64 protein-coding genes (2 of these 64 running past the window's edge) are annotated in these 52,467 nt (G+C 61.4%); 34 read left to right on the top strand and 30 right to left on the bottom strand.

Translation table 11 applies throughout. The features are described from left to right. The 6 genes from plsY to ACR0NB_RS14395 form a co-directional block, all read right to left on the bottom strand. Positions 1-37 carry the start of a glycerol-3-phosphate 1-O-acyltransferase PlsY gene (gene plsY, locus ACR0NB_RS14420; RefSeq protein ID WP_170360019.1) on the bottom strand. Its footprint begins 569 nt before the window's first position, so the window shows 37 of its 606 coding nt (coding positions 1-37); it begins with the start codon at positions 35-37; its stop codon lies off the left edge, out of view. Further along, complete coding sequence (pyrC, locus tag ACR0NB_RS14415) at positions 37-1,317, bottom strand: dihydroorotase (RefSeq protein WP_480776047.1); 1,281 nt, start codon at positions 1,315-1,317, stop codon at positions 37-39. Before pyrC ends, plsY begins: the two co-directional genes overlap by 1 nt. Next, a complete protein-coding gene (locus ACR0NB_RS14410; RefSeq protein WP_480776046.1) occupies positions 1,314-1,700 on the bottom strand; it encodes a hypothetical protein in 387 nt (128 codons plus the stop codon). The genes pyrC and ACR0NB_RS14410 overlap by 4 nt, the downstream gene beginning before the upstream one ends. Continuing rightward, positions 1,685-2,203 carry a hypothetical protein gene (locus ACR0NB_RS14405; RefSeq protein ID WP_480776045.1) on the bottom strand — a complete coding sequence of 173 codons (519 nt, stop codon included), beginning with the start codon at positions 2,201-2,203 and terminating at the stop codon, positions 1,685-1,687. The genes ACR0NB_RS14410 and ACR0NB_RS14405 overlap by 16 nt, the downstream gene beginning before the upstream one ends. Then, positions 2,200-3,135, bottom strand: a complete 936-nt coding sequence (locus tag ACR0NB_RS14400) for an aspartate carbamoyltransferase catalytic subunit (RefSeq protein ID WP_005979082.1) — start codon at positions 3,133-3,135, stop codon at positions 2,200-2,202. Before ACR0NB_RS14400 ends, ACR0NB_RS14405 begins: the two co-directional genes overlap by 4 nt. Positions 3,136-3,200: 65 nt before the next feature. After that, the gene (locus ACR0NB_RS14395) at positions 3,201-3,902 is read right to left on the bottom strand and encodes a scavenger receptor class F, member 2 (protein WP_480776044.1); all 702 of its coding nucleotides are present in this window, start codon (positions 3,900-3,902) and stop codon (positions 3,201-3,203) included. On the opposite strand from ACR0NB_RS14395, the gene ACR0NB_RS14390 reads away from it, so the two are divergent. The 6 genes from ACR0NB_RS14390 (at position 3,901) to ACR0NB_RS14365 (ending at position 11,399) form a co-directional block, all read left to right on the top strand. After that, positions 3,901-4,668: a uracil-DNA glycosylase gene (locus ACR0NB_RS14390; RefSeq protein ID WP_480776043.1), complete on the top strand. Its 768-nt coding sequence runs from the start codon at positions 3,901-3,903 to the stop codon at positions 4,666-4,668. The genes ACR0NB_RS14395 and ACR0NB_RS14390 overlap by 2 nt on opposite strands. Next, positions 4,665-5,264, top strand: coding sequence for a metallophosphoesterase family protein (locus tag ACR0NB_RS14385; protein WP_170367588.1), 600 nt, complete (start codon positions 4,665-4,667; stop codon positions 5,262-5,264). The genes ACR0NB_RS14390 and ACR0NB_RS14385 overlap by 4 nt, the downstream gene beginning before the upstream one ends. Next, positions 5,261-5,881 (top strand): LysE family translocator, encoded by a 621-nt coding sequence (locus ACR0NB_RS14380; RefSeq protein WP_480776042.1) that lies wholly within the window; start codon positions 5,261-5,263, stop codon positions 5,879-5,881. Before ACR0NB_RS14385 ends, ACR0NB_RS14380 begins: the two co-directional genes overlap by 4 nt. 6 nt (positions 5,882-5,887) lie before the next feature. After that, a complete protein-coding gene (moaB, locus tag ACR0NB_RS14375; protein WP_480776041.1) occupies positions 5,888-6,430 on the top strand; it encodes a molybdenum cofactor biosynthesis protein B in 543 nt (180 codons plus the stop codon). 107 nt (positions 6,431-6,537) lie between these two features. Continuing rightward, positions 6,538-7,992, top strand: coding sequence for an efflux RND transporter periplasmic adaptor subunit (locus ACR0NB_RS14370; protein ID WP_170360035.1), 1,455 nt, complete (start codon positions 6,538-6,540; stop codon positions 7,990-7,992). A gap of 5 nt (positions 7,993-7,997) precedes the next feature. Then, positions 7,998-11,399 carry an efflux RND transporter permease subunit gene (locus ACR0NB_RS14365; RefSeq protein ID WP_480776040.1) on the top strand — a complete coding sequence of 1,134 codons (3,402 nt, stop codon included), beginning with the start codon at positions 7,998-8,000 and terminating at the stop codon, positions 11,397-11,399. Here ACR0NB_RS14365 and ACR0NB_RS14360 read toward each other — a convergent pair. Together ACR0NB_RS14360 and ACR0NB_RS14355 are read right to left on the bottom strand one after the other, a co-directional pair. After that, positions 11,366-11,797 carry an NUDIX hydrolase gene (locus ACR0NB_RS14360; RefSeq protein ID WP_480776039.1) on the bottom strand — a complete coding sequence of 144 codons (432 nt, stop codon included), beginning with the start codon at positions 11,795-11,797 and terminating at the stop codon, positions 11,366-11,368. The genes ACR0NB_RS14365 and ACR0NB_RS14360 overlap by 34 nt on opposite strands. Positions 11,798-11,801: 4 nt before the next feature. After that, a complete protein-coding gene (locus ACR0NB_RS14355; RefSeq protein WP_170456542.1) occupies positions 11,802-12,614 on the bottom strand; it encodes a protein-disulfide reductase DsbD domain-containing protein in 813 nt (270 codons plus the stop codon). Between the two features lie 142 nt (positions 12,615-12,756). Here ACR0NB_RS14355 and ACR0NB_RS14350 point away from each other — a divergent pair, with 142 nt between their 5' ends. Further along, a complete protein-coding gene (locus ACR0NB_RS14350; RefSeq protein ID WP_093963536.1) occupies positions 12,757-13,311 on the top strand; it encodes a YqgE/AlgH family protein in 555 nt (184 codons plus the stop codon). On the opposite strand, the gene ACR0NB_RS14345 is transcribed toward ACR0NB_RS14350, so the two are convergent. Next, positions 13,312-14,262 carry an L-threonylcarbamoyladenylate synthase gene (locus ACR0NB_RS14345; protein WP_480776038.1) on the bottom strand — a complete coding sequence of 317 codons (951 nt, stop codon included), beginning with the start codon at positions 14,260-14,262 and terminating at the stop codon, positions 13,312-13,314. It abuts the gene before it with no gap. Positions 14,263-14,397: 135 nt separating this feature from the next. Between ACR0NB_RS14345 and ACR0NB_RS14340 the strand changes: the two genes are divergently transcribed. The 7 genes from ACR0NB_RS14340 (at position 14,398) to ACR0NB_RS14310 (ending at position 20,929) form a co-directional block, all read left to right on the top strand. Then, positions 14,398-16,101: an acyl-CoA dehydrogenase gene (locus ACR0NB_RS14340; protein WP_480776162.1), complete on the top strand. Its 1,704-nt coding sequence runs from the start codon at positions 14,398-14,400 to the stop codon at positions 16,099-16,101. Then, entirely contained in the window at positions 16,101-17,147 is a 1,047-nt protein-coding gene (locus ACR0NB_RS14335) for an MBL fold metallo-hydrolase (protein WP_480776037.1), read from the top strand. The genes ACR0NB_RS14340 and ACR0NB_RS14335 overlap by 1 nt, the downstream gene beginning before the upstream one ends. A gap of 4 nt (positions 17,148-17,151) precedes the next feature. After that, positions 17,152-17,604 carry a DUF6173 family protein gene (locus ACR0NB_RS14330; protein ID WP_170448545.1) on the top strand — a complete coding sequence of 151 codons (453 nt, stop codon included), beginning with the start codon at positions 17,152-17,154 and terminating at the stop codon, positions 17,602-17,604. Between the two features lie 64 nt (positions 17,605-17,668). Then, on the top strand, positions 17,669-19,507 hold the full coding sequence (locus tag ACR0NB_RS14325) for a glycerophosphodiester phosphodiesterase family protein (protein WP_480776036.1): 1,839 nt from the start codon (positions 17,669-17,671) through the stop codon (positions 19,505-19,507). Continuing rightward, positions 19,494-20,054, top strand: a complete 561-nt coding sequence (locus ACR0NB_RS14320) for a hypothetical protein (protein ID WP_170391806.1) — start codon at positions 19,494-19,496, stop codon at positions 20,052-20,054. Before ACR0NB_RS14325 ends, ACR0NB_RS14320 begins: the two co-directional genes overlap by 14 nt. A gap of 91 nt (positions 20,055-20,145) precedes the next feature. Next, positions 20,146-20,280, top strand: coding sequence for an aa3-type cytochrome c oxidase subunit IV (locus ACR0NB_RS14315; protein ID WP_093963530.1), 135 nt, complete (start codon positions 20,146-20,148; stop codon positions 20,278-20,280). Between the two features lie 16 nt (positions 20,281-20,296). Beyond that, complete coding sequence (locus ACR0NB_RS14310; RefSeq protein ID WP_480776035.1) at positions 20,297-20,929, top strand: hypothetical protein; 633 nt, start codon at positions 20,297-20,299, stop codon at positions 20,927-20,929. Here ACR0NB_RS14310 and ACR0NB_RS14305 read toward each other — a convergent pair. Together ACR0NB_RS14305 and ACR0NB_RS14300 are read right to left on the bottom strand one after the other, a co-directional pair. After that, positions 20,918-21,250, bottom strand: coding sequence for an AzlD domain-containing protein (locus ACR0NB_RS14305; protein ID WP_170342269.1), 333 nt, complete (start codon positions 21,248-21,250; stop codon positions 20,918-20,920). The two genes, ACR0NB_RS14310 and ACR0NB_RS14305, sit on opposite strands and share 12 nt — an antisense overlap. Beyond that, positions 21,247-21,963, bottom strand: coding sequence for an AzlC family ABC transporter permease (locus ACR0NB_RS14300; RefSeq protein ID WP_480776034.1), 717 nt, complete (start codon positions 21,961-21,963; stop codon positions 21,247-21,249). The genes ACR0NB_RS14305 and ACR0NB_RS14300 overlap by 4 nt, the downstream gene beginning before the upstream one ends. Between ACR0NB_RS14300 and ACR0NB_RS14295 the strand changes: the two genes are divergently transcribed. Genes ACR0NB_RS14295 through ACR0NB_RS14275 form a run of 5 tightly spaced genes read left to right on the top strand, consistent with a single transcriptional unit; the run spans position 21,962 to position 25,925 of the window. Further along, the gene (locus tag ACR0NB_RS14295; RefSeq protein ID WP_480776033.1) at positions 21,962-22,906 is read left to right on the top strand and encodes a formate dehydrogenase accessory sulfurtransferase FdhD; all 945 of its coding nucleotides are present in this window, start codon (positions 21,962-21,964) and stop codon (positions 22,904-22,906) included. The two genes, ACR0NB_RS14300 and ACR0NB_RS14295, sit on opposite strands and share 2 nt — an antisense overlap. Continuing rightward, positions 22,896-23,546, top strand: coding sequence for a molybdenum cofactor guanylyltransferase MobA (gene mobA, locus ACR0NB_RS14290; protein ID WP_480697154.1), 651 nt, complete (start codon positions 22,896-22,898; stop codon positions 23,544-23,546). Before ACR0NB_RS14295 ends, mobA begins: the two co-directional genes overlap by 11 nt. Further along, positions 23,543-24,052: a molybdopterin-guanine dinucleotide biosynthesis protein B gene (gene mobB, locus ACR0NB_RS14285; protein ID WP_480776032.1), complete on the top strand. Its 510-nt coding sequence runs from the start codon at positions 23,543-23,545 to the stop codon at positions 24,050-24,052. Before mobA ends, mobB begins: the two co-directional genes overlap by 4 nt. 20 nt (positions 24,053-24,072) lie before the next feature. After that, positions 24,073-25,332, top strand: coding sequence for a molybdopterin-binding protein (locus ACR0NB_RS14280; protein ID WP_480776031.1), 1,260 nt, complete (start codon positions 24,073-24,075; stop codon positions 25,330-25,332). Further along, on the top strand, positions 25,329-25,925 hold the full coding sequence (locus tag ACR0NB_RS14275) for a GNAT family N-acetyltransferase (protein ID WP_480776030.1): 597 nt from the start codon (positions 25,329-25,331) through the stop codon (positions 25,923-25,925). The genes ACR0NB_RS14280 and ACR0NB_RS14275 overlap by 4 nt, the downstream gene beginning before the upstream one ends. Here ACR0NB_RS14275 and ACR0NB_RS14270 read toward each other — a convergent pair. The 3 genes from ACR0NB_RS14270 to ACR0NB_RS14260 form a co-directional block, all read right to left on the bottom strand. Then, positions 25,922-26,914, bottom strand: a complete 993-nt coding sequence (locus ACR0NB_RS14270; protein WP_170367603.1) for a hypothetical protein — start codon at positions 26,912-26,914, stop codon at positions 25,922-25,924. The genes ACR0NB_RS14275 and ACR0NB_RS14270 overlap by 4 nt on opposite strands. A 12-nt stretch (positions 26,915-26,926) precedes the next feature. Further along, entirely contained in the window at positions 26,927-27,397 is a 471-nt protein-coding gene (greA, locus tag ACR0NB_RS14265) for a transcription elongation factor GreA (protein WP_005978981.1), read from the bottom strand. 238 nt (positions 27,398-27,635) lie between these two features. Next, a complete protein-coding gene (locus ACR0NB_RS14260) occupies positions 27,636-28,016 on the bottom strand; it encodes a VOC family protein (protein ID WP_480776029.1) in 381 nt (126 codons plus the stop codon). A gap of 90 nt (positions 28,017-28,106) precedes the next feature. Between ACR0NB_RS14260 and soxR the strand changes: the two genes are divergently transcribed. The 4 genes from soxR (at position 28,107) to ACR0NB_RS14240 (ending at position 32,974) form a co-directional block, all read left to right on the top strand. Next, complete coding sequence (gene soxR, locus ACR0NB_RS14255; protein ID WP_093963521.1) at positions 28,107-28,562, top strand: redox-sensitive transcriptional activator SoxR; 456 nt, start codon at positions 28,107-28,109, stop codon at positions 28,560-28,562. 136 nt (positions 28,563-28,698) lie between these two features. Further along, on the top strand, positions 28,699-30,345 hold the full coding sequence (locus ACR0NB_RS14250) for an electron transfer flavoprotein-ubiquinone oxidoreductase (RefSeq protein ID WP_480776028.1): 1,647 nt from the start codon (positions 28,699-28,701) through the stop codon (positions 30,343-30,345). A 105-nt stretch (positions 30,346-30,450) separates the two neighbouring features. Beyond that, on the top strand, positions 30,451-32,163 hold the full coding sequence (locus ACR0NB_RS14245) for a tetratricopeptide repeat protein (RefSeq protein WP_480776027.1): 1,713 nt from the start codon (positions 30,451-30,453) through the stop codon (positions 32,161-32,163). Continuing rightward, positions 32,153-32,974, top strand: a complete 822-nt coding sequence (locus ACR0NB_RS14240) for a 4-(cytidine 5'-diphospho)-2-C-methyl-D-erythritol kinase (RefSeq protein WP_480632386.1) — start codon at positions 32,153-32,155, stop codon at positions 32,972-32,974. Before ACR0NB_RS14245 ends, ACR0NB_RS14240 begins: the two co-directional genes overlap by 11 nt. Here ACR0NB_RS14240 and ACR0NB_RS14235 read toward each other — a convergent pair. Then, positions 32,967-33,965, bottom strand: a complete 999-nt coding sequence (locus ACR0NB_RS14235) for a polyprenyl synthetase family protein (RefSeq protein ID WP_480632387.1) — start codon at positions 33,963-33,965, stop codon at positions 32,967-32,969. The two genes, ACR0NB_RS14240 and ACR0NB_RS14235, sit on opposite strands and share 8 nt — an antisense overlap. Positions 33,966-34,021: 56 nt before the next feature. On the opposite strand from ACR0NB_RS14235, the gene ACR0NB_RS14230 reads away from it, so the two are divergent. From ACR0NB_RS14230 to ACR0NB_RS14220, 3 genes are all read left to right on the top strand, one after another. Further along, positions 34,022-34,237, top strand: a complete 216-nt coding sequence (locus ACR0NB_RS14230) for a putative signal transducing protein (RefSeq protein ID WP_480632388.1) — start codon at positions 34,022-34,024, stop codon at positions 34,235-34,237. After that, entirely contained in the window at positions 34,234-35,007 is a 774-nt protein-coding gene (locus ACR0NB_RS14225; protein ID WP_480776026.1) for a tRNA1(Val) (adenine(37)-N6)-methyltransferase, read from the top strand. The genes ACR0NB_RS14230 and ACR0NB_RS14225 overlap by 4 nt, the downstream gene beginning before the upstream one ends. 120 nt (positions 35,008-35,127) lie before the next feature. Continuing rightward, on the top strand, positions 35,128-35,292 hold the full coding sequence (locus tag ACR0NB_RS14220; RefSeq protein ID WP_170342251.1) for a YdcH family protein: 165 nt from the start codon (positions 35,128-35,130) through the stop codon (positions 35,290-35,292). On the opposite strand, the gene yddG is transcribed toward ACR0NB_RS14220, so the two are convergent. From yddG to ACR0NB_RS14200, 4 genes are all read right to left on the bottom strand, one after another. After that, positions 35,289-36,155 (bottom strand): aromatic amino acid exporter YddG, encoded by an 867-nt coding sequence (gene yddG, locus ACR0NB_RS14215; protein ID WP_480776025.1) that lies wholly within the window; start codon positions 36,153-36,155, stop codon positions 35,289-35,291. The two genes, ACR0NB_RS14220 and yddG, sit on opposite strands and share 4 nt — an antisense overlap. Continuing rightward, positions 36,152-37,099: a transcriptional regulator GcvA gene (locus tag ACR0NB_RS14210; protein ID WP_170461014.1), complete on the bottom strand. Its 948-nt coding sequence runs from the start codon at positions 37,097-37,099 to the stop codon at positions 36,152-36,154. Before ACR0NB_RS14210 ends, yddG begins: the two co-directional genes overlap by 4 nt. Positions 37,100-37,485: 386 nt before the next feature. Beyond that, positions 37,486-38,565 (bottom strand): tyrosine-type recombinase/integrase, encoded by a 1,080-nt coding sequence (locus ACR0NB_RS14205; RefSeq protein WP_480776024.1) that lies wholly within the window; start codon positions 38,563-38,565, stop codon positions 37,486-37,488. Beyond that, on the bottom strand, positions 38,558-39,085 hold the full coding sequence (locus ACR0NB_RS14200; protein WP_480776023.1) for a hypothetical protein: 528 nt from the start codon (positions 39,083-39,085) through the stop codon (positions 38,558-38,560). Before ACR0NB_RS14200 ends, ACR0NB_RS14205 begins: the two co-directional genes overlap by 8 nt. A 108-nt stretch (positions 39,086-39,193) precedes the next feature. On the opposite strand from ACR0NB_RS14200, the gene ACR0NB_RS14195 reads away from it, so the two are divergent. The 3 genes from ACR0NB_RS14195 to ACR0NB_RS14185 all read left to right on the top strand — a co-directional run bounded on the left by ACR0NB_RS14195 (position 39,194) and on the right by ACR0NB_RS14185 (position 42,747). After that, positions 39,194-39,388, top strand: a complete 195-nt coding sequence (locus ACR0NB_RS14195; RefSeq protein ID WP_480776022.1) for a helix-turn-helix domain-containing protein — start codon at positions 39,194-39,196, stop codon at positions 39,386-39,388. 303 nt (positions 39,389-39,691) lie between these two features. Continuing rightward, entirely contained in the window at positions 39,692-39,964 is a 273-nt protein-coding gene (locus tag ACR0NB_RS14190; RefSeq protein WP_480776021.1) for a hypothetical protein, read from the top strand. 323 nt (positions 39,965-40,287) lie between these two features. Further along, positions 40,288-42,747: a DUF5906 domain-containing protein gene (locus tag ACR0NB_RS14185; protein ID WP_480776020.1), complete on the top strand. Its 2,460-nt coding sequence runs from the start codon at positions 40,288-40,290 to the stop codon at positions 42,745-42,747. Positions 42,748-43,250: 503 nt separating this feature from the next. On the opposite strand, the gene ACR0NB_RS14180 is transcribed toward ACR0NB_RS14185, so the two are convergent. After that, positions 43,251-44,249: a hypothetical protein gene (locus tag ACR0NB_RS14180; protein WP_480776019.1), complete on the bottom strand. Its 999-nt coding sequence runs from the start codon at positions 44,247-44,249 to the stop codon at positions 43,251-43,253. Between the two features lie 218 nt (positions 44,250-44,467). Between ACR0NB_RS14180 and ACR0NB_RS14175 the strand changes: the two genes are divergently transcribed. Continuing rightward, positions 44,468-44,914, top strand: a complete 447-nt coding sequence (locus ACR0NB_RS14175; protein ID WP_480776018.1) for a hypothetical protein — start codon at positions 44,468-44,470, stop codon at positions 44,912-44,914. Positions 44,915-45,033: 119 nt separating this feature from the next. Here ACR0NB_RS14175 and ACR0NB_RS14170 read toward each other — a convergent pair whose 3' ends face one another. From ACR0NB_RS14170 to ACR0NB_RS14130, 9 genes are all read right to left on the bottom strand, one after another. Continuing rightward, positions 45,034-45,990, bottom strand: coding sequence for an adenylate/guanylate cyclase domain-containing protein (locus ACR0NB_RS14170; RefSeq protein ID WP_480776017.1), 957 nt, complete (start codon positions 45,988-45,990; stop codon positions 45,034-45,036). 15 nt (positions 45,991-46,005) lie between these two features. Continuing rightward, positions 46,006-46,524: a Pycsar system effector family protein gene (locus ACR0NB_RS14165; RefSeq protein ID WP_480776016.1), complete on the bottom strand. Its 519-nt coding sequence runs from the start codon at positions 46,522-46,524 to the stop codon at positions 46,006-46,008. A 248-nt stretch (positions 46,525-46,772) separates the two neighbouring features. Further along, entirely contained in the window at positions 46,773-47,078 is a 306-nt protein-coding gene (locus ACR0NB_RS14160; protein WP_480776015.1) for a hypothetical protein, read from the bottom strand. Beyond that, positions 47,071-47,247: a hypothetical protein gene (locus tag ACR0NB_RS14155; protein WP_480776014.1), complete on the bottom strand. Its 177-nt coding sequence runs from the start codon at positions 47,245-47,247 to the stop codon at positions 47,071-47,073. The genes ACR0NB_RS14160 and ACR0NB_RS14155 overlap by 8 nt, the downstream gene beginning before the upstream one ends. Continuing rightward, positions 47,244-47,465: a hypothetical protein gene (locus ACR0NB_RS14150; protein WP_480776013.1), complete on the bottom strand. Its 222-nt coding sequence runs from the start codon at positions 47,463-47,465 to the stop codon at positions 47,244-47,246. The genes ACR0NB_RS14155 and ACR0NB_RS14150 overlap by 4 nt, the downstream gene beginning before the upstream one ends. Before the next feature lie 9 nt (positions 47,466-47,474). Beyond that, positions 47,475-47,660: a hypothetical protein gene (locus tag ACR0NB_RS14145; protein ID WP_480776012.1), complete on the bottom strand. Its 186-nt coding sequence runs from the start codon at positions 47,658-47,660 to the stop codon at positions 47,475-47,477. Continuing rightward, on the bottom strand, positions 47,657-49,051 hold the full coding sequence (locus ACR0NB_RS14140; RefSeq protein WP_480776011.1) for a phage major capsid protein: 1,395 nt from the start codon (positions 49,049-49,051) through the stop codon (positions 47,657-47,659). Before ACR0NB_RS14140 ends, ACR0NB_RS14145 begins: the two co-directional genes overlap by 4 nt. Beyond that, positions 49,048-49,179: a hypothetical protein gene (locus ACR0NB_RS14135; protein WP_480776010.1), complete on the bottom strand. Its 132-nt coding sequence runs from the start codon at positions 49,177-49,179 to the stop codon at positions 49,048-49,050. The genes ACR0NB_RS14140 and ACR0NB_RS14135 overlap by 4 nt, the downstream gene beginning before the upstream one ends. Further along, positions 49,172-49,474 (bottom strand): hypothetical protein, encoded by a 303-nt coding sequence (locus ACR0NB_RS14130; protein WP_480776009.1) that lies wholly within the window; start codon positions 49,472-49,474, stop codon positions 49,172-49,174. Before ACR0NB_RS14130 ends, ACR0NB_RS14135 begins: the two co-directional genes overlap by 8 nt. Before the next feature lie 198 nt (positions 49,475-49,672). On the opposite strand from ACR0NB_RS14130, the gene ACR0NB_RS14125 reads away from it, so the two are divergent. The 4 genes from ACR0NB_RS14125 (at position 49,673) to ACR0NB_RS14110 (ending at position 52,206) form a co-directional block, all read left to right on the top strand. Next, complete coding sequence (locus ACR0NB_RS14125) at positions 49,673-50,185, top strand: hypothetical protein (RefSeq protein ID WP_480776008.1); 513 nt, start codon at positions 49,673-49,675, stop codon at positions 50,183-50,185. A 47-nt stretch (positions 50,186-50,232) separates the two neighbouring features. Then, complete coding sequence (locus ACR0NB_RS14120; RefSeq protein ID WP_480776007.1) at positions 50,233-50,769, top strand: hypothetical protein; 537 nt, start codon at positions 50,233-50,235, stop codon at positions 50,767-50,769. A gap of 50 nt (positions 50,770-50,819) precedes the next feature. Beyond that, the gene (locus ACR0NB_RS14115) at positions 50,820-51,335 is read left to right on the top strand and encodes a hypothetical protein (protein WP_480776006.1); all 516 of its coding nucleotides are present in this window, start codon (positions 50,820-50,822) and stop codon (positions 51,333-51,335) included. A 586-nt stretch (positions 51,336-51,921) separates the two neighbouring features. Further along, complete coding sequence (locus tag ACR0NB_RS14110; protein ID WP_480776005.1) at positions 51,922-52,206, top strand: hypothetical protein; 285 nt, start codon at positions 51,922-51,924, stop codon at positions 52,204-52,206. 126 nt (positions 52,207-52,332) lie between these two features. Here the strand turns inward: ACR0NB_RS14110 and phbB are convergent, their stop codons facing one another. After that, a protein-coding gene (gene phbB / locus ACR0NB_RS14105; protein WP_480776004.1) for an acetoacetyl-CoA reductase crosses the window boundary here: on the bottom strand, positions 52,333-52,467 show its 3' end. The gene runs 588 nt beyond the window's last position; 135 of the gene's 723 nt are visible here — the last part of the coding sequence; its start codon lies beyond the right edge, outside the window; the stop codon is at positions 52,333-52,335.

Here is a 52,467-nt window from a genome sequence, read left to right as displayed (position 1 = left end):
TAATCAGTTGGGTCGTCGAGCTGTCGAAAACGGGCATCAGGATCTCCGGAAAATTTCTTTGCCTGCAACGTAGGTTGCGGCGACCTTACCCTGCATCTGCTGTCCGTCAAACGGGGTGTTCTGCGATTTCGATTTCAGCGTGAACCGGTCCAGCACGAAGGGCACATCCGGGTCGAACAGAACCAGATCGGCCGGGGCGCCCGCGCTCAGGCGGCCGCAGTCCAGCCCCAGTCGTTTCGCCGGATTCAGTGTCATGGCCCGGAACAGGGTCGGCAGGTCCAGTTGATCGGCATGATACAGGCGCAGTGCGGCCGGCAGCAGGGTTTCCAGCGCCACCGCGCCCGAGGCCGCCTCTTCGAACGGGAGGCGTTTGCTTTCCTCGTCCTGCGGCGTGTGCATCGAACTGATCGTGTCGATCAGGCCGGACCGAACGGCCTCGATAACCGCCTTCCGGTCGTCCTCGGAGCGCAGCGGCGGCTTGACCTTGAAGAAGGTGCGATAGTCGGCCACGTCCAGCTCGTTCAGCGTCAGGTGGTGGATCGAGGTGCCGGCGGTGATGTCCAGCCCGTTGCGCTTGGCCCGTTCCAGTGCAGGCAGGGCGCGGGCCGTGGTGATCTGATCGGCGTGATAGGCCGCGCCGGTCATTTCCAGCAAGGCGATGTCGCGGTCCAGCCCCATACGCTCGGCCATGGGCGAAACGGCGGGCAGACCGCGCAGGGCGGCGAACTTACCGCTGGTGGCCGCGGCGCCATGGCTCAGCCCCGGGTCCTGTGGGTGGGCGATGACAAGCGCGCCGCAGGCCCGGGCATAGGTCAGCGCGCGGGAAAATACCTTGGTGTCCGTCACCACATGGTCGCAGTCAGTAAAAGCCACCGCGCCCGCATCCATCAGAAACCCGATCTCGGTCATCTCGCGCCCGTCGCGGCCCTTGGTCAGAGCGGCCATGGTCAGCACGTTGACGGGCGTGTCGGCCTGCGCGCGTCGGGTGACGAACTCGAGCGTTTCCGGCGTGTCGATCGCAGGCAGGGTGTCGGGGCGGGTGACCATTGTGGTCACGCCTCCGGCCGCGGCGGCAAGGCCCGCGGATTTGTAGCTTTCCTTGTGTCGCTCGCCCGGCTCGCAGACCTTGACGCCGATATCGACGATGCCGGGGGCCAGACACTGACCGCCGCAATCAATCACCTGCGCGTCCGCCTCGGGCGCCGGACCGTCGCCGCTGGCCAAGATGCGCCCGTCGGCCACATGCAGCCAGCCCAGGGTGTCGGTTCCGGCTTCGGGGTCGATCAGGCGGGCGTTGGTGAAGATCAGGTTGGTCATGCCATTGCCCTTTCAATCGCGGCTTTGGTGGCGGCCGGGTCGGCCTGGTACTTGATCAGGTGCTTGTCGCCGCCTTTGGTGACGATCTGCACGAAGCTGCCCATCGTGTTCACGGCCGCGATCTGGTTCAGCGGCACGCTGCGCCCGCCCGGGCCGGTCAGGGCGGTGTCGGTCATCTGCCAGTTGGCCACCAGTTCCTCCGAGGCCAGGTACCACGCTCGGACGCCCACCGCCGCCAGACCGGCCGGGGCGCCGGTCCAGACATAGGGATTGCCGATCAGCCACAGCACGAGCATCGCCCCCGCCATCGCGCCCGCGGCCAGCCAGGCGTTGGTGCGGACATAGGCGCCCTTGTCCGGCGCAAAGGTCACAGGATCAGCCACAGGACGCCTCCGATGACCAGCAGTATGATCAGCGCAAGCACGGCCGATCCCGTCCGGCGGGGCTGCCCGCTTGAAACAGGGTTGGGCGTGGCCGAGTAAGGTCGCGCGCTTTCGGTCTCGATGGTGCCGCCGCTCCAATTCGTGGCCTCTTCGGTGTAAAGGCCGATCAGGCGCAGGCGCGGGTCGGGGCTCAGCGTGGCCGCGCGCCCGCCCAGGGCCGCGCTGCGCAGCACCAGAACCCAGCCGTCGACCGACTCCAGCTTGGCCCTGTCCAGCTGGTCCTCGGACACGCCGCAGCCGTCGCTGAGATAGCCGTAGAGGCCCAGATCCTCGAGGTCGGACACTGGAAACACGTCGATCTGCTCGGGGTCCATGCCCGAGACGCCCAGAACCTGATCGGCCGCGCCGGGTTCGCGCAGGAACTTCGCCTCTTCGGGGCGCATGTCCAGCGCGAACAGGCGGATCACGCCGCGCTCGCCAGCGGATAGGGTCAGATCTCTCATGCCGCCTCCTTCAGGTTGCGGGCCAGCAACTCCATCGCGGCCATGCGCACGGCGACACCCATCTCGACCTGTTCCTGGATGACCGAGCGGTTGATGTCATCGGCCAGCGTCCCGTCGATCTCGACCCCGCGGTTCATCGGGCCGGGATGCATCACGATGGCGTCCGGCTTGGCCAGCGCCAGCTTGGCGGCGTCCAGGCCATAGCGGTGATAGTATTCCCGTTCCGACGGGATGAACCCACCATCCATCCGCTCTTTCTGAAGGCGCAGCATCATCACAACGTCCACGTCGCGCAGGCCCTCGGTCATGTCGTCATAGATCTCGGCCCCGAATTCGGCGAATTGCGCGGGCACCAGCGTCGGCGGGCCGATCAGACGGATGCGGTTTTCCATCTTGCCCAGCAGGATCAGGTTCGACCGCGCCACGCGGGAATGGGCGACATCGCCGCAGATCGCCACGTTCAGCCGGTGCAGCCGCCCCTTGGCCCGGCGGATGGTCAGCGCATCCAGCAGCGCCTGCGTTGGGTGCTCGTGCCGCCCGTCGCCGGCGTTCAGCACCGCGCAGTTGACCTTCTGCGCCAGCAGGTCGACCGCGCCCGAATGCGGATGCCGCACCACCAGAAGGTCGGGATGCATGGCATTCAGCGTCATCGCCGTGTCGATCAGGGTCTCGCCCTTTTTGATCGAGCTGGCCTGCATCGCCATGTTCATCACATCTGCGCCCAGACGCTTGCCCGCCAGTTCGAAACTGGCCTGCGTGCGGGTCGAATTCTCGAAGAACATGTTGATCTGGGTCAGCCCCGCCAAAACGTCCGAGTGCTTGGCCGATTGCCGGTTCAGATCGACGTATTTTTCGGCCAGGTCCAAAATGGCGGTGATGTCGGATTGGGACAGATGCTCGATGCCAAGAAGGTGACGATGGGCGAAACGCATGGGCCGGGCTCCTGTCTGACAGTCGCGCCGCTTATAGAAAGCGCAGCGCGTCGGGGCAACTGGAGTCAGTCCTCATCGGGCAGTTTCTCGCATCCGCCTTCGGGCAGGCACTGCTCGCCGGGTCTGCACCACTTGCCGTATCCGCAATCGACGGCCTTTCTGGGCACGCAGCCCTGATTGGCCGAGCATTTGAAACCGGTGCGGCACTGCGATCCGGTCTCTTCGCACAGGTACCAGCCCGGGCGCGTGCAGCCGCCGCCCGGCAGGCAGGTCGAGCCGGCTGCGCAGGTCCGCCCGTCGTCGCAGGGCGTTGCCGGTTGCGGAGAGGGGTCGAAGTCGGGCGAACTGCGCTCGCATTCGCCGCGCGCGTTGCAGAAGGAGCCGCTGGGGCAATCCAGCCGCGAGGCGCATTTGTTCGCGCCCGCGGGCGCGCATCGGGTGCCCCCGGCCACGCATTTCTCGAACGGCCCGCAGGACCTCCCGCCGCCGCAATAGGTGCCCCCGGCCTGAATGCAGAACCCGTCATAGCTGCAGCGCTGGCCGACCGAGCAGCATTTCAGACCGCACTGAAACTGGCCCCCACGGCATTGGCCTTGATTGTTGAGAAACGACTGCGCCTCCGACCCGCCGGGCAGCAGGGCGAACAGAGTGATCAGCAGAAGGCCCAGGGTTCGCGTCATGACGGGGACCATCGTCGGCCCGGCAATGCGCCAAGGCAAGGCCAATTTGCTTTCCCTTCCCGCAAAGCTGAGTAGATTGATGGTCATGGAATCGGCCCTTGACCCTTACACCGCGCGTGCCCTGCTGGAATGGCAGGTTGAGCTGGGCGTAACCGACGCGATCGTCGACGCGCCGGTTGACCGCTATGCATTGCCGGATACCGCGCCAAAGGCCAAAAAATCCGCCGTAGCGCAGCCCGCGGTGCAAAAGCCCGCCAAGGCGGATCCGGTGGTCGAGGCAAAGAAGGCTGCGTCTGCGGCATCGTCTCTGGATCAGCTGCGCGCCGCTCTGGAGGCGTTCGAACACTGCGATCTGAAGCGTGGCGCGCGACAGTTGGTTTTTGCTGATGGGACACCCGGTGCGCCGGTCATGATCGTCGGTGAGGCCCCGGGCCGTGACGAAGACCGCGCTGGAAAGCCGTTCGTTGGCCGCGCCGGGCAGCTGCTGGATCGGATGCTGGCCGCGATCGAATTGGGCCGCGCCCAAAACGTCTACATCACCAATGTCCTGCCCTGGCGCCCGCCGCAGAACCGGGACCCGCGGCCGGACGAGATCGCGATGATGCAGCCGTTTTTGGAACGGCACGTGGCCCTGTCCAAGCCAAAGGTCCTGGTGGTGATGGGCAACATCAGCTGCCAGGCGGTTCTGAACAAGCGCGGCATCACGCGGCTTCGCGGGCAGTGGGATCAGGCGCTGAATCTGCCGGTTCTGCCCATGCTGCACCCCGCCTATCTGCTGCGCCAGCCCCATGCCAAGCGTCAGGCCTGGGCCGATCTGTTGGATCTGCGCGCATATCTGGAGAACAAGGAATGAAGATTCTGGCCTTTTCCGACCTGCACATGGCCCGCAATCGGGCTGCGGAATTGGTGGCAGCCAGCGTCGAAGCTGACCTGGTGATCGGCGCGGGTGACTATTGCAACATGCGTCAGGGTCTGGACGAGGCGATGGATATGCTTTCCGGCATTTCCGCGCCGATGGTTCTGGTTCCCGGCAACGCCGAAAACGCCGAGGAGCTGGCGGCGGCCGTGCCGGACGGCGTGCATGTTCTGCACGGAACAGGCATGACCGTGGACGGGCTGCGCCTGTTCGGACTTGGCTATGGCGTACCGGTCACGCCATTTGGTGACTGGTCCTGCGACCTGACCGAAGCCGAGGCCGCAGAGCTGCTCAATCGCTGCGCGTCGGCCGACATCCTGATCACGCATGCCCCGCCCAAGGGCAAAGGCGACCGGACCTCGCAGGGGCAATCGATCGGATCGAGCGCGGTGCGCGACGCGGTGGAACGGATTCAACCTGACTTTGCTCTGTGCGGTCATATCCACGACAGCTGGGGTTATCGCGGCGAGATCGGTCGCACCCGGATCGCGAATCTGGGGCCCAAGGTGAATTGGTTCGAGGTCGATCCATGATCGAATACGCAACGCTGTTGACCTTCATCCCAGCCGCCATAGCGCTGAACATGACGCCGGGGGCTGACATGATGTTCTGCTTCGGGCTTGGGCTTCGGTCGGGCGCCCGATCGGCCATCGTGGCCAGTGCGGGTGTTTCGACCGGTCTGATGGTTCATGTTCTGCTGGCTGGGCTGGGGCTTGGCGCGGCTGTCGCGGCTGTGCCCTGGCTGTTCGACGTCATTCGCTGGCTGGGCGTGGCCTACCTGTTGTATCTGGCCTGGGGCACCATCAGAAACGGTGCGGTCCGGACTGACGCTCCAATGCAGTCGTCGGGCCATGCCTTTCGCGAGGGGATGCTTGTCAACATGACAAACCCCAAGATCATTCTGTTCGTTCTGGCCTTCATCCCGCAATTCGTCTCGCCGGCCAACGGATCGGTTCTGGCTCAGTTTCTGCTGCTGGGCGCGATCATCGCTGTGGGCGGGTTCGTCGTGAATGCCCTGGTGGGGTCATTTGCCGGCGGCGCCGGGCGAGCGCTGATTTCAAGCCCGCGGGCGTCGCGAATTCTCGGCTGGGTCAGTGGCGGCGTGTTCGTCGCGCTGGCGGCCCGGCTGGCCATCATGGAAAGAGCCTGACACGACATGTCCCGAATTGATGAAACAATGGAATTCATCCCCATCCGTATCGCTGTTCTGACCGTATCGGACACGCGGTCACTGGCCGAAGATCGTTCGGGCCAAACATTGGTCGACCGGATCGAGCGTGCGGGGCACACCGTGGCCGACCGCAAGATCATTCATGACGAGCGCGCCCAGATCGCCGAGCAGTTGCGGGCGTGGGTCGCCGACCCCGAGATTGACGTGGTAATCTCGACCGGCGGCACCGGCTTGACCGGGCGCGATGTCACGGTCGAGGCGCATCGCGATGTCTACGAAAAGGAAATCGAGGCTTTTGGCACCGTCTTCACCCTGATTTCGATGGAGAAGATCGGAACCTCGGCTGTACAGTCGCGGGCCACAGGTGGCGTTGCCGGCGGAACCTATCTGTTTGCGCTGCCGGGCAGCCCGGGGGCCTGCAAGGATGCCTGGGACGGCATTTTGGAAAAACAGCTGGATTATCGCCACCGGCCCTGCAATTTCGTGGAAATCATGCCCAGATTGGACGAACATCTGCGACGGAAGTAGACTGGTCGTACGTTTAACGGCTCATAACCGCCTTGTGGGTTGGTATTTTTTCCGGCCCGGCTACCTATTTATAGACGGCGTCCCGTTGCAACCGGAGTGAAAGATCTATGCGATTTCTGCGGCAGAGCCTCATCGGTGTCTTTCTGGCATCCCTGATGCTTGCGCTGTTGATTGTCGCTGCGCAGATGATCACCGGCGCGGTGCAAGAGGTCATGACCCGCGACAACAAACCTCCGCAGGCGCGCGAACGCGTGTTCGCCGTCACGGTTCAGAAGGCCGAGCCACAAACCGCCACCCCCTATCTGGAAGCATTTGGCGAAGTTCAAAGCCGCAGGCGTCTGGAGTTGCGGGCGGCGCTGGGCGGCCGCGTCATCGGGCTGGCGGAAAACTTCGAGGATGGAGGGGTTGTGCGCGCAGGCGAAGTTCTGGTCGAGCTGGACCCGGCCGATGCGCAGGCGGCGCTGGACCGGGCGCGGTCGGACCTGCTGGATGCCCAGTTTGAAGAACGCGATGCCGAACGCGCCCTGCTTTTGGCACAGGATGAATTGAAGGCCGCCGAGTCCCAATCGGATCTGCGGGAACGGGCCCTGCAGCGTCAGAAGGATTTGCTGGACCGTGGCGTGGGCGCGACCGCCAGCGTTGAAGAGGCCGAATTGGCCGCGGCCTCGGCCCGGCAAACCGTGTTGTCGCGCCGTATCGCTTTGGCGCAGGCCGAGTCCCGCGTCGATCAGGCAACGACGTTGCTGGCGCGGGCCCGTATCGCTTTGGAATCGGCGGAACGCGATCTGGAAGACATGACCATCCGCGCCCGGTTCGACGGGACGCTGACTGGTGTCACGCTGGTTGAAGGGCGCCTGGTCACGGCCAATGAAAAGCTGGCCGAACTGGTCGACCCGTTTGCGCTGGAGGTCGCGTTCCGTGTTTCGACCGCGCAATACGTGCGGTTGCTGGACGATCAGGGCAAGCTGATCCCGGCACCGGTGACCATCTCGCTTGAGGTGACGGGCACGGACCTGAGCGCCACCGGTCGGATCAGCCGCGACAGCGGGTCGGCCGGCGAGGGCCAGACCGGCCGGTTGCTTTATGCCCGGCTTGATGACGCGCCGGGGTTCAAGCCCGGCGATTTCGTGACCGTTTCGGTCGAGGAACAGCCGCTGGATAATGTCGTGCGTCTCCCGTCTTCGGTTCTGGATGCGCAAGGCACAGTGCTGGTGCTGGGCGACGACGACCGGCTGGAAACGCTCCCGGTCGAACTGGTGCGCCGGCAAGGGGACGAAGTGCTGCTGCGCGGCGCCGGGCTGGAAGGGCGCGAAGTCGTTGTGGGTCGGACCCCGCTGCTGGGGTCGGGGGTCCGCGTGCGCCCGGTTCGCATCGAAGACAGCGCCGCGGTCGAGCCGGACATGGTCGAGCTGACGGACGAGCACCGCGCGCGGTTGGTGGCGCAGGTCGAGGCCAGCGACCGCATGTCCCAGGACGCCAAGACCCGTGTTCTTGCTCAGTTGAGCGAGGCGAAGGTGCCGTCGTCTCTGCTGCGGCGGCTTGAAAACCGGGCCGGGGGATAGGCGCCATGATGCGCGAGATCCCGGGCGCGGCCAGCGGCATCCTCAGCTATTTCACGCGTCACCGGACCATTGCCAACCTTCTGCTGGTGGTCATGCTGGTCCTTGGCGCGGCTTCGGCGCCGAACATGCGGGCGCAGTTCTTTCCGGACGTGATCCTGGAACGGGTCAATGTCAACGTCGAATGGGATGGTGCGGGGCCCGAGGATGTGGACAACGGGATTGTCCAGATCCTTGAACCTGCATTGTTGGCGGTCGAAGGCGTTGCCAGCACCGAGTCGACCTCTCGCGAAGGATCGGCCCGCATTGCGCTGGAATTTGAACCCAACTGGGACATGAGCCGCGCCGTCGAAGAAGTACGCACCGCGGTCGACAGCGTGACCAACCTGCCTGAGGACGCCGAAGAACCGTCCATCCGGCGGGCCGCGTGGCGAGACCGGGTGACGGATGTTGTCCTCACCGGCCCGATCGAGACCGGGCAGCTGGCCAAATTCACGGATGAGTTGATCAATCGGCTGTTCGCTGCCGGTGTCACGCGGACCACGATCCGCGGCCTTGCGGCCCCACGCATCGTGGTCGAAGTTCCCACCGCGCAGTTGATCGCCAACGACATCACCCTGTCCGAGATCGCCTCGGCGGTCGCGGCCGAGGTCACGGCCAATCCGGCCGGGGACGTGACCGGCGCAAACGCCCGGATCCGCACCGGTGTCGAAAAGCGCACCCCGGAGGAGATCGAGCGCATCGCTTTGCGCACCTATCCGGACGGGTCCAAGCTGGTGGTCGGCGATGTCGCGCAGATCCGGGTCGAGGGCGTTACCCGCAATCGCAGCTATTTTGTGGGGGAAAATCCGGCCATGTCCGTCCGGGTGGACCGGTCGAACCTGGGGGACGCGATCGACATTCAGCACACGGTCGAGGATGTGGTTGCCGAGATGCAGGCGAGCCTGCCGGATGGTATCTCGGTCGAGCTGATCCGTACCCGGGCGCAGGCCATCACCGACCGGTTGGACATTCTGATCGACAACGGGCTGGTCGGGCTGGGCTTGGTGGTGTGCCTGCTGTTCCTATTCTTGAATGCACGCATCGCTTTTTGGGTCGCAGCCGGTATTCCGGTGGCCATGTCGGCGGCCATCGCCTTCATGTATATCGGCGGGCTGTCGATCAACATGGTCTCGTTGTTCGGCCTTATAATCACGCTGGGTATCGTGGTGGATGATGCGATCGTGGTGGGGGAACACGCCGATTTCCGGGCCCGCCGTCTGGGCGAGCCACCGGTCGTTGCCGCCGAGCGCGCCGCCCGGCGCATGGCGATGCCGGTTTTTGCGGCCACGGTCACGACCGTGATCGCCTTTTTCGGTCTGACCGCCATTGGCGGACGGTTCGGAGAGCTGATCCGGGACATTCCCTTTACGGTGATCGCTGTACTGATCGCCTCGTTGATCGAGTGTTTTCTGATCCTGCCGAACCACATGGCGCATGCCATCGCACATTCGGCCAAGGAACACTGGTATGACTGGCCCAACCGGGTTGTGAACAGGGGTTTTCGCTGGGTGCGCGACACTCTTTTCCGACCTTTGGTGGCGTGGGCAATCTGGGCGCGATACGTGGTCGTGGCCCTGATGATCGCCATTCTGGCCAGCCAGATAGCGCTGTTCATCAAGGGCGACGTCAATTGGCGGTTTTTCAACGCGCCCGAGCGGGGCTCGGTCACCGGCAATTTCATCATGGCCGAAGGCGCTACCCGCGCCGACACGATCGAAATGATGCACATTCTGCAGCGCTCCACCGAAGAGCTGGGCCAGATCTACGAAGAACGCCACGGTCGCAACCCGATCGACTATGTTCTGGCCGAGATCGGGGGCAGCGCCGGCTATGGTCTGTCCGCCGCCGATGGCAAGGATGGCGATTTGCTGGGCGGTATCTCGATCGAGCTGATCGATGCCGACCTGCGACCTTATTCCAGCTTTGAATTCGTGGGCGAGCTGCAGGAATTCGTGCCGCGCCATCCCAAGGTCGAATTGCTGACGTTCCGCGGCTGGCGCTCGGGTCCGGGTGGTGATGCCATCGACGTGCAGCTTTTCGGCGCGGACGTGAACACACTGAAATCCGCGTCCGAGGCCCTGCAGGCGGAACTGTCGAAATACCCCGAGGTTTCAGCGCTGGAAGACAATCTGGCCTATGACAAGGAAGAATACATTCTGGATCTGACGGCACAGGGTGAGGCGTTGGGTTTCCGCATCGAGACATTGGGCAGGGTTCTGCGTCACCGTTTGAACGGGATCGAGGCGGCGACATTCCCCGACGGTCCTCGCAGCGCCGAGATCCGGGTCGAACTGCCCGAAAGCGAGCTGACCGCAGATTTCCTGGAACGCACGTTGATGCGGTCACCGGACGGGGTCTATGTCCCGCTGGCTGACATCGTCTCGGTCAAGCGCGAGTCGGGGTTCTCGACGGTGCGCCGGGAAAATGGCCTGCGGGTGATCGCAGTGAACGGGGACATTTCCGAGGATGACCCGGCCCAGGCGGCGGAAATCACCCGCGCCATGCGCGAGGAAATCCTGCCTGATATCGCCGCCGAGTATCAGGTCGAGTGGCGCATGGCCGGTCTGAGCGAACAGGAGGACGAGTTCCTGACCGAGGCGCGCACCGGCCTGATCCTGTGCCTGACCGGGATCTACCTTGTTCTGGCTTGGATCTTCGCCAGTTGGACAAGGCCGCTGGTGGTGATGGCGATCATTCCCTTTGGTCTGGTCGGCACCATCTGGGGGCATTACATCTGGGGCGTTCCCCTTAGCATGTTCACAGTCGTCGGCTTGTTGGGCATGACCGGGATCATCATCAATGACTCGATCGTTTTGATAACGACCATCGATGGCTATCAGCAGGATCGCGGGCTGGTGCCCTCGATTATAGAAGGCACCGCTGACCGTTTGCGGCCGGTGATGCTGACCACGCTGACGACGGTGATGGGGCTGGCCCCGTTGCTGTACGAAGGGTCGCAGCAGGCGCAATTCCTCAAACCCACGGTGATCACGCTGGTCTACGGGCTCGGGTTCGGCATGGTGCTGGTGCTGCTCCTGGTCCCCGCGTTGCTGGCGATCCTGAGTGACATTTCTCGCCCGATGACGGCGATGCGCCGCGCCTTGCGGGCGCCAGACAAGGTGGTCCGGGTCGCGGCCGCGGGGACGGGCGGGGCGATGTTCCTCTGGCTGCTGGTCACGATGGTCTGGCCGGTTATGGCCGGCGCGCCGCTGGGTGTGCTGTCCGGGCTGTACGGCGGCGAGGACGGTCTGGCGTTGCAGAGAATGGGGCTGGGAGCGTTCGCGGCCGGTGCGGTTGCCATTCTGGCCGTCAGCCTGACCGTGTCCGGGGCGCTTTATGTCAGGCTTTCATCCCGGGCCAGTGCCTGAGACAGAAGGTCGGGCACCCGGGCGCTCATCGCAAGGTCGCGGTCCAGCACCTGCCGGATTGGGAACCAACGCGCGTCCTGCGCATCGTCCGCTGCGATCGGAGTACCTGATCCGAACCGGCAGGACACGCCGACCAGCAAGTAGTGGGCGGTGATCTGCCCGGCCGAATCCCGAACCAGCAGATCAAGGTTGCCCAGATATGCCTGCGGGGTTGCTTCGATACCGGTTTCTTCCATCAACTCGCGCGCGGCGGCCTGCAAGACGGTTTCGCCCCACTCCACATGGCCGCCCGGAAATCCCCAGAGACCGGCATCGGGGGCCTTGATGCGTTGCACCAGCAGGACATGGCCCTGATCTACGACAACCGCCAGTGCGCCGATCCGGGGAACCCGCTGCACCCGCTCAGCCCGCGCTGCAGCCCAGAATGTCGACCGCGTGTTTGGTCCCCAGAACCGTGATCCGCACGGCGGACCGGTCCAGCGCAAAGGGCTGACCGTCGGGGCTGATCACCTCGGACGTAGCGGTCAGCCGGTTGCCTTGCCGCCTGGTTTCAGTCTGCGATGCCCACAGGGCCGGGTTCCCCGGTTCGATCACCGCAAGTTCGGCACCACCGGCCGAGGGCATGTCGATCTGGACCTGAACCTGCAAACCGTCCGCGGTCGGGCTCAGGCGACAGGCCGCGCCAGTAACGCCAGCCTCGCGTGCAGAGAAGGGCCGTTGCGCCAGCGCAGCCGCAATCGCTGGATTCCTTGCTGCGCCCGCATCCAGTTCGTGGTCGAATTTCAACGATGCGGGAATGCAGACATCCTTGCACACCCCCAAGTCGACTTCGCCCCGCAACCGGACCGGTTTGGATGCGTCCTTGGGCGTAATCCGAACCGGCAACACCAGCTGGGTTTCATAGCCGATGGACTTCAGGCCGTTCTGGTCAAAGACATGCGGGGTGGGCCAGGTGATCGCAACCGCGCCGACATTGCCGGACCGGCGCCAGTCGAATTCAGGCGGAATGCCAGCGTCACCGGGGGCCCGCCAATAGGTCTTCCATCCGGGTTCCAAATCCAGCCGGATCGCGGTGAGATAGGTTCCATCCTCGGATTGGCCGCCATCGATCACGTCCAGCCTGACGATCGAGTCGATCGATTGCCCCTGCGCAGGTGCGGACAGGGCCAGGCAAGCCGAAACAACGGTCAGAACGGGTTTGAACAGCGATCTCATGATCCATACATGCGACTTGCGGGCAGGTTTGCCAAGTCACGTTCTGGTCACCGGCAGAAATCGCGGGATTTCCGGCGTGATCCCTTGCCAATCCGGGTTCCGCAAGGTCATTGTAAGGGAATAAGCCTCACGAGTTTTTTTGATGGATCTGACTGGAAAACTGTTGATTGCGATGCCCGGCATGGGCGATCCGCGCTTTGATCATTCAGTGGTGTACCTGTGTAGCCACGGCGATGACGGCGCGATGGGTCTGATCGTGAACAAACCGTCGGATTTGCGGATCAAGACACTGCTTGAACAGTTGAACATCGCGTGCCGCATCCCGGTTGTCGGAGAACGCCTTGTGCATTTTGGTGGTCCCGTCGAATTGTCCCGGGGGTTTGTCCTGCACAGCGCGGACTACGACGCAAATCTGCATTCGCTGCACGTGGCCGGTGATTTCAGCATGACGGCGACGCTGGACGTGCTCGAAGATATCGCCTCTGGCAAGGGGCCGCTGAACTCGATGCTGATGCTGGGCTATTCGGGATGGGGGCCGGGACAGCTGGAAGATGAGATCGCGGCCAATGGCTGGTTGACGACCGATGCCACATCGAAACTGGTCTTTGACGTTGCCGACGACGAAAAGTGGGAGGCCGCCTTGGCCACGCTGGGTGTCGATCCGCTGACGCTGTCGGCCAGCGCCGGTCGGGCCTGATCAGGAATTGCGTGGCGCCGCTGCCCGGCGCAGGCGGTCGTTGATGGCCGCCCCCACGCCCTCGGAAGGGATCGGGCTGACGGCAATTGGCCGCCCCGTACCGTCCAGTTCGTGCAGATACGCAAACAGTTTTGCCGCCGCCTCGATCAGGTCACCCCTGGCAGATAGGTTGCGGTCGCAGTCGACATTGCCAAATCCCAGCAGCAGCTCGTCCCCGCGCCGCTCGGTGGCGTTCAGCCGCACCGGTGCGTCCGGAGCATAATGTGACAGCAACTGCCCGGGAGCGGTCAGCAGATCTCCGGGCTTGTGGCGGGTCAGGCGCGTGCCCAGAACTGTTTCGATCTGCTCCAGAGCGACACCGCCGGGCCGCAGCAAAGCGGGGGTGCCGGCCAAGCCCACGATGGTCGATTCCAACCCGACAGAACAGGGTCCGTCATCCAGTACGGCGGCGATCCGACCGTCCAGACCGGCGCGCACATGAGCCGCAGTGGTCGGGCTGATCCGACCGGAGGGGTTTGCCGAAGGGGCAGCGACGGGTCCGTCAACTGCGCTCAGCAATGCGCGCGCGGTTGGGTGGGCGGGCACCCGCACGGCCAGCGTCTCCAACCCCGCCGTCACCAGTGAGGACACGCCATGTCCCGCGCGCAGCGGCAGCACCAGCGTCAGCGGACCGGGCCAGAACGTAGCCGCCAGCTGTTCGGCATTGTCCGACCACTCGACATAGCGTTTGGCGGCCTCGACCGAGGCGACATGCGCGATAAGCGGGTTGAAACTGGGTCGTCCCTTGGCGGCGTAGATCGCGGCGACTGCCTCGCCGTTGCGGGCGTCGCCGCCCAGCCCGTAGACGGTCTCGGTCGGGAAGGCGACCAGCAGTCCCTGACGCAGCAGGTCGGCCGCGGCTGCAATCCCGGCGGGATCAGCATCCAGATATTGCGTGCTGTTGGGGATCATGGGTGGTGACGCGGCGTTTTGGTTGCTTGCAACAGGGGGACGGATAGGTAATCGAACAAGCTTAGATGAATACCGGCGCGGGCCATGGATTCCAAGCCCGCCATTGCGACCGACACACGATTTCTGGGGGAAACCATGCCATATCGCGCTCCTGTCACTGATTACGAGTTCCTGATGGACAAGGTGGTGGGGTTCAAGGACGTCGCCGCGACCAAGAAATTCGCCGAGGCCACCCCGGACGTGGTCAGCGCCATTCTGTCCGAGGCCGGCAAGATGTGCGAAGAGGTGATGGCCCCCCTGCAGCGCCCAGGCGATCTTGAGCCGGCGCGACTGGAAAACGGGGTTCTGCGAACCTCCCCCGGCTATGCCGACGGCTGGAAGGCGATCGCCGAGGGCGGCTGGATCGGCATGAGCGGCGACCCGGAATACGGCGGCATGGGCCTGCCCATGACCGTGACCACCGCCGTGAACGAGATGATGAGCGCCGCCTGCCTGTCGCTGCAGCTGGCACCGTTGATGAGCCAGGGTCAGATCGAGGCGCTGGAACACCACTCCAGCGAAGAGCTCAAGGCGCTGTACCTGCCCAAGCTGATGTCGGGCGAATGGTCGGGCACGATGAACCTGACCGAACCGCAGGCCGGGTCGGACGTTGGCGCGCTGACGTCCAAGGCCGAACCCAACGGCGATGGTACCTATGCGATCACCGGCCAGAAGATCTACATCTCGTGGGGCGACAATGACTTCTGCGAGAATGTCTGCCACCTGGTTCTGGCCCGTCTGCCCGATGGCGCGCCGGGGACCAAGGGGATTTCCCTGTTCCTGGTGCCCAAGTACATCCCCGATGAAAACGGCAATCCGGGCGTGGCCAATGACCTGAAGGTGGTGTCGCTGGAACACAAGATGGGCCTGCATGGCTCGCCCACCTGCGTGATGCAATATGACGGCGCCAAGGGCTGGCTGGTTGGCCAGGAACACAAGGGCATGGCCGCCATGTTCACCATGATGAACAACGCGCGGCTCGGCGTCGGCGGGCAGGGCGTGGGTGCGGCCGAGGGCGCCTATCAGCACGCGCTGGCCTATGCTCTGGAGCGCAAGCAGGGCAAGACGCCCTCGGGCACGATCATCGATCATGCCGATGTGCGCCGGATGCTGATGGACATGCGGGCCGACCTGTTCGCCGCCCGTGCGATCATGCTGGCCAATGCCGCGGCAATCGACATGGCCAAGGCCACCGGCAATGCCGACTGGGCCGCGCGGGCGGCCCTGCTGACCCCGATCTGTAAGGCTTTCGGCACCCAGACCGGCATGCGCGTGTCCGAGACCGGCCTGCAGGTGCATGGCGGCATGGGGTATGTCGAGGAAACCGGCGCCGCGCAGTATTACCGCGATGTTCGCGTGACCGCGATCTACGAGGGGACCAACGGCATTCAGGCCATGGACCTTGTTGGCCGCAAGATGATGGACGGGGGCGAAGCCGCCGCCCGCCTGCTGGACGAGATCGAAGATCATGCCGAGCGCGCCCGCGCCACCGTGCCCGAGCTGGCCGGCCCGGTATGGGAGGCGACCGAATCCCTGCGCGAGGCGACCGAGTGGCTGGTGGTGCAAGAGGACATGAACAACCGCTTTGCCGGGGCCGTGGCTTATCTGAACGCCTTTGCCCGCGTGCTGGGTGCGCATTACCACCTGATCGCCGCTTTGGCCGATCCGGATGGTCCGCGCGCCAAGCTGGCGCGGTACTACATCACCGCGCGCCTGCCGGAATACGCGGGCCTGCTGGATCAGGCGCAGATCGGAGCCGGAGACCTGTTCGCGCTCAGCGCTGACGAACTGGTCGCGTGATGGACGGCGCGCGGCCTCCGGCGTTTCGCCATCCCTGGCCCGAGCCGCCCGCGCCCGGACAAGCCACCGAGATCGCCGAGGGCGTGCTGTGGATGCGCCTGCCGCTGCCGATGGCGTTGGACCACGTCAACGTCTACGCGCTGGAAGACGGCGATGGCTGGACGGTGATCGACACCGGGATTTCATCGAAAAAGACGCGCGGTCTGTGGTCCGACCTGATGGCCGGGCCGCTTGCGGGCAAACCGGTGACCCGCGTGGTGGTCACGCATCACCACCCGGATCACGTCGGAAATGCCGGGTGGTTCCAGTCGGAGCACGGCGCCGATCTGGTCTCGAGCCGCACCGCCTGGCTGTTTGCGCGAATGCTGACGCTGGACGTGCAGGAGAGCTGGCCGGAAGAGACGCTGGAATTCTACCGCAGCGCCGGCATGGCCCCCGGGCTCCTTGCCAAGCGCATGTCCGAGCGGCCCTTCAATTTTGCCGACACGGTCTATCCGATGCCTCTGGGCTTTGTCCGCATCAAGCAGGGCGACGTGATCCGCATGGGCGGGCGGGACTGGGACGTGCATATGGGCAATGGCCATGCCCCCGAACACGCCACGTTCTGGAGCCGCGACGACAACCTGGTGATCTCGGGCGACCAGATCCTCAGTTCGATCAGCCCGAACCTGGGTGTTTATGCCACCGAGCCGATGGCCGACCCGGTGTCCGACTGGCTGGAGGCCTGCGAGCGCCTGCAACAGCTGGCACGGCCCGATCAGGTGGTGCTGCCGGGGCACAAACTGCCCTTCGTCGGCCTGCCGATCCGCATGAAGCAACTGATCGAGAACCACCACGGCGCTCTTGCACGCCTGCTGGACGATCTGGACGCGCCCAAGGCGGCGTCGGATTGTTTCGTGACCCTGTTCAAACGCCCCATCCGCGACGGCGAATACGGGCTTGCGCTGGTCGAGGCAGTTGCGCATCTGAACCATCTTTATCACACTGGAGCCGTGACCCGGGCGCGTCGTGAGGACGGCGCATGGGTGTATCAGCGCAAAGGTTGAGACGATGCAGGACAAGATCGAAACCTCGGCCGAGGCCGCCGAAGCGGCGGCTTTGCCCCGGTGCTATGAGGTGCATGCCGACCCGGATAGCACGTCGGGCACCAAGGATCTGCCTGAACCCCTGCGCCAGCCGGTCGACAGCAAAAGCCCCGCCCAATGGGCGTATGAGCGGCTGATCCTGTACATCCAGAACTTTGAAAAAACGCTCGATGCCGATCACGAGGTCGCCATGGGCTTTACCGGCGGTGACGCCGGGGTGATGCGGATCGAGGGGATGGGGTATTTCGACCCCGACGTGATCACCTTCTACGGCTCGGACGGTTCGGGCGCACGCACCCAGCTGGTGCAGCATGTCAGCCAGCTGAACGTCATGCTGCGCGCCCTGCCCAAAACGGTCGAGGACAAGCCCGCCAACCGGATCGGCTTCCGCCTGGCCGCCAAGCTTGAGGAAAGCTGAGCGTCACGCTTGCAATTCACATCTGCGCGGCCTTGAATGAATTCAGCATTCAAAGGGGGCCGGCGTGTCACATTTCTCAACCGTAACAGATGCCTATCGCGGGGCCTGGGCCCGACGGCGAACCTTTGTTCCCATCTATATGGCGGTGCGTCTGCTGCTGATCGCGCTGATCGCACCCGGGGTAGCCTTCACCGTGAACCTAGCGGTGATGCTGTCCGACCAAACCGCGCTGACCGATCAGGACATCGCCATGTTCATCCTGTCGCCGGTTGGTTTCGTGGCGGCGGTGGTCATTCTGGGCCTGTTCTTGTTGGCCGAGGTGTTCGTCTTTTCGGTCATGGCCGGATCGCTCAGGATGGGCGAAAGCGACCCGTGGCGGGCCGGCGGGTCGGCGCTGCGGTTGATCCTGTCGCGCCTGCCGACGCTGTTTTCCTTCGCGGTGCGCTTCATCCTGCGGGTGCTTGTTCTGGCGGTGCCCTTCGTGGCGGTCGCAGGCCTGATCGCGTGGTGGACGCTGACCGAGTACGACATCAACTACTACCTGACCTTTCATCCGCCCGCGTTCCAGGTGGCCGTCGCGCTGATCGGGCTCGTGGTGCTGGCGTTGGCCTGGGTGCTGATCCGCCGCCTGTCGGCCTGGGCGCTCGCCCTGCATCTGGTGCTGTTCGAGGGGATTGCGCCCTCGGACGCCTTCGCCGAAAGCGCCCGGCGAATGGAGGGCAAACGCGGCCGGTTGAAGATCGAACTGGCACTGTGGCTGGCCATACGTCTGGTGATTGCTGCGCTGATTGCCGCCGTGGCCAGCCTTTTGTTCCACCTTGTACCTCTCGAACAGGGCACGAACCTGCGGTTTGCCCTGACGCTCAGCCTGCTGGTGGCCGGGCTGTGGTCTCTGGCCGGATTGGTGCTGGCGGCGGTGGCGCTGGGCGCGCTGGCGGTTCTGCTGGATGGGTTTTTTGAAACTCGCGCGGCAGAGCTGTCTCACCCCGAAGCTGGAAACCTGCGCGCCCGGGTTCTGGTGACCGTTGCCGCGGCAATCGTGGCCCTGCTGGCCGGTATCTGGTTCAGCCAGGACGTGCTGGACCAGATTTCGGCACCCGATCATGCCGACGTAATCGGCCACCGGGGCGCGGCGGCGCTGCGGCCGGAAAACACGATGGCTGCGGTGCTGAAGGCCATTAAAGACGGGGCCGACTGGGTCGAGATCGACGTACAAGAAAGCGCCGACGGCGAGGTGATCGTGGCCCATGACAGCGACTTCATGAAGCTGGGCGGGGTCAACCTGAAAGTCTGGGACGCCACGATGGAGGATGTGGGGCAGATTGATATCGGCAGCTGGTTCGACCCCGAATATGCCGATCAGCGCACTCCGACCTTGCGCGAGGTTCTGAAGGCCGCGAAGGGTAAATCCAAGGTCATCATCGAACTGAAATACTATGGCCATGACGTGGATCTGGAAAACCGCGTGGCCGCCATCGTCGAAGAATTCGGGATGGAGCAGGACATCGCCACGATGTCGCTCAAATACCCGGCGGTGCAGAAGATGAAAGCGTTGCGCCCGGACTGGCGCGCCGGCGTTCTGGCCGCGACGGCGGTGGGCGATCTGACCGGGCTGGAGGGCGATTTCGTCGCGGTGAACGCCGGGATGGTCACGCCCGGGCTGATCCGCTCGGTCCATGATGCAGGCAAGGATATCTATGTCTGGACGGTGAATGACCCGCTGCAGATGTCGTCGATGGCCTCGATGGGTGTCGACGGTCTGATCACCGACCGCCCCGCCATGGCGCGTGAAGTGCTGCGTGTCCGCGCCGAAATGGAACCGGGCGAGCGCTTGCTGCTGTGGCTGGCCACGACCTTCGGCCTGTCGGTCGATACCGAGGCGATGCGCGATGAAAGCCCCTAGCTTCGGTCTTTTGCTCGCCTGCCTTGCCGGGTCGGCTTCGGCGCAGGATCTGATGCGCGGCGTCGAGATGCCCGCGCATCGGGCTTTGATCGCGCAATCGGTTAGGCAACCATTGAGCGCGTTTGAAACCGATGGCTGCTCGGGCGGTATGTCGTCCAGCTGGCGGCTGGTGGCAGAGACCTTTCCCAGATTTCGCGCCGTTTACGAAAGCCACCCGCCGTGGGAATCCTGCTGCGTGACTCATGATCGCGCGTATCACACCGCCGGGGGCGCCACGTCCGCCGACGCCAGTTTCGACGCCCGGTTGGAGGCTGACCGCGCCCTGCGCGCCTGCGTCAAGGAATTCGGAGCCGTGCATGCGCAGGACTATGCCACTCAATACGACATGACGCCCGAGCAGGTGAAGTCGGCCATGTCAATCACCGCCGAGGCGATGTTCATGGCCGTCCGATTCGGAGGTGGTCCCTGCACCGGCCTGCCGTGGCGGTGGGGCTTCGGGTATCCCGGCTGCTCGGTTTTTGCCACCGATGAGGCTGCGGGCGACTGAACTCGGGCACCTGCGCGCGATTGACGTCGTGACAGGCCGGAAAATATGATTTATCCAAATCGGCAAACACGCGAATTGGGAATCTTTCGAAATGGCTGAACACAAGCACGGCGAGATGGACATCACCGTCCAGACCAAAACCTTCAACGGGTTCATCAAATTCACCACCTACAGCGTCGTGGTGATCTGCTTTATTGCCCTGTTTCTTGCGATCTTCGGGGCATAAGCCGGACTGACGGGTCATGTTTCGCATCTTGATTGCCTGCCTGCTGGCAGTAACCGTCGCAGGCTGTGCCACGTCGCAGCGCCCTCAGGCCGACCAGTCCGAGATCGTTGCACGATCCTACCGTGACCCGGGTCCTTCAACGCTGACCCTGTACACGATGATCAACACGCGTACGGGGTCTGGCGCGCATACCTCGCTGATGATCAGCGCCAGCGAGCGGGTAATTTTCGACCCTGCCGGGTCGTTCCGCGCCGACGTGGTGCCAATCAAGGATGACGTGCTGTATGGCATCACCCCCGCGGTCGAGCGTGCCTATCGCAGCTCGCACGCGCGTGAGACGCATTATGCGCGAATCCAGACCATCCAGGTGACACCCCAACAGGCCGAGATCGCCTATCAGCTGGCCAAGCAGTCCGGACCGGTTGCGGGCGCCTACTGCGCCAACTCGACTGCTCGGCTGCTGCAGCAGGTTCCCGGGTTCGAGCAGATCCAGACCACCTTCTACCCGGTCAAGTTGTCCGATCAGTTCGGGCAGATTCCGGGGGTCGTCACGACCGAATACCGTGAAAACGACAGCGCCGATCTGCAGGCGGGTCTGGCTGCCAACAACGCCGCGCTCAACCAGCTGGAAGCGGCTTCAGCCAACTAGGTACAGCAGACCATACAGCGTGCCGGCCCCGGCAAAGATGGCGGCCAGCACGTTCTTGGTGATCAACCCGACGCTCAGGGCAACCACGGCCGAGGCCATGCGCGGCAGGTCCGGCTGGCCCTCGGTGGCTGTGGGCCACATGACCAGAGGGGCAATCAGGGCCGGCAGGATGGCCACCGCCGTATAGCGTAGATGCCGCAGCAACCATGGCGGCAACGGACGGTCTCCGACAAAGCCGATGAACACGAAGCGCAGGGCATAGCTGCCGATCGCCAGCCCGACGATGATCGTCCAGACCGTTGTCTGATCGGGGGTGGTCATGACGCTACCTTTCTGCGTTCCAGCATCACTTCGGCCTGCGCACCGGCCATCATGCCCGCGCAGCCCGCGATCAGCAGGCCAAGATTGTAGGGGATTGCCACGCATAGCAGCGACACGACGATAGCGACCAGAGCCGCGACCACATGGGCCGGAGTGCGCATCATCGGGCCGATCATGGCCAGAAAGGTGATCGGCAGCGCGAAATCCAGTGCCCAGCTATCCGGGATCTGCGTTCCCAGGTAAGCCCCAATAAAGGTGGCCAGTACCCACATGGGCACCAGAGGCGAAACCGACCCCATGAAATAGGTCATGCGCTGCGGAACCGACATGTCCGGTTCCTTTTCGAACTGGACGATCGAGCAGGCATAGGATTGGTCGACCGTAAGATAGGCGGCAAAGGCCCGTTGCCACAGGGGCGCCGCGCCCAGATAAGGCGTCAAAGACGCTGAATACATGGCCATCCGCAGGTTCACGGCCAGTGCCGAAACTAGAATGATGGCCGTGGGTGTGCCGTCCTGCAGCAGCTGCAGCGATGCAAACTGCGCGGCGCCTGCAAATACGGCTGCGGTGAACACCATGGTCTGCAGAATGCTCAGGCCCGCCTCGGTCGCGAAGACGCCGAACAGGGTGCCGAAGGGCACCGCCACGAAGATGAACGGGGTCCCGTCGCGAAAACCCTGCCAATAGTATGACTTGGATGTGGAGATTGCCATGGCTAGATCCTATGGTGGTCTGCGCAGCAGTAGCGGGTCAGCGAGAGGGTTGCAATTGGCCACCGAAACCGATCTGTCGGAATACATCATCGCCCCCGATCCCGGCGCGGCGCGGTTGACCCGCGTGGTCGAGGGGGTGGACCAGAACGGCGAGGTCAGCCGCATCTCGGTTGTCGAGGAGCGCCCGCTGACGATCTTCCTCAATTCGCAAGAGATCGTGACGGCCATGACTATCGGCGATTACCCGGAATATCTGGCGCTGGGCTTTTTGCGCAACCAGGGCATGTTGCGCCCCGATGACGAGATCACGCGGGTCGATTACGATGACGATCTGGAAACCGTCGTGGTGCGCACGACCCGCGAAACCTCGTACGAGGACAAGCTGAAGAAAAAGACCCGCACCAGCGGCTGCGCGGTGGGCACGGTGTTCGGCGACATGATGGAGGGGCTGGAGGGCGTGCGCCTGCCGCAGGTTCAGGTGCGCACCTCGTGGCTGTATGATCTGGCGGCCAAGATCAACCGCACGCCGTCTCTGTACCTGCAGGCTGGGGCGATCCACGGTACGGTTCTGTGCCGCGAAAACCGCCCGCTGGTCTATATGGAGGACGTGGGCCGCCACAACGCGGTGGACAAGATCGCCGGCTGGATGCTGTCCGAGGGCGAGACGGCCGGCGACAAGATCCTGTACACCACCGGTCGGCTGACCTCGGAAATGGTGATCAAGACGGCGATGATGGGCATCCCGGTTCTGGCTTCGCGGTCCGGCTTTACCGCCTGGGGCGTCGAAATCGCGCGCGAGGTCGGCCTGACCCTGATCGGCCGGATGCGCGGCCAACGTTTCGTCTGCCTGTCGGGCGAGGACCGGCTGCTGCGCGACGTGGACCCGGCCTCCGTACCGGTCGAGGACAAGAAGCATCGAAGGAAAAGCGCCGATGGGAGGTGAAACATCACGCCCCCTCGGCGTCATACTGGCCGGAGGTTTGGCCACGCGGATGGGCGGCGGTGACAAGGGGTTGCTGCAACTGGGCGGGCAAAGCCTGTTGGGGCATGTGATCGACCGGCTGGCGCCGCAGGTGGCCGGGCTGGCGCTGAACGCCAATGGCGATCCGGCGCGCTTTGCCGATCTTGGCCTGCCGGTCCTGCCGGACAGCATCGCGGGTTACGCCGGGCCGTTGGCGGGCGTTCTGGCCGGGTTGGATTGGGCGGCGGGGCAGGGCGCCGATTGCATCGTCACCGCTGCCGCCGACACGCCTTTCTTCCCGCGCGATCTGGTCGACCGGCTGACGCGGGCGGCGCAGGGGCAGGCGCATCCGCTGGTTCTGGCCACCACGCCACGCGGCGAGGGCGAGGCTCTGAAATCCGGCGGGCGGGTCAACCGGCACCCGACCTTTGGCCTTTGGCCCGTGGCGCTGCGCGACGATCTGCGGGCGGCGCTGAACAACGGGCTGCGCAAGGTGGTCCTGTGGACCGACCGCCATGACGGGCGCGAGGCGCTGTTTCCGGCCGCCCCGTTCGATCCGTTCTTCAACGTCAACACGCCCGAAGATCTGATCCGGGCGCAGCACCTGTTGGAGCGGGCATGAGGATCTACGGTGTCACCGGCTGGAAGAACGCGGGCAAGACCGGGCTGGTCGAGCGGCTTGTGGCCGAGATCACCGGGCGCGGGTTCTGTGTCTCGACCGTCAAACACGCTCACCACGCGGTTGACGTGGACCAGCCGGGCACGGACAGCTACCGCCACCGAACCGCCGGGGCGTCCGAGGTTCTGCTGGCCTCCAGTCGCCGAATCGCCGTGATGCAAGAGCTGCGCGGCGCGCCCGAGCCGCCGTTGGATGACCTTCTGGCGCGCCTGTCCCCGGTCGATCTGGTTTTGGTCGAGGGGTACAAGCGCGCGCGCCACCCCAAGGTCGAGGCTTTTCGCGCCCAGCCCGGAAACCCGCTGATTGCCGCCGACGATCCGACGATCCGCGCGGTGGCCAGCGACACGCCGCTGGATCTGGACCGTCCGGTTTTTGATCTGAACGACACGCCTGCCATTGCCGATTTCATCTTGGCCGAGGTCGGCTTGGGGCCGCGGCCCAGCCCCTGACCATGCCCGAGGACCGGACCATGCCGAAGATTGCGCCTCCACCGCTGAAAAACGACTGTTTCGCCCTGCCGCCGGGGGTCGAATGGACCCCGGTCGATGACGCGCTGGCCCTGCTGCGCGACCGGTTGCACCCGGTTGCCGGCGTCGAGACCCTGCCCGTTGGTCAAGCCTGCGGGCGCGTTCTGGCGCAGGACGTGATCGCGCAACGGTCGAATCCGCCGCTGCCCAACACGGCAGTGGACGGGTACGGTTTTGCCGGTGGTCGGCCCGAGGGCCCGCATGTTCTGCCGCTGGCCGAGGGACGCGCGGCGGCGGGCGTGCCGTTTGCGGGGGCCGTGCCGGAGGGGCAGGCGCTGCGCGTTCTGACCGGCGCGCCGCTGCCCGAGGGGGTGGACACCGTCATTCTGGAAGAGGACGTGACCGTGCAGGACGGTCACATCGCCTTCAACGGGCCTTTGAAGGCCGGTGCCAACACGCGCAAGGCCGGCGAAGACGTGCAGGCCGGGGCCTTGGCTCTGCCTGCCGGGCGACGCCTGACGCCCGCCGATCTGGCGCTGCTGTCGGCGGTGGGCGTGGCCGAGATCCCGGTCCGCACGCCCTTGCGCGTGGGGGTTCTGTCCACCGGCGATGAATTGCGTGATCCGGGTCAGGCCGCGGGGCCGGGCCAGATCTATGATGCGAACCGCCCGATGCTGTTGGCGATGCTGCAACGGATGGGTTTTGTGCCGGTCGATCTGGGCCGCGTGGGCGACGACCGGGCCGCGCTGCGGGACCGCTTGGACCAGGCCGCGCAACAGACCGGCGCGATCCTGACCAGCGGCGGCGCTTCGGCGGGGGACGAGGATCATGTCTCGGCCCTGCTGCGCGCGGCGGGGGCCTTGCAAGAATGGCGCATCGCGCTGAAGCCGGGCCGCCCGCTGGCGCTGGGCCTGTGGCAGGGCACGCCGGTGTTCGGCCTGCCGGGCAATCCGGTGGCGGCGATGGTCTGCACCCTGATCTTTGCCCGGCCCGCGCTGGGCCTGATGGCGGGCGAGGGCTGGCGGCAGCCGCAGGGCTTTGACCTGCCCGCCGGGTTCGCCAAGCGCAAGAAACCGGGCCGCCGTGAATATCTGCGCGCCCGGGTCCGCGAAGGCCGGGTCGAGGTGTTTCATTCGGAAGGGTCGGGTCGCATCAGCGGGCTCAGCTGGGCCGAAGGGCTGGTCGAGCTGCCGGACGGCGCGCAAGACATCCAGCCCGGAGACCCTGTGCGTTTCATACCCTATGGCAGTTTCGGCCTGTGACGGTTTCGGTCTCGTGCGGGTTTTCCCCTGATGAGCGGGCCCGGGCGGCCGCGCTGTTCTGGCAGGCGTTCTCGGGCAAACTGTCGCGCGTGATGGGTCCGGACGCGCGCGGGTTGGCCTTTTTTGAACGGGTGCTGAACCCCGATTTCGCCCTGGTGGCGCGGGATGCGGATGGGCGGATGCTGGGGCTGGCCGGGTACAAGACCCGCGACGGCGGGCTGACGCAGGGCGGGCTGGCGGATCTGGCCTGGGTCTATGGCTGGTTCGGCGCCCTGTGGCGGGGCCTTGTCCTGAGCGTTCTGGAGCGCGACCTGAAGCCGGGCGTGTTCCAGATGGATGGCATATGCGTGGCGACCGAGGCGCGCGGGCAAGGTGCCGGGACCCTGCTGCTGCGGGCGATCAAGGACGAGGCCCGGAGGTTGGGCATGCACGAGGTGCAACTGGACGTGATCGACACCAACTCGCGCGCGCGGACCCTGTACGAGCGCGAAGGGTTTCAGGCGATCGGGCAGGACCGTACCGGCCCGTTCAAGCATCTTTTCGGATTCAGTTCGGCCACGAAAATGCGGTGGGTCGTGCCCAACGGTGGCTAGTCGAACGTTCCGGCCACTCGGCCCAGCAGCATGAAGGCGCGCGCCGTGCGCGTGTCGCCTAAAGCGGTCAGGTCGGCGTCGCTGGCCTGAGGTTCGAACTCGGCGATCATGGTGTCGAAGCGGCGCAGGAAATGGTGCACCGCATCGCGAAAGATCGGGTCCTGTTTCAACCGCGCCGAGGTCAGCGCCAGGCACGACCGGTCGCGGATACCGCCCAACGCGGCGACCGCACGCCCGCGTTCGCCCTTGGCGAACTGGCGCCAGACCTCGGGGCGGGCCATGTCCGGACGCAGGTCGTCCATGTAGATGCCTTCCTGGCTGAGCAGAGTCAGCACGTCCTCGGCGGCCTGCACCAGTTGCGCGGTCTTGCGGTCCTTCATCGCGCGGCGCAGGGCGTTGAAGCCTTCGGTATCCTCGGCGGTTTCGGGAAAGTTCAGCGCGCGGATGAAAATGTCGGTGGGCAGAGGAGTCGTGATCTCTTCGGCCGGAGTGCCCAGTTCCAATGAGGTCTGACCCGAGGGTGCCGCAGGTCTTGCCAGCGGCGCAAGATCCCGCCGTTTGCTGGAGAACGTGGCCAGCGTGCTTTGGGTGTGCCGGGCGGCCGCGGCGATTTCATCCAGTTTCCGGGCCACCGCGGGTTCGTAGGTGCTGGCCGAGCGCTGTTGCTGCGATACATAGGCCTGCCGGATCGCGTCGATCGCGGTCTGCAGCCGGGCGCTTTCTTCGCGCATGATGCGGCTGGCGCGCATGGCCAGCGCCGCGACCCAGATCATCGCCACCGGCATGAACACCGCCAGCAGCATCACGATGAAACTGCCGGCCTGCGTCTGCTCGGGCAGCACAAGAAAGGCTACGGCCACCACCAGCCAGATCAGGCTGAGGGCCGCGGCCGCAATCTCGATCCCGCTGACACTGGGTCGGCCCGGACGGTCATAGATGCCCAGCCAGGTGGGGCGTTTGCTGTCCGGATCAGGGTCTTGGCCCGACATGACGCGCTCCGATCAGGCGTAGTGGATGCTCAGCACTTCGTACGAGCGCACGCCGCCGGGGGTGCGCACCTCGACACTGTCGCCTTCTTCCTTGCCGATCAGGGCGCGGGCGATGGGCGATTTGATGTTCAGCAGGCCCTTTTCGATATTGGCCTCATGCTCGCCCACGATCTGCCAGGTCTTTTCCTCGTCGGTGTCCTCGTCCACCAGGGTGACCTTGGCGCCGAACTTGATCGCACCCGACAGTTTGGTCGGGTCGATCACCTCGGCCAGCGACAGAACGCCTTCCAGTTCCTTGATGCGGCCTTCGATGAAGCCCTGCTTTTCGCGGGCCGAGTGGTATTCGGCGTTTTCCTTCAGGTCGCCCAGTTCGCGCGCCGAGGCGATGGCCTCGATGATGGCGGGGCGTTCAACGGACTTGAGTTGCTTGAGCTCTGCCTCGAGCGCGGCAAAGCCCGCGGGCGTCATGGGGATCTTTTCCATATCTTCTTTTTTCCACGCACAAATTGAGTCGCCCCGCCGCATGAGACCAGCGTCGGGGCGAAAGATGGGTTGGCAATTACCTGACCCAAATATGGCGTGAAATGCAAGAGGCCAAGGGGTTTGACCCCTGCAATCCGCAACTTAACGCCGTCGGGGCGGTGGGGGTTTCCGATTGTGCCGATGCCCCAGCAGATCACCGCGTTTCCAGCGATGCGCCTCGGCGCCGAACCAGAGCATCTCAATCATATTGAACGACCTCGAATTCGATTCCGTTGTCATCGTCGAAATAGAACCGGCGGCCGGGCTCATAGTCGGCGTGGTTGTGCGGCTCGAAGCCCGCGACGCGGACCTTGGCCTCGGCCGCGTCGATGTCCTCGACCAGCACGCCCACATGGTTCAGTCCGCCGACGATGTCATAGCTGCTTTCGCCCGACGGTTTCGGGTCGGCCGGGGCGTAAAGCGCCAGATAGGTATGCGCGCTGCCCACATGCACGGTATAGCCGCCCGCGATGGCCGGGCCTTCCCAGCGGGTTTTCCATCCGAATACGTCCTGCATCCAGGCGGCAGTTGCCTGCGGGTTGCGGACGGTGAAGTTCGTGTGTTCCAGCGTCGCCATCATGGGGTCTCCTTTTCATGTTCAGGCTTGTTTCGACTCACCGTAATTCCTAAACCTAACTTTAGCTCAAGAGATTTTTTTCGGGAGGAGATCATGCCCGCATCCGAAGGCCTTTCCATCGGCGCGCTGGCGCGCCGCACGGGGTTGGCGGTGTCCGCCATCCGCTATTACGAGGCGCAGGGGTTGATTTCCCCCTGGCGCAATCCGGGCGGTCAGCGGCGGTATCAGCGCGCCGACATCCGTCGGCTGAGTTTCGTGATGATCGCTCAGCAGTTCGGCCTGACCCTGCCCGAAATCCGCGAGGTTCTGGCCGGGCTGCCCGACAACCGCACGCCCACGCCGGCGGATTGGAAAAAGATCAGCCTTAGCCTGCGCGCGCATCTGGACCAGCGAATCGACACTCTGCTGCGCCTGCGCGACAATCTGGACGGCTGCATAGGCTGCGGCTGTCTGAGCTTGCCGAAATGCGCGCTCTACAACCCAGACGACCGGGCCAAGGCGCATGGTAGCGGCCCCAGGTACCTGATGGGTGACGCGCCCGAGGGCTGATCTGCCGCATTGCAGCAATGTTACGCCGTGTTTTGATTGACCAAGGTCTTTTCCAGCAGGTAATCAGCCGGGAAACAAAATTTCGCCGAGCCCGCGCCCCAGGCGCCAATTCGGATAGTTAGCGGAGGAGCCCACGATGGCCGAAATTGAACGCGAAGCGATGGAATACGACGTGGTGATCGTGGGCGCAGGCCCGGCGGGCCTGTCGGCGGCCATTCGTCTGAAACAGCTGGACGCCGACCTGAACGTGGTCGTGCTGGAGAAGGGCTCGGAAGTGGGCGCGCATATCCTGTCTGGCGCGGTGCTGGACCCGTGCGGCTTGGATGCGCTGATCCCCGACTGGAAGGAAAAGGGCGCGCCGCTGAACGTGCCCGTGCGCGAAGACAATTTCTATATGCTGGGAGAGGCCGGCAAGTTGCGCATCCCGAACTGGCCGATGCCGCCGCTGATGAACAACCACGGCAACTACATCGTCTCGATGGGCAATGTCTGCCGCTGGATGGCCGAACAGGCCGAGGAACTGGGCGTCGAGATCTTCCCCGGCATGGCTTGCTCGGAGCTGGTCTATGGTGACAATGGCGAGGTCAAGGGTGTCGTGGCCGGTGTCTTCGGGCTGGAGCCCGACGGATCCTATGGCCCCAACACCGAGCCGGGTATGGAACTGCACGGCAAATACGTCTTCCTGTCGGAAGGGGTGCGCGGGTCGCTGTCCAAGGAAGTGATCGCGAAATACGATCTGTCAGGCGGGAAAGAGCCGCAGAAATACGGCATCGGTATGAAGGAAATCTGGGAGATCGACCCCGCCAAGCACAAGGAAGGCAGCGTCACCCACACGATGGGCTGGCCGCTGGGCGGCAATGCCGGGGGCGGGTCGTTCATCTATCACCTGGAAAACAACCAGGTCTATGTGGGCTTCGTGGTGCACCTGAACTACAAGAACCCGCACCTGTTCCCCTACATGGAATTCCAGCGGTTCAAGCACCACCCGGTGGTGGCCGACCTGCTGAAGGGCGGCAAGCGCGTGGCCTATGGCGCCCGCGCGATCACCGAGGGCGGGTACCAGTCGATGCCGAAGCTGGTCGCCCCGGGTGTCGCGCTGCTGGGCTGCTCGGCGGGCATGGTCAACGTGCCGCGCATCAAGGGTAATCACAACGCGATGCTGTCGGGCAAGGCCGCGGCCGAGGCCGCGTTCGAGGCCATCAAGGCCGACCGGTCGGGCGACGAACTGTCCGCCTATGAAGACGAGGTGCGCAACGGTGCGATCGGCCGCGACCTCAAGAAGGTTCGCAACGTCAAGCCGCTGTGGTCGAAATACGGCCTGACCGCTTCGCTGGTGCTGGGCGGTATGGACATGTGGACCAACACGCTGGGCTTCTCGCTGCTGGGGACGCTGGGCCATGGCAAGAACGACGCCGAGGCGACCGAGGATGCAGACAAGCACACCCCCATCGACTATCCGAAGCCCGATGGCACGCTGTCTTTCGATCGTCTGACCAACGTGGCGTTCTCGTTCACCAACCATGAAGAAAGCCAGCCCTGTCACCTGAAGCTGACCGACCCCGAGATTCCGGTGAAGGTCAACCTGCCCAAGTTTGATGAACCGGCGCAGCGGTATTGCCCGGCGGGCGTGTACGAAGTGGTGAAGGACGAGGCCGAGCCTCGATTCGTGATCAACTTCCAGAACTGCGTCCACTGCAAGACCTGTGACATCAAGGATCCCAGCCAGAACATCACGTGGACCACGCCGCAGGGTGGGGACGGACCGAACTACCCCAACATGTAGGCAAAAACCCGGGCAATGGCGGGGCCGTGAACGCTCGGCCATTGCCTCTGGCGGGCCAAGGCCCTAGCTTATCCTGCAATCGTAGGCAGACAAGGCAGGTATTAGGTGGTTTCACTGGTTCGTCGCACGGCGCTGGCCGTGTTTCTTGCGACAGCAGCTGTCGTTCCGGTTCACGCTGATTCCGGCGCGGGATCCTATCTGGCTGGACGCCAAGCCATCTATGAAAGCGACTACAAGGCTGCCGAGGAGTACTACTCCAAGGCCCTGATCTTCGACCCGGGCAACACCAAGCTCAAGGAAAGCGTGCTGCTGGCGCGCGTGGCGCTTGGCGATGTGGAACGTGCATTGCGGATCGCCGAGGACATGGAGGCGAACGAGCAGCCCAACCAGGCCGCACGTATGGTTGTTTCCGCCAAACTGGTATCTGACGGAAAGTTCGACGAATTGCTGGCCCGTGATCCGGAAAACCAGGGCGTTGGCCCGCTGGTCGATGGGCTGATGACGGCCTGGGCGCATCTGGGCAAGGGCGAAATGACCAAGGCGATGGCGCAGTTCGATGAGGTCGCCCAACAGGACGGTCTGCGGGAATTCGCGCTGTATCACAAGGCGTTGGCGCTGGCGTCGGTTGGCGATTTCGAGGGGGCCGAGGCGATCTTTGCGGCCGACGACAGTATCGTTGCGCGATTCTCGCGACGTGCAGCGCTGGCGCGGGTCGAAGTCTTGTCGCAGCTCAACCGCAACGATGAAGCCCTGCAATTCCTGGAAAACGTGTTTGCGGCGGGCAGCGATCCGTCGATCGAGTCCTACGTGGACACGCTCAGCGCCGGTGGCACTTTGCCATTCACCCATGTTGGGTCGGCCACCGATGGCGTGGCCGAGGTCTTTTTCTCGGTCGGGGCGGCGTTGAACACCGAGGCTGCACATGACTATGTGCTGCTATACGCGCGGATCGCGACTTACCTCCGGCCCGATCACATCGATGCGATCCTGCTGAGCGCGGAACTGCTTGAGCAGTTGAGCCAGTACGACCTGGCCGCCGAAGCCTATCGAAAGGTTCCCACGGGTAGCAGCGATTTCCACGCAGCCGAGCTGGGGCGTGCCGAAATCCTCGCTCAGTCGGGGAAACCGGATGCGGCGATCGAAGTGCTGGAAAATCTGGCGGCCCGGCAGCCCAACCTGCCCAGTGTCCACGTCGCCTTGGCCGACCTGCAGCGGCGTCAGGAAAACTACGCCGCAGCTGTCACCTCGTATGACCGAGCCATCGAACTGACCGAAACCGGTTCGGGTGGCAACTGGTTCCTGCACTACGCCCGCGGCATCTGCCACGAACGGCTCAAGGCCTGGGACAAGGCCGAGGCGGATTTCAGGCGTGCCCTGGAGTTGAATCCGGATCAGCCGCAGGTTTTGAACTATCTCGGTTACTCGCTGGTCGAGCGGCAGGAAAAACTGGAAGAGGCGCTGGACATGATCGAGCGCGCCGTCGCGATCCAGCCTGACAGCGGCTATATCGTCGACAGCTTGGGCTGGGTTCTGTTTCGCTTGGGCCGGTACGACGAGGCGGTCGAACATATGGAGCGCGCCGTTGAACTGATGGCCGTGGACCCGGTGGTCAACGACCACTTGGGCGACGTCTACTGGGCCGTCGGGCGCACCCGTGAGGCCGATTTCCAATGGCGGCGCGCGTTGTCCTTCATCGATCCCGAAGATACCGATGGCGAGGCCGACCCCGACCGGATCCGTCGCAAACTCGAGGTCGGGCTGGACGCGGTGCTGGCCGAGGAAGGCGCGGCCCCCCTCAAGGTCGCCAATGGCGATTGAGGCCTTTGCACCCGCGAAGATCAACCTTTCCCTGCATGTGACCGGACGGCGGGCCGACGGATACCATCTGCTGGATTCGCTGGTCGCCTTTGCCGATGTGGGAGACACGTTGATCCTGTCACCCGGGCCCGAGATTCGCCTGACCGTGATCGGTCCCCATGCCGCCGGGGTGCCGACCGACGACCGCAACCTCGTCTGGCGGGCCGCTAGGGCGATGGGATGGAGCGGGCAAATCCAGTTGGACAAGCTCCTGCCGCATGGCGGGGGAATCGGCGGCGGCTCATCGGATGCGGCAGCGACTTTGCGGGCCATCGCAGGGGAAGACGCGGAAGTTCCGCTGGAAACGGCTTTGGCCCTGGGCGCGGATGTTCCTGTTTGTGTACTGGGCAGAGCCGCACGGATGCGGGGCATTGGTGACCATGTTGCCCCGGTTGCATTGCCGGCTTTGCCCGCGCTGCTGGTCAATCCGGGTGTGCCTGTTCCGACGGGGCCGGTGTTCAATGCGCTGGCTTCACGCGACAATCCGGGGATGCCCGATCAGATACCGGCATTCGAAACGCCCGAGGCCTGCGCTGACTGGCTGGCCGGGCAACGCAATGATTTGCAGGAAGCGGCAATAGGTTTGGCGCCCCAGATTTCAGACGTGTTGCAGGCGCTGGGTGAAACGCGGGACGTTCTGCTGGTGCGCATGTCGGGGTCGGGTTCGACCTGCTTTGCGCTGTACCCGTCCATGAAGGCCGCACATTTTGCAGCCTACGAGATTGGTGTTTCCCAGCCGGACTGGTGGTGTTGCGCCAGCGTACTCAGCTGAGGCGGGATACGACGTAATCGGCCAGATCACCGAGCAGGTCGCGCAACTCGTGATCGGGCAGCGCGGTCAGAGCGGTTTTGGCCTTGGCAGCCCAGGCCAGAGCGTCCTTCCGTGTCTCCTCCAGGGTGCCGTATTTGCGCATGAGGTTCAGGGCCAGGTCCAGGTCTCCATCCTGTTGCCGACCCTTCTCGATCGTGCGTTCCCAGAACGCACGCTCGTCGGGTGTGGCCTGGGCCACGGCCTTGATCACTGGGAGGGTCAGTTTACGCTCGCGGAAGTCGTCGCCCACGTTCTTGCCGGTGGTCTTGCTGTCGCCCTGATAGTCCAGCAGGTCGTCGGCGATCTGGAAGGCGATGCCCAACGCGTCGCCATAGGCGAACAGCGCCCGGACCTGTTCCTCGGACGCACCGGCGATCACGCCGCCCACCTCGGTCGCCGCGGAGAACAGCGCCGCGGTCTTTCCGCGCACGACCTGCAGATACACGCTCTCGTCGGTGCGCAGGTCGGTGGCAGCGGTCATCTGCAGCACCTCGCCCTCGGCAATGGTGGCCGAGGCATTGGCCAGGATGTCCAGAACCCGCAGCGATCCGGTTTCCACCATCAGCTGGAAACTGCGCGAAAACAGATAGTCGCCGACCAGCACGCTGGACTTGTTGTCCCACAGGAGGTTGGCAGTAGGCCGGCCCCGCCGCTGCGCGCTTTCGTCCACGACGTCGTCATGCAAAAGCGTGGCGGTGTGGATGAATTCGACCGTGGCGGCCAAACGGATGTGATGATCGCCGCCATAGCCGAACAGCCGCGCAGCGGCCAGTGTCAGCATCGGGCGCAGGCGCTTGCCGCCCGCTTCGACCAGATGCGCGGTGACTTCGGGGATGCGGGGCGCGTGTTCCGAGGCCATGCGGGTGCGGATCAGAGTGTTTACCGCCTCCATTTCACCGGCCAAAATCTCGGCCAGTCGCTCATGCGGTTTCGAGATCGTGCTGATCGTCATCACACTCCTGATACAAGGCTCGACTTTCGTCCTGCCTTGCCCTTACATCCATCCCCATGAAAGAACTTCTGCGCAGCACTGATCCGACCATCATCGCCTTTGCATCCGCTCTTCTTGAGGGCGAGGATATAGACTGCTTTGAGATGGACGTAAATATGAGCGTCCTCGAGGGAGGCATCGGAATCTTTCCGCGCCGCCTCATGGTTCGGACCGATGACCTCGAGCGGGCAGAGCGGGTGATGCGTGACAATGACATTCCGCTGGGAAAATGACCGGGTTTCCTGACAGCGCGCTGACTTGCAACGACTTTCTGGGTGGCCGCCTAAAGCTGTGGCAGCCGCGTGACGGTTATCGCGCCGGTATCGATCCGGTGCTGCTTGCTGCCGCAGTTCCGGCCAAAGCCGGGCAGTCGGTGCTGGAGCTGGGCTGCGGGGCGGGTGCTGCGGTTCTTTGTCTCGCGACCCGCGTACCTGGTCTGCGCTCGACTGGGGTCGAGCTTCAGGCCGACTATGGCGATCTGGCCGCAAGAAACGCGCAATGCAACGAGATTGATCTGTCCGTTCACGTGGCCGACCTGTCCAATATGCCGACTGATCTGCGTCAGCAGAACTTCGACCACGTGATCGCAAACCCGCCCTATTATCGGCCCGGTGCACATAGCGCGGCCGTCGATGCTGGTCGGCGAACGGCACTGAGCGAGCAGACGCCGCTGTCCGACTGGTTTGATGCGGCAGCGCGCAGGCTGGCACCGCGCGGGTACTTGCACATGATCCAGCGCGCGGAACGCTTGCCCGACATGCTGACGGCCTGCGTGGGTCGGTTGGGCTCGGTAGAGGTTCTGCCCATCGCGCCGCGCATGGGGCGCAGGGCCGAGTTGCTGATCCTGCGGGCGCGCAAGGGCGGGCGCGCGGATTTTCGATTGCATGCGCCGCTGATTCTCCACAGCGGTGACCGCCATGAAAGGGACGGCGAGAGCTATACCGACATGGTATCTGGCATCCTGCGCGTGGGCCGACCAATGCCCTGGCCGGACGCCCGATAGGCAATGACCAGCCGAAATTGTCGGATTTGAACAAGAATCCGAGCGTCTGCAGCGTGACAGGCTGGAAATGATGTGATCAACTTCCCATGTGATATTCAGAAACTCAGAAGGAGGATCGCCATGAGCGTAAGCGCACATCTGACGGAACTGAAGAAGAAGCACGAAATCCTCAGTCTCGAAGTGGAACAAGCCCAGCGCTCGCCCGGTATCGACGATCTCCACATCGCTCAACTCAAAAAGAAGAAGCTGAAGCTGAAGGAAGAGATTGAACGCCTGTCGGCTTAATGTCGCAGGCTGGCGCGTGCCGCGATTGCAGCGCCGCCGGTAACAAGCAATGCCGCGATCGCCAGCGTCCAGGATGGCGTGGCGATCCCGGCGACCACAAGCACCAAAGTTGACAACAGGGGTGCCGCGTAAGAGCTGGTGCCCAGCATCTGGATGTCACCGTGCTTGACCCCGATATCCCAGACATAGAACGCCAGCCCAACAGGCCCCAACCCCAGGGCAACGGTCGACATCCAGGCCAGCGCGTCGGGTGGCCAGACTGTCTGCTCAAGGCTGAAATGCAGGATCCACGAGGCGATGGCGGTCAGCACGCAGAACACTGCTACCGAGCTGGTCGGCGTTTGACCCAGCCTGCGCGACAATACGGAATACCCCGACCACGTAAGGGCGCACAAAAGCGCCAGCGCATAGCCCGGCAGATGTTCGGCCTGAAACCCTGCGGTTCCGCCACCGGTGATGATCAGCGCGGCCCCGGAGAAGCCCAGGCATGCTCCGAGCAGATGGCCCAGACGCAGCGTTTCGCCGGGAAGCAACCCTGAAAAAAGAACGATCAGCAAAGGCCAGAGGTAGGCAATCAATCCGGCCTCGGCCGCAGGTGCCATGCGCAGGGCCGAAAAATACAGGGCGTGGTATCCGAACAAGCCAACCGTGCCGAAGGCGAATACCTTCCAACTGACCCGTTTCAGTTGCGCAAGCCCACCGCTGCGCCACGTCCAGATCAAGCCAAGGGTTCCGCCGATCGTAAAGCAGATGGCGTTCAGCAAAAGTGGCGGGGTCGGCGCCGAGCCAACCGTGAACAGCGCCAGCAGTGCCCACAAAAGGACGGCGACAAAACCGATGGCGGTGGCGCGTTTCTTTGTCATGCGGGGGGAATTTCCTCGACGGGTATGATTTCAAGACCGTCGGATATGTGCGCGGTTTTTTCGATCTCTGCAAGGAACCAATCCCGGAAGGCGGCAATCTGAGGGCGCGTCTCTTCTCCCGAACGGCACAGGAACCGGAAGCGGGCCTTGGTTTCGATGGCGGTCTTGAAGGGCATGACCAGTCGGCCCTCGATCACATCCTTGATGATCATCGGGCGCCGTCCCAATGCGACGCCGACACCCGCAACCGCGGCATCAATGGCGTGATCCGCGTTCGAGAAATGCGCACCATGAGTCGGCGTGAAGTCCACCCCGACCGCGCGAAACCAGGCGGGCCAGTCACAGGGCGGATTCAGGAAGTTGATCGAGTCATCGTGGATCAGCGGTGCTTTGGTCAGATCCTGCGGCGTCGGAAACCGGGCCGCAAGCTCGGGCGTCATGACAGGCGTCAGCCACTCTTGCCGCACGGGAACTGAATACAGCCCGTCATCCTGCCCGTACCCGAACCGGATCGCGACATCCACGTCGTCGCGCTCGAAATCGAGATTGCGCAGCGTGGCTGAAAACCTCAGGTCGATCTCGGGATGGGCGCGGGCGAACTCGTAAAGGCGGGGGGCCAGCCATTTGGCTGTCAGGGCCGGCCCAGCGGTCACCGTCAGTGTCGTGTTGTCCTGCAGGCGGCGGGTGGCCGACCAAGCCGCCTGCAGCGCAGCAAACCCTTTTTCCGTGCCTGGAGCCAGGGTTCGTCCGGCCTCGGTCAGCTCGACCGCACGGTTCAATCGGCGGAACAGCGGCTGCCCCAGATGCTCTTCCAGAGACTTGATCTGAAACGACAGCGCGGCTGGTGTCACGTTCAACTCGTCCGCGGCCTTGGCAAAGGACATATGGCGGGCGGCGGCGTCAAAGGCCCTGAGGGCGGTGAGTGGGGGAAGTCGGTCGCTCATCTTCACATAAGATTTTCTAAACTGAATACGGAAAAACTCTCGTTTGTACCTATTGAAAACAACAGGCATGTTGAATGCAAGTCAAGCTCACCTTTAGCAGAAGGGAAAAGCCATGATCGAGATGACGACCAATCCTGCCGCACAAAAGGCAATTCTGCGCGCTCATCAAGAGCGCGGCAAGGCGATCCGGAGTTTCTGGAAGTGGGTTCTGGGTTCCCGCTGAACGCTGCGCGCGCGTTCTTACGGGATCATTTTAGGCTCTGGCGTCGTGCAACGATGCTGGGGCCTAATTGTATTTGGGAACAACGTTGTCATATTCGTTAACCCACCTTGTTAGCGTAATACGGTCTTGGGTTTTTACTTCTCGCCCGGCGTTTTCCCGGCTTTCATAGCAATCCTTCAATCGCGGAAACCGCCTGTGCCCGGTCGTCGTTGTCCGGTTTCTGATAGCTCATGGTTTGCTCCGGAGAAGCGTGTCCCATGATGCCTTGTAAAACCCGGATATCCGCCCCGTTGCGCAGCATCATCGTTGCGAAAAAATTGCGCATTCCGTGGGCAGGGCTGAACGCTTTCGGCAGTCCCAAGTTTTTCTTGGCTCGTCGCCCCGCATCCGAAACTGCACCCATTGAACGCGGTCCGCCGTTCTTGCCCGGGAACACGTATTCGCTGCCCCCAGACTTCAGACGCGCCTTGCGCAGCAACTGGACAGCTTCCGAGACGAGGGGAACAGTTCGGGTACTGGTTGGTGTCTTGGGTGGACCCAATACCCACTCTCCGGCCTTGTTTCGGGTCAGGTTGTGGCGAACATGAATCTGACGGTTTTCGAAGTCCACGTTGTCCCAAAGCAAACCACCTGCCTCGCCCCGGCGCAACCCGGTCAAAGCACAGAGCCGATACAGCAGTCCGTGTTCTGTGAGATCGAGTGCCGATAGGAACGCTCTGACATCTTCCAGTGGAGGCACCACACGTTCACCGTGGCGCGGGGTCTTAGGCAGACGTGCGGCCTGACACGGGTTGTAGATGATCTTGCGAGACTTAACAGCGTCGTTGAGGGCTGACGACAGGATTGCTTTGTAGTTGACCAGTGAACCCGCACTGACGCCCCGGTCCCGCATTGCTGCCAACCAAAACTCAATTTCGTCCACCGAAACTTTCGCAAGCGGCACTGTGCCGATGTGTGCGTTCACATCGTCAATCACCGACCGATACCCGACCGCCGTGCTGGGCCGGATCAGGTCCATCTGCTCTCGGTATTCGAGCCAAGAAATCAGATATGCGGCCAGTGTGCCTTTGCCGAAGGTCCCCCCGACCAGTTCACGCTTTGCAGCCTCGGCCTTGGCCTCGCTGAAACTGTGGAAAGTGGCTGAAGGCGCGTGAACACGTTCGCCATTGGGCAACGTTCGTTCGGATTTCACCCGCCAACGCGGTTCGCCTTTCTTGGTGTACACTTTGTTGATGCTAGCCATCACGGTTCCTCCGGTACTGCGCGCCACTCTTGCAGCTGGGGCCACACCAGTTGGCAGATGATCGTTTGGGAACGATATGCCTTCCGCAGTATCCGCACTGAATGATGCTCTTGCCCTCGGCGATGGTGTGAATCCCGCTCACAGCGATTGCTGTCAGTGGGTCCCTGGCATTCGGAAAGAAGCCATGTTTGCCTGTGTAGTCCCAAATCAGGTGAGGGTTGAGTATTTCGACTGCCTTTCCCATCCGTGCGGCGTTCGGAACGGGGTGCAGAGCGTCTTGACCGTCTTCGCCGCCTATATAGGCCACCGCCAACAGCTTGCACGCCTCTGCAACGCTCTCCAGCGGTTCGAGGTCCGTTGCCCCGGTGAGTTCCCCGAGCGTTACAGCCAGCGCGCCCATCTGAGCCTCTGTCCTTGGTGCGTATTGCGCCACCAGCCAGTGAACGGCCCTGAACCTCAGTTCGTGGTCCGTGGCATCCGCGATTTCTCGCAGCAACGCTTGTTGCCTTTTTCCTATCATGTCTCTAGTCCTGTACTCTAATCGATATGTTTTTTAGTATAGGGGTATACTTGGGAAGTAAAGGCCGTTACCGTTCTAAGCCTTAACAGCGCAGTTTTGGAGTATAATATGGCGCAGATTGTTGATGAGACGGAGTACAGACCAGACGAGGCCGCAGATTTGCTGAACATCAGTGTTCAGTACCTGCGCATCGTCATGCGGGAAGGTCATCTGGCGTATCGGGAGTATGGGCCGCGAACCCGGCGTATCACCGGAGCCGAGTTGCGCCGCTATCGCGACAACAAGGTTCGCAAGGCCAGCTGACCAACACAATTGTCCCTCGAATACAGGATACCAGCCACCGATGGGCCGAGCGAAATACTTCCGAAACGACCGGGAACAGTCTGCCTTCCGCCTGTGCCAGTGTTTGTACGGGTGGGGATACGAGGATTTCGACCGTTACCGGGCGAAGATGTGGAACGAGTTCTTCGACAACAGACACCCTCCGGCGCTGGGGGCAGAGTGGCGGTTCGGGTGGTGTAGGCGGGGGAACATAGACGACTGGACGCCGGGAGGCTGGTTCGACCCGGCCACCGGGGAACGAATAACCAAGAAGGGGAAGAAGTGATGGAAGACAACTACGATTACGAACAACAGCAACGCGACGAACGCTTAAAGATGCAGCTGCGCCAACGGCACATGGCTCAGGAGGCCGCTATCGTCCGGGCCAAGTTCCTTGCCGAAAATCATGGGGTGTCGGTGTCCGAAGCGTTGCGGGCGATGGAGTTCGCTGCTGGCGTGGACGACAGGCAGCTGCTCGCCAAGCTCGACGACATCGTGGACGCAATCGGCAACGTGTCTGTGACCGTAAACGCGATGGGGGAGATGCAGGCTAAGTAAAACTTGCCCTATCTTTTACAACCTATGCGGGCCAGAATAACAGGACCCCCAGCCGCGAACCGGGGGTCCTAAATCCACCAGCAAGGAGTTCCTCGACTTGCCGACAGACAACCATAGCCTACCCCAAACCGCCCATACAAGAAAGGGTGGTTCGGCGTGTGTTATGCACGATTACAGGAATACAGCCCCAGAAGAGCGTGGGGGTCCCGTTCGCAGCAGGACCCACCACAATTTCGACAAAAAGTCGGGGCAAAGTTACAACCTCTGGTTTAATTTATCCAGTGGTAGAAGTAAAGCCCCGAGCCTATTTTAAGGGGGCGACAATGCCACGCACACAAGAACAATACGACGCGATTTCTGGCAGCACAGAACGCGCATATATCCCACCACTAGAAGACTTCGCCCAAAACATCGCAGTGCCCCGCAAGGTGGACGGCGAACCAGTGGTTGCGGCCTATCCGTACACCGAACTGGGGACCAAGAACATTGTCGGATACCAGCTGCGCCTAGGGCACGGCGACGACAAGATCTTCGTGCCCATGCGAGTGGTAAAAGGCAACCTGTCGCACGAGTGGGGCCTGCCCTACGAAGACCTGCTGTACGGCTGGGACCGCTGGCACCACGTAAACGGGTCGCCAATCCGGTACACTGGCCCGATGCCCATCGTCGGCGAAGGCGAAAAGGTGATCGACGTTCTGCGCGAACAGTTCCCCAACCGCCTGTGCCTTACCAACCTCAATGGGGCTGCGTCGGTCCACCTCGCGCCGTGGCACAAGATGGCTCCCCTGTTCCGAGAAACAGGTGTGGTCCTAAACTTCGACAACGATTACCCCGGTCGCACTGCTGGCAACAAGCTGCTGGCCCTGTTGCGTAGGGAAGGCGTTACCCAGTTTTACAGGTTTGCGTACGAAGAGGGAGAGAGGGAAGGTTACGACGCTGCCGACCTAGCAGACCGTTGGGGCGACGAGTTTCCTGCCCGATACGAGGCCGCGCTCGAACCCATACCGGACGGGGAAGACTACGACGGCACTCCGCTGTACGGCGAACCCGCCAAGGCTGCTGTGCTGACCGAACCGTCGCTGGACCGGGCAGTGTGGCGCATCGTTGGGTTCCCGCAGCTATCGGAAGTCGATATCGAACTGCTGGCACACGAACTAAAGCAGCGCCACGGTGTAAGCAAAAAGGCCATCGACCGAGACTTGGCCAACAAGCGCAAAGCCGAGGAAGAACGGATTGCTGCCGAACACCAGCGGGCACGGGAACGCGCACTGCGGCAGCGAGCCGAAGAGTTGGAGACCCCCAACAACGTAATTTCGCCCACCGACTGGCCAGCCAACGCAGAAGAGTACCTGCGCACCGAACGCTGGCACGGCGACGACGACCAAGACCACCAGTCCGTGTACCACTACCGGGGCGAGTTCTTTAAGGGCGACCGCGACTTGGGTTGGCAACCCGTACCCGTCGACGACTGGGACCAAACAATGTGGGAGTGGCTGCGTGGGTCTGTGTTCGAAGTAACCGAGATGGACCTCGTGGTGGCCCACCGTCCTGTGGTGCCCGAAAAGCCGATGGTGGAAAAGCTGTCGTACGCACTACAGCAAAAGACCCACCTAAAGGACGCACTCGAAGTCCCGGTCTGGGTCGACGGTTCGATGCCCAAGGCTCTGGTGCCAGAACAGCGCCACCTCGTGCTTACAAACGACGGTGTGTACAATGCCCGAACTGGCGAGCACGTCGCGCAGAAAGAAGCTGTGTTTTCCCCATACCGGGTTCCGGTGTTTTGGGACGCCAACGACGAACCCAAGGAGTGGCTGGGCTTCCTGCGGGAAGTGTTTACCGAAGAAGCCGAAGCACAGATTGTTCTGCTGCAAGAAGCGTTCGGTTACATGCTTACCACCGACACCAGCTTCCAGAAGGCGTTCTCGATCCGTGGGCCAAAGCGAAGTGGGAAAGGCACCATTGCCCGAGTGCTAAAGCGGTTCCTGGGCGCACAAATGACGTCCGTAACAGCATCGGACCTGTCCGGTGGATTCGGCAAAGAGAACCTTATAAACAGGCAAGTGGCTCTTATTTCCGACATGCGCGTCGACAACAACACAAATTTCGCCAAAGTGGCCGAGGTTCTGCTGTCGGTAACGGGCGAAGACCACCAGTCGATTGCTCGCAAATACAAGACAAACTGGGACGGAACCCTAAAGTCTCGGTTCCTCGTGCTGTCCAACGAACCACTGGGGCTGCGCGACGGATCGGCGACCTTGGCCTCCCGCTTCCTGTACCTCGTTACTGGCCAGTCGTTCTACGGCAAAGAAGACCGAGGATTGCTGGAAAAGCTGTGGAACGAGCGGGAGCAGATATTCCACTGGGCAATGGTCGGGTACCAGAGGCTGGTGGCCAACAATGGCTTTACCGAAACCGAAACACACAAGCGGGAACTGCACAGCAACGAAAAGGCCATGCGTCCTATCCGGTCGTTTGTAGAAGACTGCTGCGAGGTCGGGCCAAACGTGCGTGTGGGACCGCAGACCCTGCTCGATGCCTTCGAACTGTGGGCAGAGAACAATGGCGTCTGGCGCAGCTACACCAAGCAAACGATGGGCAAGGAGATAAGCAAGGAGTATCCCGAAACGCGCACAACGCAGAACAGCAAAGAAGGTGGCCCAGGATACGAAAGATGGCGCGAAGGCATGCGTCTAACCAAGGCCGCAGCGGACGAATTCGCTCTCGAACAAGGGCAGGAGAAGGTCGATGGCCAGTGGGTCTCGCCGAAAAAAGACCCGAAATAGGGGCACGACAACGCGCACAACGCGCACAACGCTGTATATCTTTGCGTAGAGAGATATTAATTTACCTCCCCTATAAGACTATATAGGGCGTAAGCACTCTACCTAAGAGAGAGTAGTGCCACGGCGTTGTTCGCGTTGTGCGAATAAAATACTGGACGCAAACAACACACATAAGCCTACCACAACACACTGCTGTGTCTTCACCTCCTGTGGTTGTGCTGTTTGGCGACAGAACAGACCCGCACACCAGTGTCTGTCCTCCTCCCGGTAGGACCCACCAGCGACCCGAGGCCACGCGCCGGGCGACGGTAGACCGGGGGGGAGTAGACGAAGAAACACGTTTACTCCCCAAGCGCGCCCCTACCCGCGCATTTACTTTTCGTGCGGATTTTAATAGATTTTTTGCTCCACGCTAATCCAAAATCCCGCAAACGTATGATCCTGCCCGCGAGTACGCGGAAAGATGCAGAATTCACTATTTGGCTACCAAGAAGCGGTATTAGTTAGAGAACGCCAAAAAACAGTCCCGCAACCACAACAAGCAACAACCATATAACGCCTACGATCGTTTTGGACGCAAGGGAAACCGACCTTTTGATTTGCGTTATTTCCCCACTGATAAACTCTGCTTGATCGTTCAATTTAGTTAGTTGCGGGACATCACTGACGATCACAGCCGGAGGTTCCGACTCTAAGTTTCGGGCTACTTCCAAAGACTGTGAACCTGAATAAACTTTTGCATAAGGGTGCCAGTATTGCCCATCACCCCGCACGGTTTCGAGGTGAGAGTATATCGCTTTGAACGGCCCAGTGTAAGGGACCCAATAGATGTCCCAGTCAAACGCACTAGTCCCTGATCGTTGAACCAAAAGTGGGTTGTCGCCGAAATCACCTATTTCGATGTACAACTGACCAGTTCGATTTATCATTCGAACGGTTTGATCAAAATCAATCGGCCCCAGTGTTAGATAAAGAGAAAACGTGCCATCAGAATTATCGACGTCAAACCTTGCAGGCCTGCCAACTGAACCGCGGTCAATAGTGACTGTGCCCGACGTGTTTTTAAAATCGCCGATACCCAGCACACCAAGCGTTCGACCGTTTAGTAGTTCGCCCTTTCCCCGCAAGGTTCCAGTTTTTTTGGTAACTGGTTCAGTATGTGCGAAACAAATTGAGTGGTCATTTCTTGGAAGAATTGGTGTTCCGTCCTGATATTCGATTGGTTCTCCTTCATAGTACCATTTCACACGATCATTCTCAGAGTCTTCGCGTTCTCTGAACGTTTCGCGCTCGATACGCCAGCCGCCACCTGTTTCAACTCCTTCATTCAGTGAAAGCTCACTGGCACGAATATCGATCCCGCTAATGATGCGATGAAATAGCTCTGGCTTCTGTTCTGTGTCAGACGATGTCTTTGCAATATAAACTTCTAATGGGCGTTTAGGGTCCGCTTCATGTACCAGATACTCGGCGTCAAGTTTGTCTTCTTCCGTTTGGTTCATTGCGTCAGCCTATTCTAGAAACCTCTGTAGGAGCCTAGGTTCACCACTCAGACCAGGCAAGTTTTACCAGCAAATGTCCAGAGGTGTCTAACACTGGCCTTTGCTTAGCTCTCATCGCGACCAACTTTCACCCGCACTGGTTCAAAATGACCATTTTGTTGCGACAAAGCAAAAGGTTATGCTTCCGGCGTCACTCAACTTAAAGGAGAGTTCTTGATATGTCTGGTAACACACGCGCCGACAATGTTGCGCAGCCCGATTACGTCGAAGTCCCGATGGATTTGCCCCAGTTGCAGGTGGATACTTGGTACACTGTGACCAGAGGCTTACCCCGAGGTCATTTTGAACCGCACCATGAGCCTTTACTGCGCCGATATTGCCAGTTGGTACACATGATGAACGAACTAACCATTTGGGAAAACGATGTGTTGGAGACCGATGGCATCGACGGGTTGTTCTATACCACCGACAGCGGCCAGCAGAAAAACCGTCCGCAGGTTGACCACGCTCACGCAGTTACAGCCGAGGTGCTGAAGCTGGCGACCAAGTTACAAATCCTGCCAAGCTACAGCCAAGCGACCGCCACGAAGAAGAAACAGGCCGCACAAGATCGTGTCTTGGACGATGATGGTGAAGGTTTGTTGTACAATAGCAAAAGGCACTAAACCAAATTCTTCGACAGCTTCAGCAGCTTCGGCAGGAATCAAATAACGCACCTGCAGCTTGCCATCAAAACAAACCACAATATCAGTGAATGTTTAAAAACACTGGAAACATCAGAAATTTAGCCTTCAAATGCAGTAAAGAATACATCGCCTCCAAATACATCACCGGAGTATTCGGGCGTTTTGACAGATTTCTTTTTTATCATGTTGTTCTTAACGATTTTGTCTTCTGGGCAGTCTCTCTTGAAGCCTGCGTAAACATCTTTGGTCATCAAGATTGGAGGGGTGCTATGCGTCTCCACGATACTGCGTATCGTTTTGAAGTGAGAACGGAAGTAAGAGTCCTTGTGTTGCAGTTTATTTGACGCAGGAATATTTTCGAGGTCATCCACAAACCCTTCGAAACTCTGATCCCGCCAAGTCCAGTCATTGAGACTCGGGTAATAGCGACCAACGTGGAGACAATCTTCCAATTTTGTTTTCGCGGGTTTGTTGGCTAAGTCAGTAAGCTTTGAGGCAACATTCGCCGGACGCCCAAGCCACACCAAGCCTTTGTAATTATAAGATTCCTGCGCTCTACGAACAATGCCGACTTTTGTTACGAGCATTTTGCCGTAGTCTATGCCAATTCCACAATTAATTTCATTTTTGTCGAACTCCTTGTTTAGTACATACTTTGCAATAGAGTTCATTAGCACGGCTGTATTGACTGCATCCTTGAAACAATCCGCTTTGTCAAACACAACCATTACTCTGTCGCCAATTATACCGCGGACATGTCCACCGTAGAACCTTGCCGCTCGAGTCATCGAGCGTCCAAATGCACTATAAAGTTTGGCAACTGTGGCGCGGCGGTGCGACAAGTTTAGTTCAGTGGATTTTCGAATATCGATATAAAGAACGCAGGTTTCAATCATTTTGCAGCATTGCTTTTTACTATCAGCGTTCGGAAAAGTGATTTTGGGGTCGCCAGAATTGGGCACATAATCCGTTTCTACGACTTCAACTTCAAAGTCTGTCGACAAAATGGATCGGATCTCTTCGGAGACCTCGTCTCTAAAAGTAGCTAATTTCATTGGGAAAGTCTCTGCTTATATTCGGGAGAAAATTTCAAAAACTATGCCTGATGTTGTGAGGATCATTCCAGCTATCAACAGTAAAGCTGCGATAGTGAAATGATCCATCTTGCTTTTTGCGATTTGGCTGTTAGCAACTGTTTGAACTGAATATTCATGGATAAGTTCGATTTCAGAGTTGGCTAGTTCTAAGAAATCTTCTTGAAAGTCTTTGGCCGACATCTCAGCGACGTCGGAAAAAAACAGTAAATTCGGCTTTTTTGGGTCTTGATTCTTGTTCGCTGACTTCCCGCTTAGCCTTGGCACGAAGCTGCGCGCTGACACCAATCCTGCTGACAACGCAAATGTAATACCTAACAATTCGAGAAAACTAAAATTGGATAACTTCTCTCGAAATTGAAGAGCAGTTAAAACAAGCGCGCTTGCAAAAGCGATGGCGGCGCCGTTTTTTGCTTCAGCAAACTTTAGAAAGTCGATTGCACGCTGAAGATTTTCTTGGTGCAGAGAAACTAAAAAATGGTTTGGAGCGCTCATGCTTAGCCTGTTTTCGACGCACTATACGCGTTGGTTGGAATTCTCGATACATATTCCACACATAGTTGAGCTACAACCCAGTCCGTTTCAAAATTCGCTCGGGGCAGACGCTCTGACACATACCTATGCCCCGAACTTGCCGGTTCCACCCGGACGGTGGCTGGGAACGACCGACGTTGAGTCCTCCAGAGAGCCAAGCCGTCGGTCGGGAGTGGGGTCCGCCGATCACGCAGCCGACCCCAAACTAATCACCAGCGCGACCCGGTGTAGTAGTGCGGAAACCTGTCGTAGTGACGCTGTTCGTGTTCTTGCTGCCGTTTGGTTTCGACTTCCTGGGCAACCTGCTGTGCCCACGCGACCAGCTTGGCCCGCGACTTCCGGGGTTTGACGGTCTTCTTGGGTCGCACCGAAGACTTGTACATTGGCTTGGTGTGACCAACCTGTTTGCAGGCCGCAGCCCATAGCTTCCGTTTGGCTGTCCGCGGCATTTCGTCGAATTCGCCGCGCGACACAGCTTTGAACAGCGCAGCCCGAGCTTGTACGAGTTTAGACATCTTGGCCTCCTGCGAGTTTTGCCTTCTTCCGGCGTTTGGCTTCGGCCTTGTCCCAGACAGACTTCGGTGCCGGGGGTGTCGACTGCTTGCTGTAGTCTTCGCACAGCACCCCAGCCGAGTATTGGCAGGCCAGACCTTCGTGGCCTCCGGTTGTACGTTGTACCTTCATGCTGCGGGCCTCCCGATGCGGTTGAAATACCCGACCAGTGCCAGTGCGATGATCTCTTTGACCTTCTTGTTGGTCGGGATGTGATACGTGACCTCGCCAGCCGTGGCCGTGGCGACAATCTTGCCATCGGGGGTGCGCTGGACTGCGGCGCAGAGGCGTCCGTTGCCGTCGCGTTCGACTGCCAGTTTGAGGTCGGCGACTTGTGTGTTTTCGAACATGCTGCCCTCCTATGGTGCCGGGATTTCGCCGGGGTCCGCGTACAGCGGGAACCAGTCGTCGGCGCGTCCGTGCAGGGTTTGCGACCGCCCCATTTGCACCATTCCTGTGCTGGCGATGGTCCGTTGCAGGTCGTATTCGGTTTCGTCGAACTGCTGGCCTTGCAGCACTCCGAACTTGTTGCGTGTCGGTGTCACCAGCTTACTCCCGTTACATATGCTGCGGTTCCGGTGCGCATCGTCCCCCATGTGACGGGTGCAACCATGCGCATCGCAGTGCTGTAGGTCTGTAGCATCGACCGGACTTCCGACGGTGGGACCGTTGTTGCCGCGTCCGACACGTGGACGGAACCGCCAGTGTCGTTAACCGCGTTCGTGTCGGCCATCGTGGGCGCCACACCATCGTCGTCCACCATGACCACGGTTGCGGACTGGGAGATATCGATGATCGGGGTTTCGGCCCAGTAAGCGAAGTCTGCTGCGTCGATGATGTAAACCTTGTCATTAGGAACGTGGCTGGCCGACAGGATGGGCAGGCCCATGATCGTTCCGTTCTCCACTTCGTCCCGGAACGGGAACGCTCCGTTGGCGGGGTCGTACGCCATACGAAGGCGCTGTACCCGGTCGTTCGACATGATGAGAACCGGGCGACGAGGCCGGATGGTGGCTGCGGTAGCGACCAGCCATGCGAGGTCTGCCACGATGCTGGCGATATCCGTCCCTGCCGAAGCTTGGTTTGGTGCGCCGTTCCACGGGCTGGCAGGTCGGATGCCCGCCAAGGCTGCGTTGGCCGGGTCCAGCAGCACTCCGTCGAACCCGAGGCCCATGTCGTCCAGTGCGTCGTTTTCGATGACGTCCAGAACTGCCGGGTTGCTGACTGCGATGAGTTCGTTCGACACAACTGTGATGAGAGCAGCTTTGTGGCGGGAGAACATGATCGAGCCGAGAACGTCGGACTTTACCGGGATTGTGGCTTTCTCGCCGACGAACGACAGGCCGAGAGACCCTTTGGCGTTTGCTCCGCGCATGGGCATCGTGAGCGACTGGTTCGGCCCGAGCGGGATTGCGACCCCGGCTTGCATGAGTTGGCCCCAGATCGACCGTTCGCGTAGGGGTTCGACCCACTCGCCGATGTCGTGGTTTGTGAGTTCTGCGGCCCAGCCAGCGTCCACTGTTGCGCCGACCGAGGTTGCCGACTTGAGCAGTCGTTCTGCCGACTTTCGGATATTTCGGTTGTCGTCGCCGGGGTAGTATTCGGCCAGCGTGGTTTCGTGTTTGATCTGCTTGCTGAACCGCCGAGCTTCGGCGATTGCCGCCAGTGCCAGAACGCGAGAGGCTCGGATCTTGTTCGGCTGTTTCTTGGGTTGCGCCGGAGCCTTGGTTGTTGCTTCGACGTGCACCGGGCGTTGCAGAGCTTTTTCGAGCGCGTCCAGTCGGCCCAGCAGTTCCGGGACCACGGCCCGAGCCTGCATCGCGTCGTCCAGTTCGGCTTCGAATACATCGAAGGCTTTGGCCGCGATGGCCCGGTCTTTGGCAACGTCCAGTTCTTTGCGAACCTTGGTGCTTTTGATTTCCAGTGGTTTGTTCATTTCTTGTCCTCCTCGCGCAGCCTGTCGAGCTCTTGTCGTGCGGTGCGCAGCAATGCCGATACGTCTTCGGGTTCGAGGGGGCCTTTGTTCGGCTCCGGTTCCCAGTTGTCGGGGGGTTGGTCAAACATCTTCGTCACCAAGCCGGACGGAGCGAAAGCTGCCGACGTCTTTGTGCGACGTCACCCCCAGTTCTGTTTCGAGGTGCGATAGCCGACGTTCGAAGCTGTCGAAGTTGGTGTGCATGATCCGTGCGCTTTCTTTGGCGAACGGTTCGAGCATTGCGAGGATTGTGTGTTTGACCCAAGGCGCATTGACTGGTCGCCCTTCGAACACTTGGTCGCCGCTCTTTATTCGGAACGACGCGCCTCTGGTGCTGGGTGCGGGGAGTTCGGCCTCTGTCGAAGGCCGGAAGGGATTTTGCATACGTGTCCTCCGTCCGGAAGTTGGCAATTTTGCCGCCACTATTGTGCACAAAGGATACGCCCTGCGATGTTCCTGGCAAAACGAAATTACGTCCAAGTGCAGAAAAACATTGAAGAAATTTAGCCTGTGAGGGTTTACTTCGGGAGTTTCGGTACCTACATATCTCGTATCTTGAATATGTTTACAGGAGATACAGAAATGAAACTGACTGCCAACGAACTGACCGTTCTTACCGCCATCTGCCCGTTTGAATCTGCCGCATCGGCACTGGGCGATACCGGGTCGACTTGGACCGATGCCCAGGAACTGGCCGACCAGACCGGGAAGTCCGTGCGTTCCGTGAAGGGTATCCTCGGCTCTCTGGCGAAGAAGGGGCTGGTCTACACGGACAACGACAACGGTGAGGGCGACGTGCTGCAGTGTGTATCTGAGGACGGTGCCCAGTGGCTGATCGACAACGCACCTGAGGCCCCGGTCGTCGAAGCCGACGACGAGCAGGTTTTCGAGACCCAGAAGCAGGTGGCCGACTACCTCTACACGCGGAAGGGTGCGGTCTTTGTGTCGCTGCCCGTCGTGGGTGGTTCCATGCGTGTGAAGGCACCAAAACTGCCGCTATGGAACCAGCTGATGGAGAACCCGACAGCTTCGACGTCGCTCCGTGTGGACGACCTGGGCAATGGCGATTTCCTCGTGTGGTCGCCGCTCAATTGACGGAGGGGGCTTCGGCCCCCACAAAGGGAAACACAGGAGACATAGATATGAATATACAGACCCCTATCGCCATTGTAGTTGCCGCTGCTTCGCTCATTACGGCCAACATCGCAGTTGCGAAGGACGCCGATGACTATCGTTCCGAATTGAAGATAGTGGCGGAGAAATGTTTATCGAAGGCTGAGGCCGACGAGCATGACTACTATCGCATCAACATGGCATACGGTGTTGCGCGCCGCGAGGTCGGTTTGGACAACATGCGTGATGTGCTGGAAGGCCCAGCCTTGGAGTGTATGCGTCGGGTGAAGAACCCAGACTACATCTGGGACCACGAGCAACAGAAGTATGTGACGCCGGATGAGTCTGAAGCTGCGGCCGAAGCGAAGGCAGAACGCATCGCTGCCGAAACCCTGGAACGCCACATCAATATGAATTTCCTAGCCGAGAAGCAGGAGCTTGCCGCCCGAGTTTACCAGGCCTGCCAGAAGCTGAGCTTTAAGGAGGCATACACCAACGAACTTTGTGTTGAATCGTTCCGCGTGAACGGCCTGCCGGACTGGGAAGCACCTTTCCCAGTCGAATAACCAACTGAGGGGCCCAAGGCCCCCACAAAGGAAACACCGGAGATACCGACATGAGAACGATTTTCGCTGCCACCGCTTTTGCAATTGCCGCCACTTCCGCGCTAGCTCACGACGAGCCGACCGACGAACAACAGGCTGCGCTGCTTGCATGTGTTGCCGAACATATAGAGGTTAGTGTCCGGGTCGAGATCTACGAAGGCCGCGTTAGAACTTCGAGTTTTCTTATGGCCGATGTTACGAACAACCTCGACTATGCGATTGCTGGTGTGGGTGTAGAGTACACAATTGCGGACCCGAACCGGACTGTTCCTTGGGAAACCGACAACGCATTTGTTCCGATTAGTGGCGGTATCGAACCCGGCGAGACGGTTGAAATCACTTTGGATGTGACTAACCTTGACCCTGAGAAGCTAGAAGCGGCTGTCTTTTCTGCAACCGCCATAGAGGTCATTGACCACGAGCTTCGCCAATTGGTGCGTACGATCAACATTATAGACTGGGACCACGACCACCAAACCCCATTTGGATGTGGCGAGATTGCTACAGGTGGCGACCACAGCCAATAACAGCCTCGGACAGCCCCGGAGCAGCCTCTCTCGACGTGTTGGGTGTGACGGTCTGTACCCTAGCCGCCCGAGCGAGGCCGGAGGGCCTCTGGGCTGTAGCTTGACCTCCTGATTTTGCGCACATATCGTAAAATCGCAGGCCGATGTTGGGTGTCAGGCGACTGATTTGACTAAATGTGGGAACATTCGTATAGTCTGCGACGCGCACTGATCCCGTGATAGCTTGATTCGCTCCCTTCTTGGGGGCGTTTTTCGTTTCTGGGCCTGCGTTTTCACAACATAACAAAATGAGGTTCTGCGTGGATCCAATCGAACCGATTGTGATCGACGTTGTGATAGCTCTGGTGGTTGGTATCGTTCTTGTCGAATACCAACGCTGGCGTGATCGCAACGATCGTCGCTAACCCCGATTTGAGTTGACGCCTCCGCCCGAGGCCAACTCTCGTACCTTTTTGAAAAAGGCGAGTCAGGGCACAGGAGAGGTGTGTCTGGACGCCCCCACACTTGCTGTGCTACCGATGTGGCATACAGCAGATGGCCGCTTTTCGGCGGGACATACAGGCCACCCAAATCTTTGGGGCCAACAATGCCACACAAACTCGTATTTTCGTTCTCGGTCGACAAACAGGCCGAGGTTCTTACGTTCTGCTACCACGAACACACTCTGTCTGTGCAGCTGGACCACGCTCGATGGTCGGCTGGCGACGAGGAAGACAACATCCAAACACTTAGGAGCCGTAAGCGGCTGTTTGCGGACTGGGTGGAACAAATCTCCCTCGACCCGGAAACCGACGAGTGGATTGCCAGTGTGATGTGCAAAATCTGCAAATCTGTGTGCGACGACTGGGTGTATGTGGTCGGGGAAATTTGACCCGGCGTTTTCCCGGCGCTGAGAGCCTCGAAGCCCTGTAAAATAAGGCTATGAGGCTCCCGCCGTTCTTACGGGATCAAAGACGGGCCGACCCGTTGGGTCGGCCCGTTTTCATATAAGCCGCGATCAGACGAAAAACTGCGCGCCGTTGGCCGAAATCGTCGACCCGTTGATGAACTGCGACTCTTCCGAGGCTAGGAATGCGACGCAGCGGGCAATTTCCTCGGGTTCGCCCAAACGGCCTGCGGGGATCTGGCCGAT

The sequence above is a fragment of the Ruegeria sp. CG3 genome (genome assembly GCF_056537205.1).
Note: the sequence above shows the minus strand (reverse complement) of the source record. Positions and strands in the feature narration are given on the sequence as shown.

Excerpts from the sequence above, each read along its gene's own strand:
- ACR0NB_RS14370 (WP_170360035.1), top strand. The coding sequence starts at position 6,538 with ATGCGATTTCTGCGGCAGAGCCTCATCGGTGTCTTTCTGGCATCCCTG.
- ACR0NB_RS14315 (WP_093963530.1), top strand. The coding sequence starts at position 20,146 with ATGGCTGAACACAAGCACGGCGAGATGGACATCACCGTCCAGACCAAA.
- ACR0NB_RS14345 (WP_480776038.1), bottom strand. The coding sequence starts at position 14,262 with ATGATCCCCAACAGCACGCAATATCTGGATGCTGATCCCGCCGGGATT.
- ACR0NB_RS14130 (WP_480776009.1), bottom strand. The coding sequence starts at position 49,474 with ATGCAAAATCCCTTCCGGCCTTCGACAGAGGCCGAACTCCCCGCACCC.
- ACR0NB_RS14365 (WP_480776040.1), top strand. The coding sequence starts at position 7,998 with ATGATGCGCGAGATCCCGGGCGCGGCCAGCGGCATCCTCAGCTATTTC.
- ACR0NB_RS14405 (WP_480776045.1), bottom strand. The coding sequence starts at position 2,203 with ATGAGAGATCTGACCCTATCCGCTGGCGAGCGCGGCGTGATCCGCCTG.
- ACR0NB_RS14115 (WP_480776006.1), top strand. The coding sequence starts at position 50,820 with ATGAGAACGATTTTCGCTGCCACCGCTTTTGCAATTGCCGCCACTTCC.
- ACR0NB_RS14330 (WP_170448545.1), top strand. The coding sequence starts at position 17,152 with ATGCAGGACAAGATCGAAACCTCGGCCGAGGCCGCCGAAGCGGCGGCT.
- ACR0NB_RS14240 (WP_480632386.1), top strand. The coding sequence starts at position 32,153 with ATGGCGATTGAGGCCTTTGCACCCGCGAAGATCAACCTTTCCCTGCAT.
- ACR0NB_RS14270 (WP_170367603.1), bottom strand. The coding sequence starts at position 26,914 with ATGTCGGGCCAAGACCCTGATCCGGACAGCAAACGCCCCACCTGGCTG.
- mobB (WP_480776032.1), top strand. The coding sequence starts at position 23,543 with ATGAGGATCTACGGTGTCACCGGCTGGAAGAACGCGGGCAAGACCGGG.
- ACR0NB_RS14310 (WP_480776035.1), top strand. The coding sequence starts at position 20,297 with ATGTTTCGCATCTTGATTGCCTGCCTGCTGGCAGTAACCGTCGCAGGC.
- ACR0NB_RS14395 (WP_480776044.1), bottom strand. The coding sequence starts at position 3,902 with ATGACCATCAATCTACTCAGCTTTGCGGGAAGGGAAAGCAAATTGGCC.
- ACR0NB_RS14295 (WP_480776033.1), top strand. The coding sequence starts at position 21,962 with ATGGCTAGATCCTATGGTGGTCTGCGCAGCAGTAGCGGGTCAGCGAGA.
- ACR0NB_RS14165 (WP_480776016.1), bottom strand. The coding sequence starts at position 46,524 with ATGAGCGCTCCAAACCATTTTTTAGTTTCTCTGCACCAAGAAAATCTT.
- ACR0NB_RS14230 (WP_480632388.1), top strand. The coding sequence starts at position 34,022 with ATGAAAGAACTTCTGCGCAGCACTGATCCGACCATCATCGCCTTTGCA.
- ACR0NB_RS14250 (WP_480776028.1), top strand. The coding sequence starts at position 28,699 with ATGGCCGAAATTGAACGCGAAGCGATGGAATACGACGTGGTGATCGTG.
- ACR0NB_RS14210 (WP_170461014.1), bottom strand. The coding sequence starts at position 37,099 with ATGAGCGACCGACTTCCCCCACTCACCGCCCTCAGGGCCTTTGACGCC.
- ACR0NB_RS14140 (WP_480776011.1), bottom strand. The coding sequence starts at position 49,051 with ATGAACAAACCACTGGAAATCAAAAGCACCAAGGTTCGCAAAGAACTG.
- ACR0NB_RS14180 (WP_480776019.1), bottom strand. The coding sequence starts at position 44,249 with ATGAACCAAACGGAAGAAGACAAACTTGACGCCGAGTATCTGGTACAT.
- greA (WP_005978981.1), bottom strand. The coding sequence starts at position 27,397 with ATGGAAAAGATCCCCATGACGCCCGCGGGCTTTGCCGCGCTCGAGGCA.
- ACR0NB_RS14135 (WP_480776010.1), bottom strand. The coding sequence starts at position 49,179 with ATGTTTGACCAACCCCCCGACAACTGGGAACCGGAGCCGAACAAAGGC.
- ACR0NB_RS14205 (WP_480776024.1), bottom strand. The coding sequence starts at position 38,565 with ATGGCTAGCATCAACAAAGTGTACACCAAGAAAGGCGAACCGCGTTGG.
- ACR0NB_RS14320 (WP_170391806.1), top strand. The coding sequence starts at position 19,494 with ATGAAAGCCCCTAGCTTCGGTCTTTTGCTCGCCTGCCTTGCCGGGTCG.
- ACR0NB_RS14120 (WP_480776007.1), top strand. The coding sequence starts at position 50,233 with ATGAATATACAGACCCCTATCGCCATTGTAGTTGCCGCTGCTTCGCTC.
- ACR0NB_RS14380 (WP_480776042.1), top strand. The coding sequence starts at position 5,261 with ATGATCGAATACGCAACGCTGTTGACCTTCATCCCAGCCGCCATAGCG.
- ACR0NB_RS14355 (WP_170456542.1), bottom strand. The coding sequence starts at position 12,614 with ATGAGATCGCTGTTCAAACCCGTTCTGACCGTTGTTTCGGCTTGCCTG.
- ACR0NB_RS14225 (WP_480776026.1), top strand. The coding sequence starts at position 34,234 with ATGACCGGGTTTCCTGACAGCGCGCTGACTTGCAACGACTTTCTGGGT.
- ACR0NB_RS14400 (WP_005979082.1), bottom strand. The coding sequence starts at position 3,135 with ATGCGTTTCGCCCATCGTCACCTTCTTGGCATCGAGCATCTGTCCCAA.
- ACR0NB_RS14305 (WP_170342269.1), bottom strand. The coding sequence starts at position 21,250 with ATGACCACCCCCGATCAGACAACGGTCTGGACGATCATCGTCGGGCTG.
- ACR0NB_RS14385 (WP_170367588.1), top strand. The coding sequence starts at position 4,665 with ATGAAGATTCTGGCCTTTTCCGACCTGCACATGGCCCGCAATCGGGCT.
- ACR0NB_RS14185 (WP_480776020.1), top strand. The coding sequence starts at position 40,288 with ATGCCACGCACACAAGAACAATACGACGCGATTTCTGGCAGCACAGAA.
- pyrC (WP_480776047.1), bottom strand. The coding sequence starts at position 1,317 with ATGACCAACCTGATCTTCACCAACGCCCGCCTGATCGACCCCGAAGCC.
- moaB (WP_480776041.1), top strand. The coding sequence starts at position 5,888 with ATGTCCCGAATTGATGAAACAATGGAATTCATCCCCATCCGTATCGCT.
- ACR0NB_RS14300 (WP_480776034.1), bottom strand. The coding sequence starts at position 21,963 with ATGGCAATCTCCACATCCAAGTCATACTATTGGCAGGGTTTTCGCGAC.
- ACR0NB_RS14350 (WP_093963536.1), top strand. The coding sequence starts at position 12,757 with ATGGATCTGACTGGAAAACTGTTGATTGCGATGCCCGGCATGGGCGAT.
- ACR0NB_RS14220 (WP_170342251.1), top strand. The coding sequence starts at position 35,128 with ATGAGCGTAAGCGCACATCTGACGGAACTGAAGAAGAAGCACGAAATC.
- mobA (WP_480697154.1), top strand. The coding sequence starts at position 22,896 with ATGGGAGGTGAAACATCACGCCCCCTCGGCGTCATACTGGCCGGAGGT.
- ACR0NB_RS14260 (WP_480776029.1), bottom strand. The coding sequence starts at position 28,016 with ATGATGGCGACGCTGGAACACACGAACTTCACCGTCCGCAACCCGCAG.
- ACR0NB_RS14390 (WP_480776043.1), top strand. The coding sequence starts at position 3,901 with ATGGAATCGGCCCTTGACCCTTACACCGCGCGTGCCCTGCTGGAATGG.
- soxR (WP_093963521.1), top strand. The coding sequence starts at position 28,107 with ATGCCCGCATCCGAAGGCCTTTCCATCGGCGCGCTGGCGCGCCGCACG.
- yddG (WP_480776025.1), bottom strand. The coding sequence starts at position 36,155 with ATGACAAAGAAACGCGCCACCGCCATCGGTTTTGTCGCCGTCCTTTTG.
- ACR0NB_RS14195 (WP_480776022.1), top strand. The coding sequence starts at position 39,194 with ATGGCGCAGATTGTTGATGAGACGGAGTACAGACCAGACGAGGCCGCA.
- ACR0NB_RS14280 (WP_480776031.1), top strand. The coding sequence starts at position 24,073 with ATGCCGAAGATTGCGCCTCCACCGCTGAAAAACGACTGTTTCGCCCTG.
- ACR0NB_RS14155 (WP_480776014.1), bottom strand. The coding sequence starts at position 47,247 with ATGAAGGTACAACGTACAACCGGAGGCCACGAAGGTCTGGCCTGCCAA.
- ACR0NB_RS14110 (WP_480776005.1), top strand. The coding sequence starts at position 51,922 with ATGCCACACAAACTCGTATTTTCGTTCTCGGTCGACAAACAGGCCGAG.
- ACR0NB_RS14125 (WP_480776008.1), top strand. The coding sequence starts at position 49,673 with ATGAAACTGACTGCCAACGAACTGACCGTTCTTACCGCCATCTGCCCG.
- ACR0NB_RS14340 (WP_480776162.1), top strand. The coding sequence starts at position 14,398 with ATGCCATATCGCGCTCCTGTCACTGATTACGAGTTCCTGATGGACAAG.
- ACR0NB_RS14150 (WP_480776013.1), bottom strand. The coding sequence starts at position 47,465 with ATGTTCGAAAACACACAAGTCGCCGACCTCAAACTGGCAGTCGAACGC.
- ACR0NB_RS14200 (WP_480776023.1), bottom strand. The coding sequence starts at position 39,085 with ATGATAGGAAAAAGGCAACAAGCGTTGCTGCGAGAAATCGCGGATGCC.
- ACR0NB_RS14190 (WP_480776021.1), top strand. The coding sequence starts at position 39,692 with ATGGAAGACAACTACGATTACGAACAACAGCAACGCGACGAACGCTTA.
- ACR0NB_RS14235 (WP_480632387.1), bottom strand. The coding sequence starts at position 33,965 with ATGACGATCAGCACGATCTCGAAACCGCATGAGCGACTGGCCGAGATT.
- ACR0NB_RS14160 (WP_480776015.1), bottom strand. The coding sequence starts at position 47,078 with ATGTCTAAACTCGTACAAGCTCGGGCTGCGCTGTTCAAAGCTGTGTCG.
- ACR0NB_RS14175 (WP_480776018.1), top strand. The coding sequence starts at position 44,468 with ATGTCTGGTAACACACGCGCCGACAATGTTGCGCAGCCCGATTACGTC.
- ACR0NB_RS14335 (WP_480776037.1), top strand. The coding sequence starts at position 16,101 with ATGGACGGCGCGCGGCCTCCGGCGTTTCGCCATCCCTGGCCCGAGCCG.
- ACR0NB_RS14170 (WP_480776017.1), bottom strand. The coding sequence starts at position 45,990 with ATGAAATTAGCTACTTTTAGAGACGAGGTCTCCGAAGAGATCCGATCC.